Annotated in this window: 52 protein-coding genes (1 of these 52 running past the window's edge); 13 read left to right on the forward strand and 39 right to left on the reverse strand. The window is 66.7% G+C overall.

What is annotated here, in order from left to right:
* The 8 genes from rplV to CEX88_RS09655 all read right to left on the reverse strand — a co-directional run.
* A protein-coding gene (gene rplV / locus CEX88_RS09620) for a 50S ribosomal protein L22 (protein ID WP_094293308.1) crosses the window boundary here: on the reverse strand, positions 1-256 show its 5' portion. The gene continues 335 nt to the left of window position 1, outside the view; 256 of the gene's 591 nt are visible here — the first part of the coding sequence; it begins with the start codon at positions 254-256; its stop codon lies beyond the left edge, outside the window.
* Entirely contained in the window at positions 256-537 is a 282-nt protein-coding gene (gene rpsS, locus CEX88_RS09625; protein WP_007167837.1) for a 30S ribosomal protein S19, read from the reverse strand. The genes rplV and rpsS overlap by 1 nt, the downstream gene beginning before the upstream one ends.
* A gap of 21 nt (positions 538-558) precedes the next feature.
* Positions 559-1,395, reverse strand: a complete 837-nt coding sequence (gene rplB / locus CEX88_RS09630; protein ID WP_064419510.1) for a 50S ribosomal protein L2 — start codon at positions 1,393-1,395, stop codon at positions 559-561.
* 38 nt (positions 1,396-1,433) lie between these two features.
* Entirely contained in the window at positions 1,434-1,736 is a 303-nt protein-coding gene (gene rplW, locus CEX88_RS09635) for a 50S ribosomal protein L23 (RefSeq protein WP_064400118.1), read from the reverse strand.
* Positions 1,736-2,404 (reverse strand): 50S ribosomal protein L4, encoded by a 669-nt coding sequence (rplD, locus tag CEX88_RS09640; RefSeq protein WP_064400119.1) that lies wholly within the window; start codon positions 2,402-2,404, stop codon positions 1,736-1,738. The genes rplW and rplD overlap by 1 nt, the downstream gene beginning before the upstream one ends.
* The gene (gene rplC / locus CEX88_RS09645) at positions 2,404-3,078 is read right to left on the reverse strand and encodes a 50S ribosomal protein L3 (protein WP_064400120.1); all 675 of its coding nucleotides are present in this window, start codon (positions 3,076-3,078) and stop codon (positions 2,404-2,406) included. The genes rplD and rplC overlap by 1 nt, the downstream gene beginning before the upstream one ends.
* Before the next feature lie 13 nt (positions 3,079-3,091).
* Entirely contained in the window at positions 3,092-3,397 is a 306-nt protein-coding gene (rpsJ, locus tag CEX88_RS09650) for a 30S ribosomal protein S10 (RefSeq protein WP_003883485.1), read from the reverse strand.
* 383 nt (positions 3,398-3,780) lie between these two features.
* Positions 3,781-5,421, reverse strand: coding sequence for a carboxylesterase/lipase family protein (locus CEX88_RS09655; protein WP_094293309.1), 1,641 nt, complete (start codon positions 5,419-5,421; stop codon positions 3,781-3,783).
* Positions 5,422-5,475: 54 nt separating this feature from the next.
* On the opposite strand from CEX88_RS09655, the gene CEX88_RS09660 reads away from it, so the two are divergent.
* Together CEX88_RS09660 and CEX88_RS09665 are read left to right on the forward strand one after the other, a co-directional pair.
* Entirely contained in the window at positions 5,476-6,726 is a 1,251-nt protein-coding gene (locus CEX88_RS09660) for a cytochrome P450 (RefSeq protein WP_094293310.1), read from the forward strand.
* Between the two features lie 101 nt (positions 6,727-6,827).
* Positions 6,828-8,090 carry a cytochrome P450 gene (locus tag CEX88_RS09665; RefSeq protein ID WP_094293311.1) on the forward strand — a complete coding sequence of 421 codons (1,263 nt, stop codon included), beginning with the start codon at positions 6,828-6,830 and terminating at the stop codon, positions 8,088-8,090.
* On the opposite strand, the gene CEX88_RS09670 is transcribed toward CEX88_RS09665, so the two are convergent.
* Positions 8,056-8,709: a TetR/AcrR family transcriptional regulator gene (locus CEX88_RS09670; protein WP_094293312.1), complete on the reverse strand. Its 654-nt coding sequence runs from the start codon at positions 8,707-8,709 to the stop codon at positions 8,056-8,058. The two genes, CEX88_RS09665 and CEX88_RS09670, sit on opposite strands and share 35 nt — an antisense overlap.
* A 90-nt stretch (positions 8,710-8,799) precedes the next feature.
* Between CEX88_RS09670 and CEX88_RS09675 the strand changes: the two genes are divergently transcribed.
* The gene (locus CEX88_RS09675) at positions 8,800-10,449 is read left to right on the forward strand and encodes an MFS transporter (RefSeq protein ID WP_094293313.1); all 1,650 of its coding nucleotides are present in this window, start codon (positions 8,800-8,802) and stop codon (positions 10,447-10,449) included.
* On the opposite strand, the gene mftG is transcribed toward CEX88_RS09675, so the two are convergent.
* The 7 genes from mftG to mftA form a co-directional block, all read right to left on the reverse strand.
* Entirely contained in the window at positions 10,372-11,826 is a 1,455-nt protein-coding gene (mftG, locus tag CEX88_RS09680; protein WP_238382023.1) for a mycofactocin dehydrogenase MftG, read from the reverse strand. The genes CEX88_RS09675 and mftG overlap by 78 nt on opposite strands.
* Positions 11,827-11,840: 14 nt before the next feature.
* Complete coding sequence (gene mftF / locus CEX88_RS09685) at positions 11,841-13,253, reverse strand: mycofactocin biosynthesis glycosyltransferase MftF (RefSeq protein ID WP_094293314.1); 1,413 nt, start codon at positions 13,251-13,253, stop codon at positions 11,841-11,843.
* On the reverse strand, positions 13,250-13,993 hold the full coding sequence (mftE, locus tag CEX88_RS09690; protein WP_094293315.1) for a mycofactocin biosynthesis peptidyl-dipeptidase MftE: 744 nt from the start codon (positions 13,991-13,993) through the stop codon (positions 13,250-13,252). Before mftE ends, mftF begins: the two co-directional genes overlap by 4 nt.
* Before the next feature lie 132 nt (positions 13,994-14,125).
* Positions 14,126-15,316: a pre-mycofactocin synthase MftD gene (gene mftD / locus CEX88_RS09695; RefSeq protein WP_068193901.1), complete on the reverse strand. Its 1,191-nt coding sequence runs from the start codon at positions 15,314-15,316 to the stop codon at positions 14,126-14,128.
* A 2-nt stretch (positions 15,317-15,318) separates the two neighbouring features.
* Positions 15,319-16,554 carry a mycofactocin radical SAM maturase gene (gene mftC, locus CEX88_RS09700; protein ID WP_094293317.1) on the reverse strand — a complete coding sequence of 412 codons (1,236 nt, stop codon included), beginning with the start codon at positions 16,552-16,554 and terminating at the stop codon, positions 15,319-15,321.
* Entirely contained in the window at positions 16,551-16,868 is a 318-nt protein-coding gene (gene mftB, locus CEX88_RS09705) for a mycofactocin biosynthesis chaperone MftB (RefSeq protein WP_064400128.1), read from the reverse strand. Before mftB ends, mftC begins: the two co-directional genes overlap by 4 nt.
* Positions 16,853-16,945: a mycofactocin precursor MftA gene (gene mftA / locus CEX88_RS09710; RefSeq protein ID WP_082693978.1), complete on the reverse strand. Its 93-nt coding sequence runs from the start codon at positions 16,943-16,945 to the stop codon at positions 16,853-16,855. The genes mftB and mftA overlap by 16 nt, the downstream gene beginning before the upstream one ends.
* Before the next feature lie 104 nt (positions 16,946-17,049).
* Between mftA and mftR the strand changes: the two genes are divergently transcribed.
* The 4 genes from mftR to CEX88_RS09730 all read left to right on the forward strand — a co-directional run bounded on the left by mftR (position 17,050) and on the right by CEX88_RS09730 (position 21,266).
* Positions 17,050-17,649, forward strand: a complete 600-nt coding sequence (gene mftR / locus CEX88_RS09715) for a mycofactocin system transcriptional regulator (RefSeq protein ID WP_066849523.1) — start codon at positions 17,050-17,052, stop codon at positions 17,647-17,649.
* Between the two features lie 57 nt (positions 17,650-17,706).
* A complete protein-coding gene (locus CEX88_RS09720; protein ID WP_094293318.1) occupies positions 17,707-19,365 on the forward strand; it encodes an NAD-dependent malic enzyme in 1,659 nt (552 codons plus the stop codon).
* Between the two features lie 99 nt (positions 19,366-19,464).
* Positions 19,465-19,989: an RNA polymerase sigma factor gene (locus CEX88_RS09725; RefSeq protein WP_094293418.1), complete on the forward strand. Its 525-nt coding sequence runs from the start codon at positions 19,465-19,467 to the stop codon at positions 19,987-19,989.
* Positions 19,986-21,266, forward strand: a complete 1,281-nt coding sequence (locus tag CEX88_RS09730; RefSeq protein ID WP_094293319.1) for a VOC family protein — start codon at positions 19,986-19,988, stop codon at positions 21,264-21,266. The genes CEX88_RS09725 and CEX88_RS09730 overlap by 4 nt, the downstream gene beginning before the upstream one ends.
* 6 nt (positions 21,267-21,272) lie before the next feature.
* On the opposite strand, the gene CEX88_RS09735 is transcribed toward CEX88_RS09730, so the two are convergent.
* Positions 21,273-22,448 (reverse strand): NAD(P)/FAD-dependent oxidoreductase, encoded by a 1,176-nt coding sequence (locus CEX88_RS09735; protein ID WP_094293320.1) that lies wholly within the window; start codon positions 22,446-22,448, stop codon positions 21,273-21,275.
* Positions 22,449-22,505: 57 nt separating this feature from the next.
* Positions 22,506-22,952: an Rv2324 family transcriptional regulator gene (locus CEX88_RS09740; RefSeq protein ID WP_094293419.1), complete on the reverse strand. Its 447-nt coding sequence runs from the start codon at positions 22,950-22,952 to the stop codon at positions 22,506-22,508.
* 113 nt (positions 22,953-23,065) lie between these two features.
* On the opposite strand from CEX88_RS09740, the gene ddaH reads away from it, so the two are divergent.
* Together ddaH and rocD are read left to right on the forward strand one after the other, a co-directional pair.
* Positions 23,066-23,917 (forward strand): dimethylargininase, encoded by an 852-nt coding sequence (gene ddaH / locus CEX88_RS09745; protein WP_202931432.1) that lies wholly within the window; start codon positions 23,066-23,068, stop codon positions 23,915-23,917.
* The gene (gene rocD, locus CEX88_RS09750; RefSeq protein ID WP_094293322.1) at positions 23,890-25,128 is read left to right on the forward strand and encodes an ornithine--oxo-acid transaminase; all 1,239 of its coding nucleotides are present in this window, start codon (positions 23,890-23,892) and stop codon (positions 25,126-25,128) included. The genes ddaH and rocD overlap by 28 nt, the downstream gene beginning before the upstream one ends.
* Before the next feature lie 2 nt (positions 25,129-25,130).
* On the opposite strand, the gene CEX88_RS09755 is transcribed toward rocD, so the two are convergent.
* Together CEX88_RS09755 and CEX88_RS09760 are read right to left on the reverse strand one after the other, a co-directional pair.
* Positions 25,131-25,982, reverse strand: coding sequence for a mycofactocin-coupled SDR family oxidoreductase (locus CEX88_RS09755; RefSeq protein ID WP_238382024.1), 852 nt, complete (start codon positions 25,980-25,982; stop codon positions 25,131-25,133).
* A 163-nt stretch (positions 25,983-26,145) separates the two neighbouring features.
* Positions 26,146-26,982, reverse strand: a complete 837-nt coding sequence (locus CEX88_RS09760) for an SHOCT domain-containing protein (RefSeq protein WP_094293324.1) — start codon at positions 26,980-26,982, stop codon at positions 26,146-26,148.
* Positions 26,983-27,062: 80 nt separating this feature from the next.
* Between CEX88_RS09760 and CEX88_RS09765 the strand changes: the two genes are divergently transcribed.
* Positions 27,063-28,472 (forward strand): MFS transporter, encoded by a 1,410-nt coding sequence (locus CEX88_RS09765; protein ID WP_238382025.1) that lies wholly within the window; start codon positions 27,063-27,065, stop codon positions 28,470-28,472.
* Here CEX88_RS09765 and CEX88_RS09770 read toward each other — a convergent pair.
* The 8 genes from CEX88_RS09770 to CEX88_RS09805 all read right to left on the reverse strand — a co-directional run bounded on the left by CEX88_RS09770 (position 28,420) and on the right by CEX88_RS09805 (position 35,877).
* Entirely contained in the window at positions 28,420-29,292 is an 873-nt protein-coding gene (locus CEX88_RS09770) for a cutinase family protein (RefSeq protein WP_094293325.1), read from the reverse strand. The genes CEX88_RS09765 and CEX88_RS09770 overlap by 53 nt on opposite strands.
* Before the next feature lie 205 nt (positions 29,293-29,497).
* Positions 29,498-30,688, reverse strand: a complete 1,191-nt coding sequence (gene tuf / locus CEX88_RS09775; protein ID WP_064400138.1) for an elongation factor Tu — start codon at positions 30,686-30,688, stop codon at positions 29,498-29,500.
* Between the two features lie 82 nt (positions 30,689-30,770).
* A complete protein-coding gene (gene fusA / locus CEX88_RS09780) occupies positions 30,771-32,876 on the reverse strand; it encodes an elongation factor G (protein WP_082961854.1) in 2,106 nt (701 codons plus the stop codon).
* Between the two features lie 95 nt (positions 32,877-32,971).
* Positions 32,972-33,442 (reverse strand): 30S ribosomal protein S7, encoded by a 471-nt coding sequence (rpsG, locus tag CEX88_RS09785; RefSeq protein WP_064400139.1) that lies wholly within the window; start codon positions 33,440-33,442, stop codon positions 32,972-32,974.
* Positions 33,442-33,816, reverse strand: a complete 375-nt coding sequence (gene rpsL / locus CEX88_RS09790; protein WP_064345572.1) for a 30S ribosomal protein S12 — start codon at positions 33,814-33,816, stop codon at positions 33,442-33,444. Before rpsL ends, rpsG begins: the two co-directional genes overlap by 1 nt.
* A 334-nt stretch (positions 33,817-34,150) precedes the next feature.
* Positions 34,151-34,738 (reverse strand): TetR/AcrR family transcriptional regulator, encoded by a 588-nt coding sequence (locus CEX88_RS09795; protein WP_066849551.1) that lies wholly within the window; start codon positions 34,736-34,738, stop codon positions 34,151-34,153.
* Between the two features lie 77 nt (positions 34,739-34,815).
* Complete coding sequence (locus tag CEX88_RS09800; protein WP_094293326.1) at positions 34,816-35,343, reverse strand: DUF3558 family protein; 528 nt, start codon at positions 35,341-35,343, stop codon at positions 34,816-34,818.
* A gap of 3 nt (positions 35,344-35,346) precedes the next feature.
* Entirely contained in the window at positions 35,347-35,877 is a 531-nt protein-coding gene (locus CEX88_RS09805; RefSeq protein WP_094293327.1) for a DUF3558 domain-containing protein, read from the reverse strand.
* 86 nt (positions 35,878-35,963) lie between these two features.
* Between CEX88_RS09805 and CEX88_RS09810 the strand changes: the two genes are divergently transcribed.
* Together CEX88_RS09810 and CEX88_RS09815 are read left to right on the forward strand one after the other, a co-directional pair.
* Positions 35,964-36,398: a DUF3060 domain-containing protein gene (locus CEX88_RS09810; protein ID WP_066849557.1), complete on the forward strand. Its 435-nt coding sequence runs from the start codon at positions 35,964-35,966 to the stop codon at positions 36,396-36,398.
* 2 nt (positions 36,399-36,400) lie between these two features.
* Positions 36,401-36,808, forward strand: a complete 408-nt coding sequence (locus CEX88_RS09815) for a DUF3060 domain-containing protein (protein WP_094293328.1) — start codon at positions 36,401-36,403, stop codon at positions 36,806-36,808.
* Between the two features lie 102 nt (positions 36,809-36,910).
* Here CEX88_RS09815 and CEX88_RS09820 read toward each other — a convergent pair whose 3' ends face one another.
* From CEX88_RS09820 to CEX88_RS09845, 6 genes are all read right to left on the reverse strand, one after another.
* Positions 36,911-37,675 carry a crotonase/enoyl-CoA hydratase family protein gene (locus tag CEX88_RS09820; protein WP_202931433.1) on the reverse strand — a complete coding sequence of 255 codons (765 nt, stop codon included), beginning with the start codon at positions 37,673-37,675 and terminating at the stop codon, positions 36,911-36,913.
* A complete protein-coding gene (locus CEX88_RS09825) occupies positions 37,672-38,430 on the reverse strand; it encodes a PaaX family transcriptional regulator C-terminal domain-containing protein (RefSeq protein WP_094293329.1) in 759 nt (252 codons plus the stop codon). Before CEX88_RS09825 ends, CEX88_RS09820 begins: the two co-directional genes overlap by 4 nt.
* Complete coding sequence (locus CEX88_RS09830) at positions 38,430-39,368, reverse strand: crotonase/enoyl-CoA hydratase family protein (protein WP_068193364.1); 939 nt, start codon at positions 39,366-39,368, stop codon at positions 38,430-38,432. The genes CEX88_RS09825 and CEX88_RS09830 overlap by 1 nt, the downstream gene beginning before the upstream one ends.
* Positions 39,365-40,993, reverse strand: a complete 1,629-nt coding sequence (locus CEX88_RS09835; protein WP_068193362.1) for an acyl-CoA dehydrogenase family protein — start codon at positions 40,991-40,993, stop codon at positions 39,365-39,367. Before CEX88_RS09835 ends, CEX88_RS09830 begins: the two co-directional genes overlap by 4 nt.
* Positions 40,994-41,055: 62 nt before the next feature.
* Positions 41,056-42,303, reverse strand: a complete 1,248-nt coding sequence (locus CEX88_RS09840; protein ID WP_238382026.1) for a phosphatase PAP2 family protein — start codon at positions 42,301-42,303, stop codon at positions 41,056-41,058.
* Between the two features lie 55 nt (positions 42,304-42,358).
* Positions 42,359-43,114 carry a deoxyribonuclease IV gene (locus tag CEX88_RS09845; RefSeq protein ID WP_094293330.1) on the reverse strand — a complete coding sequence of 252 codons (756 nt, stop codon included), beginning with the start codon at positions 43,112-43,114 and terminating at the stop codon, positions 42,359-42,361.
* Positions 43,115-43,185: 71 nt separating this feature from the next.
* Between CEX88_RS09845 and CEX88_RS09850 the strand changes: the two genes are divergently transcribed.
* On the forward strand, positions 43,186-44,181 hold the full coding sequence (locus CEX88_RS09850; protein ID WP_094293331.1) for a YihY/virulence factor BrkB family protein: 996 nt from the start codon (positions 43,186-43,188) through the stop codon (positions 44,179-44,181).
* 113 nt (positions 44,182-44,294) lie between these two features.
* Here the strand turns inward: CEX88_RS09850 and CEX88_RS09855 are convergent, their stop codons facing one another.
* The 5 genes from CEX88_RS09855 to CEX88_RS09875 form a co-directional block, all read right to left on the reverse strand.
* Positions 44,295-45,290 carry a calcium/sodium antiporter gene (locus tag CEX88_RS09855; protein ID WP_094293332.1) on the reverse strand — a complete coding sequence of 332 codons (996 nt, stop codon included), beginning with the start codon at positions 45,288-45,290 and terminating at the stop codon, positions 44,295-44,297.
* Positions 45,291-45,443: 153 nt separating this feature from the next.
* Complete coding sequence (locus CEX88_RS09860; protein ID WP_094293333.1) at positions 45,444-49,400, reverse strand: DNA-directed RNA polymerase subunit beta'; 3,957 nt, start codon at positions 49,398-49,400, stop codon at positions 45,444-45,446.
* Positions 49,401-49,435: 35 nt separating this feature from the next.
* The gene (gene rpoB, locus CEX88_RS09865) at positions 49,436-52,921 is read right to left on the reverse strand and encodes a DNA-directed RNA polymerase subunit beta (RefSeq protein ID WP_094293422.1); all 3,486 of its coding nucleotides are present in this window, start codon (positions 52,919-52,921) and stop codon (positions 49,436-49,438) included.
* A 399-nt stretch (positions 52,922-53,320) separates the two neighbouring features.
* Positions 53,321-55,303: a hypothetical protein gene (locus CEX88_RS09870; protein ID WP_094293334.1), complete on the reverse strand. Its 1,983-nt coding sequence runs from the start codon at positions 55,301-55,303 to the stop codon at positions 53,321-53,323.
* A gap of 58 nt (positions 55,304-55,361) precedes the next feature.
* Positions 55,362-57,662 (reverse strand): molybdopterin-containing oxidoreductase family protein, encoded by a 2,301-nt coding sequence (locus tag CEX88_RS09875; protein ID WP_094293335.1) that lies wholly within the window; start codon positions 57,660-57,662, stop codon positions 55,362-55,364.
* Positions 57,663-57,671 lie beyond the last annotated feature (9 nt).

Genomic DNA, 57,671 nt, shown 5'->3' on the forward strand with positions numbered 1-57,671 from the left:
CCTCGTCGGCGTAGACGGTCGCGACCACGAGAGTGGACGGGTCCAGGCCCTCGTTGTTCTGCGCGTTGGCCGCCGCGCTCGCGATGACCTTGGCGACCGGCTCGCTGGCCGCCTGCGGAGCCCACCGCAGGATGTCCAGCGCTTCGGACACCGACTTACCGCGCACCAGGTCGATGACGCGGCGCGCCTTCGTCGGCGATACGCGCACGAAGCGCGCCTTCGCCGTCGCGGACGGATATTCAATCGCTGTAGTCATTAGCGCCTCTTCGCCTTCCGGTCATCCTTGATGTGACCCTTGAAGGTGCGGGTGGGGGCGAACTCGCCGAGCTTGTGCCCGACCATCGCCTCGGTGACGAACACCGGGACATGCTTGCGGCCGTCATGCACCGCAAAGGTGTGCCCGATGAAGTCGGGGATGATGGTCGACCGACGCGACCAGGTCTTGATGACCTGCTTGGTGTTCTTCTCGTTCTGCGCGTCGACCTTCTTCAACAGATGGTCGTCGACGAACGGGCCCTTCTTCAGGCTGCGTGGCATATTCCTTGTACCTGCCTACTCTCAGCGCTTCTTGCCGGTGCGCCGGCGACGGACGATGAGCTTGTTGCTCGCTTTGTTCGGCTTGCGGGTGCGGCCTTCGGGCTTGCCCCACGGGCTCACCGGGTGACGACCACCGGAGGTCTTACCTTCACCACCGCCGTGGGGGTGGTCGACCGGGTTCATCACGACGCCACGGACGGAGGGGCGCTTGCCCTTCCACCGCATGCGGCCGGCCTTGCCCCAGTTGATGTTCGCCTGCTCGGCGTTGCCCACCTCGCCGACGGTGGCGCGGCAGCGCACGTCGACGCGGCGGATCTCACCCGAGGGCATACGCAGCGACGCGTAGGTGCCTTCCTTGCCCAGCAACTGGATGCTGGCGCCCGCCGAGCGGGCGAGCTTGGCGCCGCCGCCTGGCCGCAGTTCCACCGCATGCACCAGGGTGCCCGCGGGGATGTTGCGCAGCGGCAGGTTGTTACCCGGTTTGATGTCGGCGTTGGGACCCGACTCGACGACGGTGCCCTGCTTGAGACCCTCGGGGGCGATGATGTAGCGCTTCTCCCCGTCGAAGTAGTGCAGCAGTGCGATGTTGGCGGTGCGGTTGGGGTCGTACTCGATGTGCGCGACCTTGGCGTTGACGCCGTCCTTGTCGTGGCGACGGAAGTCGATCACCCGGTAGGCACGCTTGTGTCCACCGCCCTTGTGCCGGGTGGTGATGCGGCCGTGCGCGTTTCGACCGCCCTTGCCGTGCAGCGGTCGAACCAGCGACTTCTCCGGGTGGTCGCGAGTGATCTCAGCGAAGTCGGAGACGCTGGCACCGCGGCGACCGGGGGTCGTCGGCTTGTACTTGCGAATTGCCATGATTCTCTAGGTCTTCCTCCGTCGCCGGCTTGACGAAATCAAGCCGGTGCTCCGAACAGGTCGATGGGCTTGCTACCCGCGGCCAGCGTGACGATGGCGCGCTTGGTGCTCTTGCGCTTCCCGTATCCGGTGCGGGTGCGCTTGCGCTTGCCCTGCCGGTTGGCGGTGTTCACCGAGTCGACCTTGACGCCGAAGATCTTCTCGATCGCGATCTTGATCTGCGTTTTGTTCGAGTCGGGATGCACGATGAACGTGTAGACGTTGTCCTCGATCAGCCCGTACGACTTCTCGGAGATGACCGGCGACAGGATGATGTCGCGGGGGTCAGTGACGGTCGCCATCAGGCCGACACCTCCTCTTTCGCAGTCTGGTTGGCGCTGATGTAGGCGTTGAGCGCCTCCACGCTGAAGATCACGTCGTCAGCGTTCAGCACGTCGTACGTGTTCAGCTGGTCGGGCGAGATCACGTGCACGCCCGGGAGATTGCGCACGCTCTTGGCGCTGACCTCGTCGGCGCGGCCGATCACCACGAGCACCTTGTTCTTCTCGAGCTTGCGGTCGGCGACGAGTGTGGCCAGGAACGCCTTGGCGCTCTTGGTCGACGGCGTCTGGCCCGCGACGATCTCGGTGACCGCGTGAATCCGGTCGTTGCGCGCCCGGTCGGACAGCGCACCGCGCAGAGCCGCCCGAATCATCTTCTTCGGGGTCCGCTCGCTGTAGTCGCGCGGCTTGGGGCCGTGCACGATGCCTCCGCCGGTGAACTGCGGCGCCCGAATCGAGCCCTGGCGCGCGCGGCCGGTGCCCTTCTGCCGGTACGGCTTCTTGCCGCCGCCGCGGACTTCACCGCGCGACTTGGTGGAGTGCGTGCCCTGCCGCGCCGCGGCCAGCTGCGCGGTGACCACCTGGTGCATCAACGCGATGTTCACCTCGACGTCGAACAGCTCGGCGGGCAGCTCGACGGAGCCGTCTTTCGCCCCCGCCGGGGTGTGGACATCAACTTTGAGAGCCATTACTCGCTCCTCTTGATTGCGCTGCGGACCATCACGAGCCCGCCGTTACGGCCGGGGATTGCGCCCTTGATCAACAGCACGCCGTTCTCGGCATCGACCTTGTGTACCACCAGGTTCAGCGTCGTCACGCGATCGTTGCCCATGCGGCCCGACATGCGCGTGCCCTTGAACACGCGGCCGGGCGTGGCGCAGCCACCGATCGAACCGGGGCGGCGGTGCACGGCCTGTGCACCGTGGCTGGCGCCCTGACCGCGAAAACCGTGCCGCTTCATCGTGCCGGCGAAACCCTTGCCCTTGCTGGTGCCGGTGACGTCGACGTAGTTGCCGTCGGCGAAGATCTCGGCCGTCAGCTCCTGGCCCACCTCGTATTCGGCGGCGGCGGACTCGTCATCGAGCCGCAGCTCAGCCAGATGCCGGCGCGGGTTGACCCCGGCGGCCGAATACTGGCCCGTGACAGGCTTATTGACCTTGCGCGGGCTGATCTCGCCGTAGGCCAACTGCACCGCGCTGTAGCCGTCGCGCTCCGGCGTACGGATACGCGTCACCACATTGGGCCCGGCCTTGACGACCGTCACCGGCACGACCCGGTTGTTCTCGTCGAACACCTGCGTCATGCCCAGTTTGGTGCCCAGAATGCCTCGCCGCGGGGCGGCGGATTTATTACCGCTAGCCATGTTCTGGTCTCTCCTACTGGATGTTGACGTCGACGCTGGCCGGCAGATCGATGCGCATCAAGGCGTCAACGGTCTTCGGCGTGGGGTCGAGGATGTCGATCAGCCGCTTGTGAGTACGCATCTCGAAGTGCTCCCGCGAGTCCTTGTACTTGTGCGGGGACCGGATGACGCAGTACACGTTCTTCTCAGTCGGCAGCGGCACAGGACCAACCACGCTGGCGCCGGTTCTGGTGACCGTTTCCACGATCTTGCGCGCCGAGGCGTCGATCGCCTCGTGGTCGTAGGCCTTGAGCCTGATGCGGATCTTCTGTCCCGCCACGCTTCTCCTACCTCACTCATACTGGGCCCGAAATCGGGCCGCCCTCACCGGCGCAGTCACGCTGCATGCCGCCGCTGTTCTTCTGTCTGTGGTCCACCGGCCCCCGCGGTCGGGTGTGTCGCCCGCACACGCACTCGTCCGCTCGAAAATCTTCGCGATCGAGATTGGCACCGGATGCGCCCGGTTGGGCGCCGGTCGTATGCCCCGGCCACGCGGTCCGAACAGGCACCGTCCCGGCTCAAGGCAACCCGAACAGTATGCCCTAGAAAACGGCACGCTCCAAATCCCTGGCCACGGGATACCCGCTGGCCCTGGCGCCGGGCCCGTAGGGCCACCGTACCCGTGACTGCAGCGGTGCCGTCGAGTCCGCGTCCGGTCCGGGATCAGCTTCCCAGGCCGGCCCAGAACGCGCACTGGTGTTTCTGCTCGAAATCGGTGATGACGCGGCTGCCATCCGGTTCCAGCCACATCCGCTCACCCGCGGGCCCGCTGGTCAGCTCCGGCCAACCGGGTCCTGGTGAGCCGGCCGCGACGAACCGCGCCCAGTAGTCGACCATCTCCTCGGACAACCGCTGTTGGGCAGGGTCCAGCGGTGGCGCACCGCCGACGTCGAACAGGTACCGAAGCTCCAGGGAATGCGCCGCCCCGACCGGGAACGGCGCCTCGAGCAGGGGTTCGGGTGCCGGCGCGTCGCGGTCCCCGAACTCGTAGGCGTAGACGGGCTGGTCGGAAAGGGCGTCGGCCATCCGGTCGGCCACGCAGGCGTATTCGGCCGCCGTCACCGCCGCCGAATACGCCAGCGCGACGTTCCCGCCGTACCGTTCGGGCGGATACCGCGCCGCTACGGCGGACCCGTGCGGTCCGAACGCCTCGGCCAGCAGACCGGGGTAGTTCGCGGCGTCGAATGTCCTCCCGCGCAACGCCTGCAGCGCAGCGAACAGCGTGTGTTCGTCTTGCGTGGTGCCGATCATCACCGGCACCCGGGCGGCCTCACCGCTGGTGATCGCGGCGAACGACTTCTCGGGTAGCGCCTCGGTGCCCGCCACCGGACCGCTCAGGCGTTCGGTCCCGAACCAGGCGTACGTCAGCGGGGCCGCCAACCGATCGGCGGGCAGCGACCGTAGGCAGTCCGCGGCGACGCGGGGATCGGCGCATCCGACATCGGCTGCGTATGCGGTGCTGGCCGCCTGGGCGGCCGGCAGGTCGTACTGCGCCTGACATGGCGCGCTCTGGATGATCGCCGCGCTGAACAAGCCCCGGGACCCGGGGGCGACGAGGTGGTCGCACACCGCCATCCCGCCCGCCGATTCGCCGGCGATCGTGACCCGGTCCGGATCTCCGCCGAACCCGGCGATGTTGTCGCGGACCCATCGCAGCGCGGCTTGCTGGTCGGCGAGGCCGTAGTTGCCGACGTCGCCGCCGGAACCCCATGCGGGATGAGCGAGGAAGCCGAGCGCCCCGAGGCGATAGTTGATAGTGACGACGACGACGCCGCGACCGGCCAACCGCCGCGCGGGGTAGATGTCGCCGCTGCCGTTCAGGAAGCTGCCACCGTGGACCCACACCATCACCGGCCGCGGTTCGTCCGACGGCGGCGGCGTCCAGACGTTGAGGGTCAGGCAATCCTCGCTGGGCGGGCGTCGGTCGACGTCGGAGCTGGTGTCCTGGATGCAGCGCGCACCGGGGCGAGTCGCATCCCGGAATCCCGCCCACGACTCGACCGGCGCGGGCGACTGCCAGCGCAACGCATCGAGAGGCGGTGCGGCGTAAGGGATTCCAGCAAAGTACCGATGATCGTGGGCGACGGTCCCGCGGACCGCTCCCGCGGCGGTTCGCACCACCCCGGGGTCGTCGGGCACCTTCACCGCGGCGGTCTGGCCCTCGGCGCAACCGGAGACCGCGGCGGCCAGCAGTACGAGCGCCGCCGCCACGCGACTGACACCGCGCCGGACAGGCCGGCTGCGCCTTCCACTCGCCACCTCGCGAGCGTACTGACGCAGCTCGGATCCCCCCGTCCGGGCCATCGCTTAGAGTGCATACTTGACAGCTGTCAAGAATGACCCTGAGCGAGGGAACCTATGAGCACGCCGATCATCGCAGACGCCGCCAAGGTGCTGGCCGATCCGAAGGCCTACACCGACGAGGCGGGCCTGCACGCCGCATTGACCCACCTGCGCGAGAACGCCCCGGTGTCCTACGTCGACGTGCCCGATTATCGGCCGTTCTGGGCCGTCACCAAGCACGCCGACATCATGGCGATCGAGCGCGACAACGAGCTCTGGATCAATGCGCCGCGCCCGATGCTCGTCACGGCCGCCACGGACGATCTCTCGCAGGCCAACCTCGCCGCCGGTGGCGGGCTGCGCACTCTGATCCATATGGACGACCCGCTGCACCGCGACATCCGCAAGATCGGGGCGGACTGGTTCCGGCCCAAGGCGATGCGCGCGCTGAAGGCCCGGGTCGACGAGCTGGCCAAGATCTACGTGGACAAGATGGTCGAAAAGGGTCCCGAATGCGACTTCGTCCAAGAGGTCGCCGTGAACTTCCCGCTCTACGTGATCCTGTCGCTGCTCGGGCTGCCCGAATCCGACTTCGGCCGCATGCTCAAGCTCACCCAGGAGATGTTCGGCGGCGACGACGATGAGTTCACCCGTGGCAAGAGCGCGCAGGAGCTGCACGAGGTCATCACCGACTTCTTCCGCTACTTCACCGCGCTGACCGCTGAACGCCGGGCCAACCCCACCGACGACCTGGCCTCGGCGATCGCCAACGCCAAGATCGACGGCGAATATCTCAACGACGTCGACTGCCTGTCCTATTACGTCATCGTCGCCAGCGCAGGCCACGACACCACGAGCGCGGCGATCTCGGGTGGTCTGCTGGCGCTGATCGAGAACCAGGACCAGCTCGCCCGGCTGAAAGCCCACCCGGAGCTGATGGGCACCGCGGTCGAGGAGATGATCCGCTGGACCACTCCGGTCAAGGAGTTCATGCGCACCGCCACGGCCGATACCGAGGTGCGCGGTATACCGATCAAGCAGGGCGAATCGGTGCTGCTGTCCTATGTTTCGGCCAACCGCGACGAGGACATCTTCGACGAGCCCTTCCGCTTCGACGTCGGCCGTGACCCCAACAAGCACCTGTCATTCGGTTACGGCGTGCACTTCTGTCTCGGCGCCGCTCTGGCACGCATGGAGATCAACAGCTTCTTCACCGAGCTGGTACCACGGCTCGATTCGATCGAGTTGGCCGGCGACCCGGAGTTCATCGCGACGATCTTCGTCGGTGGGCTCAAACACCTGCCGATCAGATACTCGCTGCGCTGAAGTCGAACCCGTCGGCGTGATGGGAGCCACCTCGCGGCGCGAAGTGGTGTCGGTCACATAGACTGTGCTTGACACCCGTCAAGTCTTTCCCGAGGAGCTTCATGAGCACGCCGACGATGGACCAGAGATCACAGGAAGCCGCGAAGGTCTTCGCCGATCCCAAGGCGTATACCGACGACGATCGGCTGCACGCCGCCTTTGCTCATCTGCGGGCCCACAACCCGGTGCCCTATGTGGACCACCCGCCGTACCGGCCCTTCTACGCGATCACCAAGCACGCCGACATCATGGCGATCGAACGCGACAACAACCTGTGGCTGAGCGAGCCGCGGCCACTGCTTGCGACCGCCGAAGCCGACGACCTGGCAAGGGCACAGTTGGAAGCGGGCATGGGACTGCGAACGCTGATCCACATGGACGACCCGCATCATCGCGATGTCCGCAAGATCGGCGCGGATTGGTTCCGCCCCAAGGCGATGCGCGAATTGAAGGTTCGGGTGGACGAACTGGCCAAGCGCTACGTCGACAAGATGCGCGACATCGGCCCCGAATGCGACTTCGTCGAGGACATCGCGGTGCACTACCCGCTCTATGTGATCCTTTCGCTGCTCGGGCTGCCCGAGGAGGACTTCCCGCGCATGCTCAAGCTCACCCAGGAGATCTTCGGCGGTGACGACGAGGAGTACCAGCGCGGGACCACCCCCGAGGAGAAACTGCAGACGGTGGTCGAATTCTTCGCCTACTTCGGCGAACTGACCGCTTCACGACGGGCGAACCCGACCAATGATCTCGCATCGGCGATCGCCAACGGAACCATCAACGGTGAGCCGCTGAGCGAGGTCGACACCGCGTCGTACTACGTCATCGTGGCCACCGCAGGCCACGACACCACCAAGGACGCGATCTCCGGCGGTCTTCGCGCGCTGATCGACAACCCCGACCAACTCGCGCGACTTCAGGCACAACCGGAATTGATGGGCACCGCGGTCGAGGAGATGATCCGCTGGACCACCCCGGTCAAGGAGTTCATGCGGACCGCCGCCGAAGACACCGAGGTCCGTGGCGTACCGATCGCCAAGGATGAATCCGTTTATCTCGCTTACGCATCCGCGAACCGCGACGAAGACATCTTCGACGAACCGTTCAAATTCGACGTCGGCCGCGATCCCAACAAGCATCTCTCGTTCGGCTACGGCGTGCACTTCTGTCTCGGTGCCGCGTTGGCGCGCATGGAGATGAACAGCCTGTTCACCGAACTGCTGCCGAGGCTGGACTCGATCGAGCTGGCCGGGGAACCCGAACTAGCCGCGACAGTGTTCGTCGGCGGGCTCAAGCATCTTCCGATTCGCTACTCGCTGAGGTGATCTCGCTCGGCTTCTTCGCGTGGGTGGCCAAATATCCGTCGACGGAGGCCTCCGCGCACGCGCGGTAGTCGAAGTCGGCCACCGTCGACAGCTTCCCGAGAAGCAACGGGCCGATGAGAAGTGCGATCGTCTGGATCCGGTCCACCTCGTCGAGTTCCTCGGCCGCCTGAGCGCCGTCGAGGATCGCGTCGAAGGGCGCCGAATACAGCGCGATGATGCGTGACCTCAGGGTCCCCACGGCATCCGAATCCGACTGCTGCACTTCGGAGTACGTCCCCACATCGGGACCGGATGCCATCCATGTCATGGCGGTGATCATCGCGGACGCCTCGGCGATCGACTCCGCCCATCCCACGACGACCGCAATCAAACGGTCGCGCAGGCTGCCCTCGGCGGGCGGCATCGGCGCCGGATTGAGCAGGCTCAAGAACGCCGCCGCCATCAGGTCGTTGGCGCTCGGAAAGTGGCGATACAGCGTGGCGCGCGCGACGTTGGCGGTTCTCGTGACCGCGTCGATGGTGACCGCACTCGGACCGCCTGCCCGCAGCAGCGTCGTAGCCGCCTCGAGCAGGCGGGCACGGGACCGGGCCGGCCTCGGGTCGGTACTCGCCCCGCTCATCGTTTAACCCACTTCCTCGCCGGGAACAAGACTATCGGTCTCACACCGAGACTGTTAGTCTCGAAAATCTACTGCGGAAGAGAGCGACGTATGGTCGACACCCTCAGCCGGTCTGACCAGGATATCGGCGCGAGCGTCGCAGACCTGTCCTCCCGTGCGCGCGTCTGGCTACTCACCGTCGCCTGCATGGGCGTCGCGCTGGTGATCAGCTCGATGGTCGCCCTCAACGCCGCCCTGCCCGACATCGCGGTGGAGACGTCGGCGACCCAGGCCCAGCTGACGTGGGTGGTCGACGGTTACACCCTGGTGCTGGCGTGTCTGTTGCTGCCCGCCGGCGCGATCGGCGACCGGTACGGCCGCCGCGGTGCTCTGCTCGCGGGTCTCGGTATCTTCACACTCGCCTCGGCGGCGCCGTTGATCTTCGACGGCCCACTCGCATTGATCATCGCCCGCGCCGTGGCCGGTGTGGGCGCGGCGTTCGTCATGCCCGCCACCCTGTCGCTGTTGACGGCCGCATACCCGAAAGCCGAGCGCAACACGGCCGTCGGCATCTGGGCGGGCGTCGCGGGCTCGAGTGCGGTGGTCGGCTTTCTGGGATCCGGTGTGCTACTCCACTTCTGGTCGTGGCAGTCGATCTTCTGGGCGTTCACGCTCTCCGGTGCGGGCCTGTTCGGGCTCGCCTGCACGGTGGCCTCGTCTCGCGATCAGCAAGCCACACCGCTCGACTGGCCAGGAGCGGTACTGATCGGCGGGGCCGTCGCGGTGTTCGTCTACGGCGTGCTCGAGGCGCCCACCCACGGCTGGACACATCCCCTCGTATACGGGTGCATGGCTGCCGGCGTTGTCATGGCGGCCGTCTTCGCGGTGTGGGAACTGCGCAGCGCGCACCCACTGCTCGACGTCCGGCTCTTCGCCAAGGCCGACTTCACCACCGGTGCCATCGTGGTGACGTTCTTCTTCCTCGCGAACTTCGGGTTCTTCTTCGTCTCGATGCAATACATGCAGCTGTTGCTCGGCTACACCCCCCTGCAGACGGCTTTCGCATTGGCGCCGCTGGTTGCCCCTCTTCTGGTCCTCAGCCTTGCGACACCGTGGTATCTGCCACGACTGGGTCTGCGGATCGTCCTTTCCACCGGCCTGGCGCTGATTGCGGGCGGGCTGTTCTATATGCAAACGCTCGAAGTGAACTCGCCTTACCTGGACCTCGCGCTGCCGCTGCTCGTCATGTCGACGGGCATCGGTTTGTGTACGGCGCCAGCGACTTCGGCGATCATGGGTGCGGTGCCGGACGAGAAGCAGGGCGTCGCGTCGGCGGTCAACGACTCCACCCGCGAGATCGGCGCCGCACTGGGCATCGCGGTGGCGGGCTCGGTGCTCGCCGCCCAGTACGGCGATAGCCTTGCGCCCCATTTGCGCGGCCTACCCGAATCGCTCCGCACGGCCGCGTCGAACTCGCTGGCCGAGGCGCTCGAGGTGGCCGCACGGCTGGGCCCACAGGGTGCCGACCTGTCACAGGCCGCGCAGCTGGCGTTCATGGACGCCATGCACATCTCCCTGATCGCCCTCGGGGGCCTCTGCGCGGTTGCCGCGGTGTTCATCGCACTGTGGGCACCTGGCCGAGACGGAAGGCAGTTTCGCTTCATCGAGAGGATCGTCTCGCGGTCAGACGATGAACTCGGCCGCTCGGTGCCCGACCATGACGATGGTGGCGTGCGGGCCGCGGCTGGGGATCACCGGTAGCACCGACCCGTCGACGACCCAGAGCCCCTCGACCCCGCGCACCCGGCACCGCGGGTCCACCACCGCGACGTCGTCGTCATCGTCACCCATCGGCGCAGTCCCCGAGAGATGCTGCGACGTCGACCATGACGCCGGCCCGACCTCGGCTGCCCCGACGAGTTCGCGGGACAACGCGATCCCGGCGCGGAGCTTTTCGACGTCGTCGGGCTCGCTGTCGTAGCGGTGCTCGATGACCGGAGGCACATCGGGGTCGGCGCTCACGACCGTGACGGCTCCTCGCGACTTCGGCCGCATCAACGTCACCCCGATATGGGGGTGGTCGCCGGGATCGTCGCGCCGCCCGCTCACCATAGCCCCGAAACCAGCTGTGTACGGCCTGATTTCGAGCCAGTCGGCGGTGGTGAGCACCGCCTCCAGAGGTGGGAGTCCGTGCGTTTCCGTCCAGTTCACCGGCAGCACCCACTCGGGGTGGTCCGACATCACCGCTCCCACTGGCAGATTCGCCGTCACCGGTATTCCCACCCGCTCGAGGGTTTCGGGTGGGCCGATGCCCGAGAGCATCAGAAGGTGTGCCGACCCGATTGCTCCGGCGCACAGCACTATCCGGTCCGCCTCGAGATAAGTGACACCGTCCTGGCTTGCACACTCCACGCCGACCGCTTGCCCGGCGGTGATGCGGATGCGGTGCACCCGGGTATTGGTGAGCAAGGTGACGTTCGCACGGTCCAAAGCCGGTTGCAGGAAGGTCCCACCGGGACCCATGCGGGCACCCTGGTGGATGTTCAGCGGCACCGCGCCCACTCCGGCCCCCACCGGCGCCTCGACGGTCGAACCGTTCAGATCGGCTACCCACGGATGCCCGGCTTCGGTGGCCGCCGCCACAAATGATGCTGTGCAGCCGTCGAATTCGGCAACACGCTGAATTCGTATCGGCCCTTCCGAGCCGTGTATAGCATTGTCGAAGTCGAGGTCGGTTTCGATGGCTCGGAAGTGCGTGAGCACATCCGACCATGCCCAGCCGGGCAGGCGCCAGTCGTCGAAATCCGACGGAAGCCCACGGCAGAAGTAGCCGCCGTTGACGGCGCCCGATCCTCCGACCACCTCGCCGCGCATGAGCATCGCATGACGCAGCGGATCGACGGTCAACGTTGTCGGGTAGCGCCGCACCACTGAACTCGCGGCGCCGATCGGCAGCCGCAGTCCGTCATTGATCTGCGCCGAGACCCGAGGGTCGGACGGCCCGGGACCCGATTCAACGACGGTGACGGTGCATGCCGGGTCGGCGGAGAGCCGCTCGGCCAGAACGGATCCGGCGCTGCCGGCACCGACGATCAGGACGTTACTGCGGACGCGAGGAGCAATAAAGGTACTGCGCACGCGGCAGAGTCGTCTCAGGTCCGGATCTGGGGTTTGAGCGCACCGAGATGACGCTCACGGACAACACCCGTCCACAGACCTGCCCCGTAGGCGATGTCGTCGAGGCGCTTGAGGGCGATATAGGTGAGCAGGCCGACCCGCTGGGTGTCGTCTTCGGTGTTTCGGCTCCGGGTCAACCAGTCGACGACCCCTTCAACCACCGCGGCCACGAGCACGACCTGCCGGCATCGTCGGGACAAGACCGCCGCGACGAGCGCGACCGGCCAGTAGTGCCGGCAGATCGCCGACGCCAGCTGCATCGCTGCGGACCACAGTCCGTGTGCGGCCACGACCGCGACGTCTTTGGGTTCGGGCTCCACACTCGACAGGGACTTGGCGATGCGCCTGCCGGTGATGGTTGCGACGACGATCGAGGCCAGATATCCGATCGACGAACCCATCGCCATCAGCATCCAGGCCACCAACGTCCAGCCCGAGATCACCAGCGGAGCGGTCTTACCGGGATGACGCACCGACAGCGGTGCGGCGGCCTCGCCGTAGAAAGACCTGCGCGAGAACCACTCTCGCAGTTGGGTCCGATGGTCGTGCGCCACCAGCGCGATGGGCTCGTAGCGTAGACGCGCACCGGATTCGATGAGTCGCCAGCACAGATCGACATCCTCACCTGAGGTCAGCGTCTCGTCGAAGCCGCCGACCTCCCCCAGCATGGCCCGCCGGCCGATGATCGCGGCACTGGGTACATAGGACACCGTGCCGTAGGGCATGACCGGGGCCTCCCGCAGACCCAGGTCCAACGAGGAGCGCACCGCTTCGTAGCGGGCGACCACATTGTCCGGCTCGCGGAGGCCGACGATGCGCGGTGCGACCAGGGCCACGGCGGGGTCGCAGAAGTGGCCCAGCAGCGCCTCCAGCCAGCCGCGCCGTGGTACGACGTCGCTGTCCAGGAAAGCCACGAAGTCGGTCGTGCACGCGGCCAGACCGGTGTTGCGGGCGGCCGCGGGTCCGCGGCTGCGCTCGTGTCGCACCACCTGTACCCCGGCGTGGACGTCGGCGAAGTCGGACGCCTCGAGTGGTGTCTCAGAGCCGTCGTCGACGACCACCGCCCGCAGACCGCGCACGGCGGTGAGCAGTCGGCGGACGCCAGAAGCGTTGTCGCGCACCGGTATCACGACCGTCACGTCCCGGTGCGAAGGGCCGCTGGCGGGACGGGGGTGCGCGACGGTCGCGTCGAGCAGGGTCCGGGCCAACTGGGCGCTGACGGCGTCGTGCACTTCGAGCCTGCCGCCGCTGAGCATGGTCTGCGCCGCCGGCGCCAAACGAAGGAGGCGGGTCGGGGAGCCGCCGAGTAGGGCCGACCCGTCGCCGAGCACCTTCACCCGGCGGTCCACCTGCACGGCGAAACCGTCGGGCAGTCGCGGTCCCGTCATGTCAGCATCCCGTCGCGGTCGGGCGCCCAGCGCGTGATCCGCCGAAGGCATGTTTGGACCATATCGGGAAAAATGCGGGCGCCGTCCTCCACGGTCGCGGCGGTGGGATCGCCGAGCACACCGACCTCACTGACGGCGGCCACTCCGCCCCGCCGCAGTTCGGGGATCAACTCGCGAAGGGGCGCCGTGTTGCCGGGCACCCGCTCGTCGATACGGACGTCCTGCGGCGAAATATGTAGCAATACAGACGTTTCGGTATGGCCCGCGTGCGCGTCGGCACCCGCCACCGTGCACGAGCACCATCCCGCCTCCCGGCCCTCGTAGCGCAGCAAAGCGGTCGCGGCGGCCAGCGCTTCGACGTTGCCGCCATGGCCGTTGACGAAGACCAGCCGTGACGCCCATCGGGATGCCGACCGGCCGTACTCCACCAGCAACAGCCTCAGCGCGGATGTCCCGATTGAAACGGTGCCGCTGAACTCCTCGTGCTCGCCGCTCGCGCCGTAGCCGATGGCGGGGGCCACCATCCAATTCACGCCGTCGGTGTCGGCGAGCCGGTCAGCAACCGCCCCACAAACGGCCGTCGCGATGCGAGTGTCGGTGTCCAGCGGGAGATGAGGGCCGTGCTGCTCGGTGGATCCGACGGGCACGAGGAGGGCTGACGGCTTGCTCTGCAGCTGCTTCGACGTCGCATTCGCGAGCAGGCTGACAGACGGCACCCGCCGATGGTAGGCCGAATTCACCTGTCGTGCGCCAATTGTTGAAGCATGCGCAGCAATTGATTCACCGAATTTCTCGCCGCCGGCGCCGGCGTCGTCCCCCCAGTCCCCTGCGCCCCGCCTGTACCAGCACGTTCCCGAACGCGGGGCTCGCCGTCAGGTGGCCGAACCTCCGGGCACGCCGAGCTCCCGGATGAACCCGGGAGGGACCAGGACGTCGTCGGGTCCAAGATCATGTACCGAGGCGCGACCCAGCCCCATCAATGCAGAATCGATGCCTCCCCGCAGGACGTCGAGCACGTTCTCGACACCGGCCTGCCCGTTGGCCGCCAGACCCCACAGGTATGCCCGCCCGATCATGACCGCGCGGGCACCGAGCGCGACCGCCTTCACCACGTCGCTGCCTCGCCGGATGCCTCCGTCGAGCACCACCTCGATGTCGTCACCGACCGCCTCGACGATCGGCGGCAGGGCGCGAATCGAGGCCGGCGTCCCGTCCAGGTTGTTACCGCCGTGATTGGACACCGAGATCGCTGAAACACCGGCATCCACAGCACGTTTCGCGTCGTCGACACGCATCACGCCCTTGAGCATGAAAGGACCGCCCCACAGCTCGCGTAGCCAGGCGATGTCCTCCCAGGTCGGCGGCGGGGTGCCCATCCACTCGCCGTACGCGGCGAAGAACGGCGGGCCCTCCTCGCCTCGCGCGGCCTGATTGGGAACCCGCAGGTTCGGCGGCCGCAGGGTCTTACCCCACTGCCACATCCAGCGCGGTTTGGTCAGCCCCGTCGGGAGCATGCGCACGGTGGTGCGCAGGTCCATCTGCTCGGGGATCTTCGGGCTGCCCCAGTCGCGGCCGTGCGAGAAGCTCCAGTCCGTGGTGACGATCAGACCGACCGCACCCGCCTGCCGCGCGCGCTCGACCCGGGCGGCGATCGCATCCCGCCCGCCCAGCCAGTACACCTGGAAGAAGAGCTTGGGGTTGGCCGCGATCACCTCTTCGATCGGCTTGCTGGCGAACGACGACAGGCCCATCGCGGTGCCGCGCGCGGCGGCCGCGCGTGCGACCGCGACCTCGCCGTCCGGGTGGACCGCCTGCACACCTGTCGGCGAGATCAGCACCGGCAGCGAAATCTCCTGTCCCATCACGGTGGTCGCGAGATCGCGCTTCTCCGTCGCACCGACGACATGCGGCGCGAAGCCCAACTCGGCGAACGCCTCGACGTTGTCGGAGACCGTCACGCCCTTCTCGCTGGCGGCGACGAGCGCCGAGTACACCGGCTTGGGAAGCCGGCGCCTCGCACGCTCCTGAGCGGCGGCGACCGTTTCGAACCAGGTGTCGGCCATGATCACACCGGACTTTCGTTGCAGAGCCTCTTGGGAGGCGCCCCGGCGCCGGCATCGGGCCGGGGAGGCGCCCCGGCGCCGACATCGGGCCGGGGAGGCGTCGTGAGCAGCTTCAGCATCACCGGACCCGATCGCGAGTGGTCGACGCTGGACTTCGGCTTGACCCGTTCTTGAGCCAGCGCGGGAGCGCCGTAGCCCTCCACGCACTCGGGGTCCGGGCCGTCCATCGGCAGCCCGGTGAAGAACTTGGCGGCCATGCACCCGCCGCGGCAGCTGTCATAGTGCCCGCAACTGCCGCACGCACCGGCCGACTGCGGTTCGCGCAGCTCACGAAAGAGCGGCGCGTTCTGCCAGACATTCCGAAAACCGCCGTCGGACAGGATGTTTCCGGCGTGGAACCGGTCGTGAATGGCGAACGGGCACGCGTAGACGTCGCCGACGGGATCGATCAGACACACGACGCGGCCCGCCCCGCACAGGTTCAGCCCGGCGAGCGCGCCGGGTTCACCCAACCCGGCGAGGTGGAAGAACGAGTCGCCGGTGAGCACCCGGTCACCCTTGGCGACCAGCCAGTTGTAGAGCTGAACCTGCTGGTCGGCGGTGGGGTGCAGGTCGTCCCAGACATCGGCGCCCCGACCCGACGGCCGCAGCCGTGTGATCCGCAGCGTTGCGCCGTATTGCGCTGCGAGAGCGGCGAAGTCGTCGAGCTGGTCGACATTGTGGCGGGTCACCACCACCGAGATCTTGGCGTCCTTGAAACCGGCGTCGGCCAGGTTCTGCAGGGCCCTGGTCGCCATTGCGAAGGACCCCGCCCCGCGGACGGCGTCGTTGATCTCCGCGGTCGCGCCGTCGAGGGAGATCTGCACGTCGACGTAGTCGCTGGCGGCCAGCCGGGTCGCGACCTCGGGCGTGATGCGCACACCGTTGGTGGAGAACTTCACGCCGACGTGGTGGGCGGTGGCGTAGTCGACGAGCTCCCAGAAGTCCGAACGCACGGTCGGCTCGCCGCCGCCGATGTTGACGTAGAAGACCTGCATGCGCTCGAGCTCGTCGATGATGTCCTTGCACTGCGCAGTGCTCAGCTCGCGCGGGTCGCGCTTACCCGACGACGACAGGCAGTGCACGCACGCGAGGTTGCAGGCGTAGGTCAGTTCCCAGGTCAGGCAGATCGGGGCGTCGAGTCCGTGCTCGAACTGCTCGACCAGCTTGGGCACACGTACGGCTTCGGTCGATGTCATTGCGGCACCAGCATTTTCGATCGAGCAAGCACGCCGAGTGCCTGCAGGTACGGCGCCTGCTGCGCGTCGTCGATACCGACGGCACGGCAGGCGGATCGGACGTCGGGATGGTCGGACAGAGTGTTGACGACGTCGACGATGGTCCGGTTCTTCAGGAAGGACAGCTTGCGCGTCCCGAAGTGGTAGAGCAGCGCCCCGAACGGCTCCGGCCGCACCGCCACCTGGTGGTGCAGCCGCCAGCCGAGCTCCGGGTCGAATGCGATGCCTTCCTCGGGCACCGCCGACGACGAGGTCACGATCAGTAGACCCCGCACATCCCGTCAATCGACACCTCTTCGACGAGCGTCTCGGTAACCAGCTCGTCGGTCTGGTCCTGCTGCTGCGGTTCCATTTGGCCCTCCATGGCTGCGCCTTTCGATATCACCGGTTCTCGACAACTGTGATCGAGGTCGCAATAATATGGCATCGAGTGCCTAAATGGAAAGGGGACCCCCTATGGGGCCGGACCAGCACCGGGTGGGCCGCCGGCGCTCGACGACGTGGGACCACATCAGCAACGTGGCCATCGACCTCTTTGCCAAAAAAGGGTTCGACGACGTCAGCGTGGACGACATCGCCGAAGCCGCGGGAATCGCGCGGCGCACGCTGTTCCGCTACTACCCGTCCAAGAACGCCCTGCCCTGGGGCGATTTCGACGCTCATCTGGCCCACATGCGAAACCTGCTGGCCGATCTCGATCCCGAGGTGCCCATCGGCGAGGCGCTGCGCACCGCGTTGCTGGCGTTCAACAGCTTCGATGCCGCCGAGACGGCGCGCCACCGGATGCGCATGCGGGTGATCCTGGAGACCGCCGCGCTGCAGGCCTACTCGATGACCATGTACGCCGGCTGGCGCGGCGTGGTCGCCGAGTTCGTCGCCAAACGCCTCGACGCCACCGCAGGCGACCTGATACCGCAGACGGTGGCGTGGACGATGCTCGGCGTAGCGCTCTCGGCGTACGAACACTGGCTGGCCGACGAGAAGGTTTCGCTGGCTCAGGCGCTCGGTGCGGCGTTCGACACCGTGGCCGACGGGCTGTGGGCACTCGATCGCTGAATCACCTCGGCGCGCTCGGCCACCGCGATAGCTTGGGGCGGTCGCGAAAGGACGCCGATGGCCGAGCACAGCGCCGAGCACAAGACGGGCCACGATCTGCTCTACGACTCCCTGTGGACGAAGGGCACGGCTTTCAGCCACGCAGAACGCCGCCGATTCGGGCTGCTGGGGCTGCTTCCTTCGGCCGAGAAGAGCCTCGAGCAGCAGACCGAACATTCATGGCGCGAGTTCAGCAGGCGCCGCGAGCCGCTGGACAGGCACATCTATCTTCGAAACCTGCAGGACCGCAACGAGACACTGTTCTACCGGGTGCTGCGCGACCATATCGCCGAAACCATGCCGATCGTCTACACACCGACCGTCGGCGAGGCCTGCCAGCGCTTCAGCGAGATCTACCGGCGCCCGCGCGGGCTGTTCGTCTCCTACCCCGACCGCGAGTTCCTGCGCGAAATGCTGCGCAACCGCCCGCGACGGGAGATCGACGTCATCGTCGTCACCGACGGCCAGCGCATTTTGGGCCTGGGCGATCAGGGCATCGGCGGCATGGGTATTCCCATCGGAAAGCTCTCGCTGTACACGCTGATCGGCGGCATCGACCCGGCCCGCACGCTGCCCGTGCTGCTGGACGTGGGTACCGACAACGTCGAGCTGCTCGAGGACCCGCAGTATCTCGGCTGGCGGCACCGCCGCATCGGTGACGACGAGTATTACTCGTTCATCGACGATTTCGTCACCACGGTGCGCGACGAGCTGCCCGACGTCCTTCTGCAGTGGGAGGACTTCGCCACCGCGCACGCGCTGCCGATCCTGCAGCGCTACCGCGACAAGCTGCTCACTTTCAACGACGACATCCAAGGCACCGCCGCGGTGACGTTGGGCGCGCTGCACGGGGCGGCCAGGGTGGTGGGGCGCCCGCTGTCACAGCAGCAGGTGGTGATGCTGGGCGCCGGCTCGGCAGGCATCGGGGTGCTCGAGATGGTGCACCGTCAGATGGTCAGCGAGGGCCTGTCGGCTCAGCAGGCGTCGACACAGATCTGGGTGGTCGACATCAACGGTCTGCTCACCGACGACCGCACCGACCTGTCCCCCGGCCAGCGGGCGTTCGCCCAACCCGCCGGGCGGGTGGCGAGCTGGAGCTTGTCCGGGCCGGCTCAGCTCGCCGACGTCATCCATCACGTCGATGCCGGCGTGTTGCTCGGATTATCGACCGCCACAGGGGCATTCACTGAGGACATCGTGCGGGAGATGGCCGCCAAGGTCGATCGCCCGATCATCTTTCCGCTGTCGAACCCGACCAGCCGGGCCGAGGCCCACCCAGCCGAACTGGACACCTGGACCGGCGGACGCGCGTTGGTGGCGACGCGTTCGCCGTTCGCGCCGCTGGAACGCGACGGGGTGCAGCGGCCGATCGCCCAATGCAACAACGCCTACATCTTCCCCGCGATGGGCCTGGCCGTCACCGCGGCGCAGGCGACACGGGTGACCGACGAGATGATGCGGGCCGCGGCCGCGGCGCTCGGCGACGCGTCTCCCGCCCTCGTCGATGCCGGGGCACCGTTGTTGCCCGCGTGGTCGGACATCCCGGATGTGGCCATACGCATTGCACAGGCGGTCGCGACACAAGCCGTCGCCGACGGCGTCGCACCCACCCGCAAGCCCGACGAGCTGGCGCAGCGGATCACCGACGTGCGGTGGACCCCCGAATACCGGGGCTGACCCCCTGCACCCCTGCCCGCCTGTACACCAGTGGGCACTCGCAAAAAAAAGTTCCGCCGGAACCGTCGGAGTTCGGCGCGCAACGGCGACGATATGGGTGTGAGCGCCGAACCGAATGGCACGGACGCTCCACGGGAGCTGCTCGCGCTGTACGACGAATCCTTACCGGTGGTGTACGGATACTTCGTCCGACGTTGTGGTGACCGTGGAACCGCCGAAGACCTGACGTCGGAAACCTTTCTGGCGGCGATGGACGCCGCGAGACGAACCGCTCCGCCACCGATCACCGTGCCGTGGTTGCTCGGGGTGGCGCGCCACAAGTTGGCCGACCACTACCGGCGCCGCCACGACCGGTTCACCACGCCGGTCGCCGAGCTGCCCGAACCCGTCGAGCCGCCCGACGACTGGGACGCCGAACTCGACCGCATCGTCGCCGAGAGTGTGCTCGCCAAGCTGCCCGAGCACCACCGCACGGTTCTGGCACTGCGCTACATGGACGACTGCTCGGTGCCCGAGTGCGCCGAGCTCATCGGCCGCACGGTGCACGCGACAGAGGCGCTGCTGGTGCGGGCCCGCAAGGCGTTTCGCGCTCACTACCCGGAACCGGAAGGGAGGCAGTCGTGAACAACAGCCACGATCCGCTGGCCGTGCTGCGCGGCGACGAACTTCCGGTCGCCCCCGACCCGGCTTTCGCCGCCGGGCTGCGCGCCCGACTGGAGTCGGCGCTTTCTCTACCGAATCGAACCGAGGAGGTCGTCATGAGTGGAACCGATACCGCCATCGCCGAGCTGTCCGAGCCCACCGTCGCGCCGACGGTCCCCCGGTCGGCGGCACTTCCGTACCTGACGGTCCGCAATGCTCGCGATGCGATCGGTTGGTACGTCGACACATTCGACGCCACGGTGGTCGGTGAACCCTTCGAGATGGACGACGGCCGCATCGGCCACGCCGAGTTGGCGATCGGCGACGGCGTGCTCTACCTCGCCGACGAGTATCCCGAGATCGGGCTGAGAGCTCCTGCAAGGCAGTCTGTTTCGGTGAGCTTGATGCTGCATGTCGCCGATACGGACGCGGTGCTCGAACGGGCTCGCAGGCACGGCGCCGAGGTGCAGCGCGAGCCGTACGAGAATTACGGCGCGCGGAGCGCAGCGATCGTCGATCCGTTCGGCCACCGCTGGATGCTCACCGGGCCCGTGACGGCTGCGGCCGTCCCGATCCAGCACGGTGACGTCGGCTACGTGTCGGTGTGGGTGCCAGATGCCGAGGCGGCCGCGCGGTTCTACGGTCATGTGCTCGGCTGGACCTATGACCCCGTGACCCAGCAGGCGACCAACACCGACCAGCGGATCGGCATCTTCAGCGTCGACAGGCCGCAGGGCATGCTCTGCTGCTACGCGGTCACCGACCTCGACGGTGCGCGGCAGTCGATCATCGACGGCGGTGGCACGGTGGGCCGGACCCAGGAACTCGACTTCGGGACCGTTCTCGACGCCACCGATCCCGCCGGGATGGCGTTCGCGGTCTTCCGGCCGGCTCCGGGCACGCCGCGTCCAGCCCTCAACGGCACAGGGCCGGGGGAACTTTCATACATCACCTATCAGGTGCCGGACTCCGCGGCGTTCAAGGCGTTCTACAGCAGGGTGCTGTTCTGGATGTTCGAGCCGGGGCGCGTCGACGATGGCTGGGGGGTGCGCGACACGCATCCGATGTCCGGCGTCGCAGGTGGCAACACCGATGCGGTGACCGTGCCGATGTGGACGGTCGACGACATCGAAGCCGCGGTGGCGCGCGTGCGGGAGGCGGGTGGCACCGTCATCGACGAGCCGTCGCAGCAGTCCTACGGGAAGTCCGCGCTGTGCACCGACGACCAAGGCACCCGCTTCTACCTCGGCGAGCTCTAGGGCCGCTCAGCCGAGGAGGTCGGCGATGGGTGCGCGCGCCGCGATCTTGGCGCGCACCTTCATCACCTTGCCCGGCATGCCACCGCCGACGACTCCGGCCACCACGCCGTCACGCTCGTAGTAGGCGAGGAACTTGCGACCGTCGTCCTCGACGACGTGGACGACGTCTTCGGCCTCCGGTTCGCCGAGGCATTGGATCTTGACGTCGTACTGGTCGCTCCAGAAGTACGGCACCGAGACCGCGGTCGGCGGCTCCTGCCCCAGCATCGCCGGCACCAGGACGCGGGCTTGGTCGGCGACGTTGCTCCAATGCTCAACGCGCACTTGGTGACCGAGGTTGTGTCGCCATGACGCAACGTCGCCGATGGCCCAGACATGCGGCGCGCTGGCGCGGCCGTGGTCGTCGCAGACCACCCCGTTGTCGAGCTTGAGGCCGCTGCCTTCGAGCCAGTCGGTCGACGGGCGCGATCCGATGCCGACGACCACCAGATCCGCTTCGAGTTCGGTGCCGTCGCTGAGCACCACCGTCTCGACGCGATCCGAGCCCCGCACTTCCGCAACGCCGACGCCACAGCGGACGTCGACACCCTCGGCGCGGTGCACCCGGGCCACCAACTCACCGATCTGCTCGCCGAGCACCGACGCCAGGGGCGCCGGTTGCGGCTCCACCAACGCGACCTCGACGCCGAGCTTGCGTAGGCTCGCCGCCACCTCGCAGCCGATGAACCCGGCTCCGACGACGACGGCGCGACGAGCCGAACCGGCCTCCTGCCGGAGGGCCACGCTCTCGTCGTAGTTGCGCAGCACGTGGATCCCCGCGAGGTCGGGGAAGGACGGAATGCGCTTGGGCACCAGACCCGTAGCGATGATGAGTTCCTCGTAGGGCAGTTCGGTGCCGTCGGCGAGCGTCAACGTCTGGGCGGCCGTGTCGACGGACCGCGCGCCGTTGCCCAGCAGCACGGTGATGTCGTTCTCGTCGTAGAACTCCGCGGGCTTTAGGCTGACGTCGTCGGTCTCGGAGCGCAGCACCTCCTTCGACAGCGGGGGCCGATCGTATGGCAGATGGTCCTCGTCGCAGACGATCGTGACCGGACCGCTGTATTCCGACCGGCGCAACTGTTCGGCGGTGCGCGCGGCCGCGAGTCCGCCGCCGACGATGACGATGCCCGCTGATGTGGTCATGGGCAGTTTCTTACACGATCCCTACTGCCTTTTGTCCGCCACCCCGGGCAATGGCGCTCAGCCGCGATCGCGGTCGATGACGTTGGTCAGCACGACGACGCTCTCGCTGCGCTCGACGTGGGCGGCCGAACGGATGCGCTCCAACGCCTCTTCGAGGTGGCGCATGTCGCGCGCCACGACGTGCAGGATCGCGTCGGCGGTGCCGGTGACGGTGGCTGCGCTGATGACTTCGGGGATGTCGATCCACGCCGCCCGCAATTGTTGTGGGGCAATGGTTCCGTGACGGAAGACCTGCACGTACGCCTCGGTGGTCCAGCCCAGGGCGGCCCGGTCGACAACGGTCGTGAAGCCGCGGATGACGCCGTTGTCGAGCATGCGGTCGACCCGGCGTTTGACGGCGGGCGCGGACAGATTGACCTGCTCCCCGATCTCGGCGTAGGTCGCGCGGGCGTCATCGGTCAGCGCCGCGAGGATCTGCTCGTCGGTCGCGTCGAGGCGCTCCACGGTCACCTCCGCACAATAAATCGCCACTTGGCGTGACTGTACACAACAAATCACTACTAGACACGCAATGAACAACAATGGATTGCAGCAGAAACCGTCTCTACCGTTGATTCATGACGTCCTTCAGTGTCGCGACGCCCTCGCGGCCGGGTCGCCACCGCAGGCGTGAAGCCCGAGCGCGCCACTACGTCATGACCGCGCCGACACACTTCACCGTCGAGTACTCGATCAACCCGTGGATGGACATCGAGACGCCCGTCGACAGCGCGCTGGCCCTCACCCAGTGGGAGACGTTGAGGCGCACGTACCAAGAACTCGGGCACGTGGTCGACCTCGTCGAGGCGGTCTCCGGACTGCCCGACATGGTGTACGCCGCCAACGGCGGCCTGGTGGTCGGCGCTACAGCGGTGGTCGCGAACTTCGCCTACCCGCAGCGCGCTGGCGAGGCGGTTGCGTACGGCGATTGGATGGTCCGCCATGGATATGAACCCGTACAGACGCGCCACACCAACGAAGGTCAGGGCGACCTTCTCGTCGCCGGTTCGATCCTGTTGGCCGGATACGGATTTCGGACGGATCGACGTGCACACGGCGAGATCGCGCAGTTGGTCGGGCGACCGACGTACAGCTTCGAGTTGATCGATCCTCGGTTCTACCACCTCGATACCGCCCTCGCGGTGCTCGACGACACTACGGTGGCGTACTACCCGCCCGCGTTCAGCAACGCCTCGCGGGTAAGCCTGCGAACGCTGTTCCCCGACGCGATCGAGGTGACTAGTTCCGACGCCTACGCCTTCGGCCTCAACGTGGTGTCCGACGGGCGCAACGTCGTGCTGCCGACCGCGGCGACCGGCTTTGCCGCCCAACTGCGCGACGCCGGGTTCAACCCCGTCGGCGTCGACCTCTCCGAACTGCTAAAGGGCGGCGGATCGATCAAATGCTGCACGTTGGAGGTGCATTCGTGACCACGTTGGAAGCGACGGGTGCCGCGATCCCGATCGTCGACGACCACTGTGTGGCGCATAACTACGACCCGCTACCGGTGGTGGCCGCCAGCGCCGAGGGCGCGTGGATCACCGATGTTCAGGGCCGTCGCTACCTGGACTGCCTGGCCGCATACTCGGCGGTCAACTTCGGCCACCGCAATCCGGAGATCACCGCGGTCGCACACACGCAACTGGACACCGTGACGTTGGTCAGCCGCGCGTTCCACTCCGACCGACTCGCGCCCTTCTGTGCGGCCCTGGCCGAGCTCTGCGGCAAAAACATGGTGCTGCCGATGAACAGCGGTGCCGAAGCGGTCGAGAGCGGGATCAAGGTGGCCCGCAAATGGGGCACCGACGTCAAGGGCGTCCCCGCCAATGCGGCAAATATTGTGGTGGCGCACAACAACTTCCATGGGCGAACCACCACCATCGTCAGCTTCTCCGACGACGAGACGGCCCGGCGCGGCTTCGGCCCCTACACCCCCGGATTCCGCGCCGTGCCGTTCGGTGACGTCGATGCCTTCACCGATGCGATCGACGACAACACCGTCGCCGTGCTGATCGAACCGATCCAGGGTGAGGCGGGAATCATCGTTCCGCCCGACGACTTCCTGCCGCACCTACGGTCGTTGTGCTCACAGCGCAACGTCCTGTTGATCGCCGACGAGATCCAGTCCGGCCTGGCCCGCACCGGAAAGACGTTCGCCTGTGAGCACTGGGGCGTGGTTCCCGACGTCTACCTACTCGGAAAGGCGCTCGGCGGAGGCGTGCTGCCATTGTCGGCGGTGGTGGCCGACTCCGGCATCCTCGGTGTACTGCATCCCGGCGAGCACGGCTCCACGTTCGGTGGAAATCCGCTGGCCGCCGCGATCGGCTCGACGGTGGTGGCGATGTTGCAGCGTGGCCAGTTCCAGCGCCGCTCAGCCGAACTTGGCGCGCATATGCACCAAAGGTTGCGGCAGTTGATCGGCCGGGGTGTCACCGCGGTCCGCGGCAAGGGTCTGTGGGCCGGCGTCGACATCGATCCGGGCTCCGGTACGGCCAAAGATGTCAGCGTGCGCTTGGCGCGCCGCGGCGTCCTCGTCAAGGACACCCATGGTTCGACCCTGCGGTTCGCTCCTCCACTGGTGATCACCGACGACGAGATCGACTGGGCCGTCGACCAGTTCGTGGCCGTTCTAGCGAACTAGCTTCAGTGCTTCATCGCGCCGCGGTCGACGGCGATCTGGCTGCCGGAAAGCGTCTTCGATCCGTCACCGGCGAGCCACGCGACGACGTCGGCCACTTCCTCGGGTTCCATGAAGCCCTGAAGACCCTTGTTCTCCTCGTCGAGCGGGTTGTACGGCATCGGCGCGAAGCTGTGCAGATAGCTCGGATGCTTGGCGAAGATAGCCATCATCGCATCCTTCTCGACCATCGGCGTCTCGATGGAGTACGGATGGATCGAGTTCACCCGGATTCCGAACTCGCCGGCCTCGATCGCCAACGAGTTGGTGAGCGCGGTCAGACCGTGCTTGGACGCCGCGTAATGCGCGTTGCCCGGGGTCGCCTTCAGCCCGGCCGACGAACTAACGATGATGACCGATCCGCCGTTACCCGCCGCGATCATCGCGGGCAGCGCCGCCCGGATGGTGCGCCACGTCCCGTTCAGATTGACGTCGATGACGGTGTCCCACTGCTCTTCCGACATCTCCCAGATGCGGCCCCAGCTGAGCACACCCGCGTTGGCGACCAGGATGTCGAGCCTGCCGAACTGTTCGAGGCCGTCGGCCACGACCTGCTGCAGCGCGGCCAGGTCTCGAATGTCGACCTCGCGGGCGAGCACTTTGCGGCCCGTCGCCTCCACCGCGCGCACCGTCTCGGCCAGTTCTTCGGAGGTCCCCATCGGGTAGGTGATGGACTCCGATATCGGGGCGCAGATGTCGATCGCGATGATGTCGGCGCCTTCGCTGGCCAGACGGACCGCGTGCGCCCGGCCCTGGCCGCGTGCGGCCCCGGTGATGAAGGCCACGCGGCCTTCCAGTGGTCGGTTGATCGCCGTCACCGCTGCTCCTTCCAGGACCCGCCCATGCGAGCGACCGTGTCTGTACGCGACACGCCGCCCCGGCGCGGACATTTGCGGTCGCTCGCCGGAGGTGAGAGCCCTCCGACAGGCTAACAGCCGAACTGAAACGTGTTCTAGAAGCCCGCGTGACTTCGGGCCGAGGCTAGAGGTCGGCGATTATCTGCTGGCGCTTCGCCGAATACTCGTCCTCGGAGACCGACCCCATCGCGCGCAGTGTCTCGAGTTCCTGCAAGCGCTGCGCGGTCGACGGTTGAGGGGGCGCGATGGAGGCCGCCGCTGACGGTGCGGCGGCAGGCGGCGGCGCAGCGGCGGCTGGCGTCTGGTGAGCGGCAGCCCGACGCACTACCTCTTGAACCTGTTGGCGCGCAGCGGGATTCGATCGCAGATCGATCATGTTATTGAGACCGATGTTGTTGGCCTTGAGAATTTGCAGAATCTCCATCAGCGGCTCGGCTTGACCGGTCAGGTCGTATGTCCGGTTGTCCTCGGCGATGGTGAAAGTGGCGGGCATCATCCCACTGACCAAGCCGCTTCGCTCCCAATCGATCTGATACTCGCTCGTCATCGGGTCGACCAGCGCGACCAGTTTCCGGTTGGTGATCATCGGCAGCCTCGCGATCGAGGCGATCACCCGATCCTGGCTGGCGAACGGCACGATGCCGGGCCCGGCGATCTGTAGGTCCAGCTTCACCAACGGTTGTTCGTTGATCCGCGTTCCGGTTTCGTGAATACCGGTGACTTGGGCGAGCGCCAGCACTCCCGTCTGCTCGAGTTCGGCGGTCCTGGCGGCCGATCGGGCTCCCCCGGCGGTGATCGCCAGTGCTATCAGCACGTCGGCGGCGGTGATCAGCAAGCCCGTCCAGAACATCCACTTCAGCATCGGGTCGCTGCCCGTGGCGAAGTAGATCACCAGGAAGATCGGCCCGACGATCCCGCACAGCAGCACGAAGGCTTGGACCTTGATGTAACGCCACAACATCGCCTGTCACGCTCCCGTCGTCCGCGGCCTGCGTGTCAGATTAACGCCAATCGACCGCTTGGGAGCCGTATCGTCGGGCGATGCCGTCGGGAACAGACACCCGGTCGCGGTGGACCCTGGCGGCCGTCGCTATGGCACTGTTCTGTGTACAGATCGACTACTTCGCGATGAATCTCGCCCTTCCCCGGATGGCCGACGAGTTCGGCACCAGCACATCGGACCTGCAGTGGATCATCAGCGTGTACATGCTCGCTCTGGGCGCCTTCATGGTGCCCGCGGGCCGTATCGGCGACATCTTCGGCCGACGAAGGGCGCTGCTGACGGGCGTCGCGTTGTTCGGGGCGGCTTCGGTGGCCTGTGCGCTGGCGCCGTCTGTGGGCGTGCTGATTGCCTTCCGGGTGGCGCAAGGGATCGGCGCAGCCTTGATCTTCCCTGTGTCCGTCAGCGTGCTGACCAACGCCTACCAGAGCGGCAAGGCCAGCCACGCGATCGGATTGACCTATGGCATTGCGGCTTTGGGGAACGCGGCAGGCCCGCTCATCGGCGGGCTGTTCACCGCTACCATCGGCTGGCGGTGGATCTTCTGGCTCAACCTGCCTCTGACCCTGGTGTCGCTCGCGATCGGGGCCCGTGTCGTCACCGAGTCTTTCGATGAGTCGGCGCCACGGCGCATCGACGTGGCCGGACTGGCGCTCATCAGCACGGGAATCGGATTGTTCACCTTGACCTTTGATCGCGCGCCCGGCTGGGGGTGGCTGTCGGTGACGACGCTGATCGCGTTCTCCGGTTCACTGCTTGCGCTGGCCGCCTTCGTCGTCGTCGAGAACAGAGTCCGGTGGCCGCTGGTCGATCTGTCGCTGGTCCGCAACGCGAGATTCACGATTCTGGTGACGGCCGGCGCGGTCGCCAACATCGCGTACGCGGTGACCATCTTCTTGTCCACGGTGTCCCTGCAGGACGTTCGTGGACTGGACCCGTTGACCGCCGGGCTGGCTTTCCTCGGCCCGTCGGTGGGAGCGGCCATCGGCGGTGTGCTCGCGGGCAGGCTCGCCACCCGTCGCGCACCGGCATTGGTGATGGGTGCGACGACGGTCGTCGCCGCCCTGAGCCTCTGCGCACTCGCCGGATCCCGCGGGTGGGCGCTCTATCTGCTCGCGCTCAGCGCGTGCGGTCTGACTCTCGGACTTGTCTATGCGTTCACGACGGTCGCGACGCAGGCGGTGGTGCGGCCCGAACGGGCCGGAGAGGCGGCCGGGGTCACGCTGACGGTACTGGTATCGCTGGCCGGAGTCGGTGTCGCGGTGTCATCGACCGTACTGGAAGTGTTGCAGCACAACGGATTATCAGCTGCGCGTGCGATCGACTCCGTGCTTGCCGTGCTCGGTGTGCTACTTCTGGCCGCCGGCGCGGTTGTGCTGTGGACCGCCCGGCGCGCGGTTACTCGCTCGGCGCTGCCGCAGCCAGAGGCGTCGCCGCGGCCAGCGGGATGACCGGAAGGGCCTCGGGCGCATCAGGCGTGACGGGGCCCGGGCCGATGAGTTGATACAGCGGCTGAGTCCAGCGGTATCCACCGGAAGACTTCGTATAGCTGGTGTGGATCAGCGTCGCGACCTTCGACACTTCTTCGGCCTCGGGGTCGTAGTCGCAGACCGCATCGCCGAGCTCACACACGCTGATTGTGCGCGCGCCGATGGCTGGCGGAAGCGGCTTGGGTGCGTGAGCGAGAATCGGCCAGTCCTGCGCGACTCCCTTGCCGGCGCCGGGGACGCTGGTAACCGAGCCGATGTTGATGGTCGGGTCGGCGGGCAGGCGGTCACCGTCGGCGATCAGCAACGCGGCCACCACGTTCGGGTTCGTCCCGGCGGCGTGCAGATTGCGGTGCACCACCATCGCGCCCTGCGAATAGCCGGCGAGCACCACCTTCGACTCCGGGCAACGCTGGGTGAACGCCGTGTACTGCGACTCGAGAGCGGCCGCGCCGGTGTCGACGCTGCCCATGAAGCCGAGCCACTCCCCGACGCCGCCGTCGTCATCGGGCACCGCGATCGCGGGGTACGCGACGGCCTCGGCCGTCATCGTCCGCCCGTCGGCGGTCACCAGCTGCTGCACGTCGAGGTAGGACTGGTAGATGTCGTCGCCCATTCCGGCGTTCGAGCTCAGGTCGCCGTCACGCTGTCCGGACCCCGCGGCGCCGAACCAGTGCACATCGGGGCAGCCGGGCGCGGCCTGAGCCGAAGCCGTGGAAAGCCCCGCGAATGCGGCGCCCGCGATCGCGGCGGCGCTGGCGAGCGTGGTGAGACGACCGAACATGAACCCTTACCCTTCTTCGCCCCGACCAGGGCATACGCGAAGTACATCGTCGCCGCGTCCGCGTGCGTTACTCCCCACATTCGCGAGACGTACACAAGGGTCGCGATCGTCGAAGAATCGCAGCCCCCTTGTACGTCTCGCGAAGCACACACACGAAAGCGGCGCCCACCGGAAAGGTGAGCGCCGCTTTGCGACTGGCTTCAGATCACTTGACGATCTTGGTGACCCGGCCGGCACCGACGGTACGGCCGCCCTCGCGAATCGCGAAGCGCAGACCCTCGTCCATGGCGACGGGCTGGATCAGCTTGACCGAGATGTCGGTGTTGTCGCCGGGCATCACCATCTCGGTGCCCTCCGGCAGCGTCACGACGCCGGTCACGTCCGTGGTGCGGAAGTAGAACTGCGGACGGTAGTTGTTGAAGAACGGCGTGTGCCGGCCGCCCTCGTCCTTGGACAGGATGTAGACCTGGCCCTCGAACTCGGTGTGCGGCGTGGTGGTGCCGGGCTTCACGACGACCTGACCGCGCTCGACGTCCTCACGCTTGATGCCGCGCAGCAGCAGACCGACGTTGTCGCCGGCCTGACCCTGGTCGAGCAGCTTGCGGAACATCTCGACACCGGTGACCGTGGTCTTGGTGGTGTCGGGGCGAATGCCGACGATCTCGACTTCCTCGTTCACGTTGATCACGCCACGCTCGACGCGACCGGTGACCACGGTGCCGCGGCCGGTGATGGTGAAGACGTCCTCGACGGGCATCAGGAACGGCTTGTCGGTCTCGCGGACAGGGTCCGGGATCGACTCGTCGACGGCCTCCATGAGCTCCTCGACCGACTTGACCCACTTCTCGTCGCCCTCGAGCGCCTTGAGCGCCGACACGCGGATGACCGGGGCCTCCTCGTCGAAGTCCTGGGCGGCCAGCAGTTCGCGGACCTCCATCTCGACGAGCTCGATGAGCTCCTCGTCATCGACCGCGTCGGCCTTGTTCAACGCGACCAGGATGTAAGGCACGCCGACCTGACGGGCGAGCAGCACGTGCTCGCGCGTCTGCGGCATCGGGCCGTCGGTCGCCGCGACCACCAGGATCGCGCCGTCCATCTGGGCGGCACCGGTGATCATGTTCTTGATGTAGTCGGCGTGACCGGGGGCATCGACGTGCGCGTAGTGGCGCTTGTCGGTCTGGTACTCCACGTGGGAGATGTTGATCGTGATGCCGCGCTGACGCTCCTCAGGCGCATTGTCGATCTGGTCGAATGCGCGCGACTCGTTCAACTCCGGGAACTTGTCGTGCAGCACCTTGGTGATTGCTGCGGTCAGCGTCGTCTTGCCGTGGTCAACGTGACCGATGGTCCCGATGTTGACGTGCGGCTTCGTCCGCTCGAACTTCGCCTTCGCCACTGTGTGGTCCTCCTGGACTGTTAGTGCTTGTCTAAAGCAGTGTTGATCTTTGCAGTTGTTTCTCGCCGCGAACCAACCGGGGTTACTGCCCGGTCGCCTTCGCGATGATCTCCTTCGACACGGCCGCCGGAACTTCGGCGTACGAGTCGAACACCATGGAGTAGTTAGCCCGGCCCTGGGTCTTCGACCGAAGGTCGCCGACGTAGCCGAACATCTCCGACAGCGGTACCAGCGCCTTGACGACGCGGGCACCCGATCGCTCCTCCATGGCCTGGATCTGACCACGGCGGGAGTTCAGGTCACCGATCACTTCACCCATGTAGTCCTCGGGTGTGGTCACTTCGACCGCCATGATCGGCTCGAGGATCACCGGCTGCGCAGCCTGTGCCGCTTTCTTCAGCACCTGCGAACCTGCGACCTTGAAGGCCATTTCCGATGAGTCCACCTCGTGGTAGGCGCCGTCGAGCAGCGTGACCTTGAGGTTGACCAGCGGGTAGCCGGCCAGCACGCCGTACTGCATGGCGTCCTGGGCGCCGGCGTCGACCGACGGGATGTACTCGCGAGGGATACGGCCGCCGGTGACCTTGTTCTCGAACTCGTAGGTCGCCCCGTCCTCGCCGGTGAACGGCTCGAGGTCGATGATGACCTTGGCGAACTGGCCCGAACCACCCGTCTGCTTCTTGTGGGTGAACTCGACCTTCTCGACCTTGCGCTTGATGGTCTCGCGGTAGGCCACCTGCGGCTTACCGACGTTGGCCTCGACCTTGAACTCACGCTTCATCCGGTCGACGAGGATGTCGAGGTGAAGCTCGCCCATCCCGCCGATCACGGTCTGGCCGGTCTCCTGGTCCAGGTGGACCTTGAACGTCGGGTCCTCTTCGGCCAGCTTCTGGATCGCCGTACCGAGCTTCTCCTGGTCGCTCTTGGTCTTGGGCTCGATGGCCACCTCGATGACCGGGTCCGGGAACGTCATCGACTCGAGCACGATCTGCTCGTTGGCGTCCGACAGCGTGTCACCGGTGGTGGTGTCCTTGAGACCGATCACCGCGTAGATGTGCCCCGCGGACGCCCGTTCAACAGGGTTCTCCTTGTTGGCGTGCATCTGGAACAGCTTGCCCAGCCGCTCCTTCTTGCCCTTGGTGGAGTTGATGACCTGCGAACCGGACTCGACGGTGCCGGAGTAGACGCGAACGTAGGTCAACTTGCCGAAGAACGGGTGCACCGCGATCTTGAACGCGAGCGCGGAGAACGGCTCGTCGGTCGACGGCTTGCGGCTGATGGCCTCGTCCTCTTTACCGGGCACGTGACCCTGCACGGACTCGACGTCCAGGGGCGACGGCAGGTAGTCGATGACCGCGTCGAGCATGGGCTGCACGCCCTTGTTCTTGAACGCGCTGCCGCACAGCACCGGGTACAGCTCCGAGTTGACGGTCAGCTTGCGGATCGCGGCCTTGATCTCGTCGACCGAGATCTCCTCGCCGCCGACGTACTTGTCCAGCAGGTCCTCGTCGGTCTCGGCGACGGCCTCGAGCAGCTTGGTGCGGTACTCCTCGGCCTTCTCGGCCAAGTCGGCGGGGATGTCCTCGACCTCGTACTTCTCCCCGAGGGCGGTCTCGCCGCGCCACACCTTGGCGCGCATCTCGACCAGGTCGACCACGCCGATGAAGTCGTTCTCCGCGCCGATCGGCAGCTGAATCACCAGCGGCGTGGCGCCGAGGCGCTCCTCGATGGTGCGCACGGTGAAGTAGAAGTCCGCGCCCAGCTTGTCCATCTTGTTGACGAAGCAGATGCGCGGCACGTCGTACTTGTCGGCCTGGCGCCACACCTGCTCGGACTGCGGCTCCACGCCCTCTTTACCGTCGAACACCGCGACGGCGCCGTCGAGCACACGCAGGCTGCGCTCCACCTCGACGGTGAAGTCAACGTGGCCCGGGGTGTCGATGATGTTGATCTGGTTGTCATTCCAGAAACAGGTGACAGCCGCGGAGGTGATGGTGATACCGCGCTCCTGCTCCTGCTCCATCCAGTCGGTGGTCGAAGCGCCGTCGTGCGTCTCACCGATCTTGTAGTTGACACCGGTGTAGTACAGGATGCGTTCGGTCGTCGTGGTCTTACCGGCATCGATGTGCGCCATGATGCCGATGTTGCGGACCTTGTTCAGGTCGGTAAGCACGTCCTTCTGTGCCACAGAAGTCTTCTCTTTCGCTTGGTAGTTGCTGTTGTCATTTCGCCCCGGCGACACCGCTCTGTGCCATGTCGCGCCCGCGACTCCGGGGCGTCACATCACCAGCGGTAGTGCGCGAACGCGCGGTTTGCCTCGGCCATCTTGTGGGTGTCCTCACGCCGCTTGACGGCGGCACCCAGACCATTGCTGGCGTCGAGGATCTCGTTCGCCAGACGCTCGATCATCGTCTTCTCGCGACGGGCCTTGGAGAAGCTGACCAGCCAACGAAGTGCCAGCGTGACCGAGCGATCCGGACGCACCTCCACGGGAACCTGGTAGGTGGCGCCGCCGACGCGACGGCTGCGAACCTCGAGTGCCGGCTTGACGTTGTCCAGAGCGCGCTTGAGGGTGACCACCGGATCGGTGCCGGTCTTGTCGCGGGCCTGTTCGAGCGCACCATAAACAATGCGCTCGGCCAACGATTTCTTCCCGTCCATCAGAACCTTGTTGACCAGCTGAGTCACCAGCTGCGACCCGTACACCGGGTCGTTGACCAACGGACGCTTGGGCGCCGGTCCCTTGCGCGGCATCAGCTCTTCTCCTTCTTGGCGCCGTAGCGGCTGCGCGCCTGCTTGCGGTTCTTCACGCCCTGGGTGTCCAGAGAGCCGCGAATGATCTTGTAGCGCACGCCGGGCAGGTCCTTCACACGGCCGCCGCGCACCAACACCATCGAGTGCTCCTGCAGGTTGTGGCCCTCGCCCGGGATGTAGGCGGTGACCTCGACCGCGCTGGTCAGCTTGACGCGCGCGACCTTCCGAAGCGCCGAGTTCGGCTTCTTCGGGGTGGTCGTGTACACGCGGGTGCACACTCCGCGGCGCTGCGGGCTGCCCTTGAGGGCCGCAGTCTTCGCCTTGGCGGGCTTGTCGTGGCGACCCTTGCGGACCAGCTGCTGGATGGTTGGCATCTACCGGCTTTCTGTGTTGCTGCTTCTTAAGTTCTGGTCAAGTCTGTGTACTGCGCTTTTGCCCCGGGCACGTACCCCGCGACCGGGTGTGTCGCACGCGCCCGTCCGAAGCAATTCGAAGGCATTGCCTCAATTCTCGGAGCATGGCGACATGCGAATTGGCCCGGCGTGCAGGCGCGCTTAGCAGGTCCTTTTCGTACACGGCCCCGCGAAGCGCCTTATCTGCCAGGCACGATCGTCCACAATACCAGGACAGGGGCAGCGCTCCAAACCCGTCGATTGTGCCCTAACCGCAGGTCAGATGACATTCTCCGGATGCCTGTGGCGTATGTGGCTAACGACGCTCCATCCCGGAGGCCAATCGCATCACCATATCGCTGTACACCGCGTCGGTGTCGATACCGTCCATCGCCCCGGTCATCTCCAGCAGGACGAAACCGTGCATCGCCGACCAGAATTCCAATGCCGCATAGAACGCGTTCTCACCCTCGAGACCGTAGGAGGCCAGGACCGCGATGACGGGTGCGGCGGCCGCCCGGGTGGCTTCGGTGAACTCCGGGTCGTCGCCACCGAGCGGCATCCTGGTGAAGGCCGAATACCGTCCCGGATGGTGATGTGCATAGCTGCGGTAAGCACTGGCCATCGCGGTCACCGCATCGTCGCGGGTGCGGCCCTCCGCGACGTTGGTGAGCATGCCGATGAGGTCGCCGACGACGCGCATCCGCACTGTTCTGCGCAGGTCCTCGAGGCTGTTGACATGGTTGTAGAGCGATGGGCCCTTGGTGCCGAGCTGGGTGGCGAGCGCGTTGATGGTCAGCGCATCCCAGCCTTCGCGATCCAGGAAGGTCAGCGCGGCGTTGACGATCGTCTCGCGACTGAGCCGGGGGGCTTTCCTGGTGGACGTGCTCGGGGGCTGTGCCATGCGCGCTTCGCCCCCTGCCGTCTCAATCTGTCCAAGTTGATACCCGGAGAAAACTAACACCTCTAGTTCCCTCGCAGTCAGTTGACGCGCTCCTGACTGAGCTCGGCGAGTTGTTCGGTGATCGAGCACAGATCGGGCAGCGTCGCGGGGTTCATGGTCTGGATGGACCAGGTGATGACGTCGCCGCCCTTGGCGACATAGAAGCTGCACGCATTTCCGTCGAACGCCTTGAAACCTTTGTTGCCGTCCACGGAGAGTTCGGTCAAGGTGCGACCGGCCTGTTGTTCCAGCGACCGCTCGGTGTCCATATCGCTGCCGCGGTACCACCAGGTCGAAATACCCATCCCCGCGCCGACGGTGCCGAACATGGTGTTCTCCTGCCAGAAGCAGCCCGCGTCGCTGACGACCGTCTTGGTGAACCCGTCCGTCCCGGCGGCCGCCGCGATGTCGGCGTCGGTGATGCCGTTGCAGTCCACGCTGCGGAATCCGCCGTCCGGGTTCGCGGGCGCCGGAGAGGCCGGCGCGTCATCGGACGATCCGCAGGCCGTCAGCGCGGCGGCGCAGGCGGCGAGCGCGACGAGTCGGCGAGTCCAGCGGGCGGGCACGGGTCACATCTCCGACTTCAGGGTGGCCGAGAGGAGATCCTGCGCTTCCTGGCACGGATCGCCGGCGCGCTGATCGCGAAACTGCACCCACCAGCTCAGCACCCCGCTGCCCGCCGCGGCGGTGACCGAGCATGCCGCGCCTGTGACGTCGCGGCGCGCGACGAAAGCCGGATGGCGTTCCACGACGGTCTCGGTGATCTTCGCGCCGCGCTCGGTGGCCAACGCGTGTTCGCGATCGAGGTTTCCGGTCTGGAACCAGGAGAACGTCGCGTCAATCGTCACGTCGCCGCGGAACGCCACGTACTGGCAGACCGCTCCGCTGTAGGGCCGCACGACACTGTCGGCGCCCAGGATCTCCTGGACGGTGTCGTCGTCGAGCAGGGCGCAGCGGTCGTCGACGTACCCGTAGTTCCGTTCGGGATCCGGTACGGCAGGCGTGGCTCGCTGCGCGGTTCCGTTGACGGTCTCAGCACACCCCGCCACCGTCACCACCGCCACGACCGCCGCGACAGCAATCGGAAACCGCCAACGCATCGCCGCTCACGCTACCCAGCGCGACCGTTAATAGCGACTCGGGTGAACGTCTGTGGATCTCGCCGGTCGCGACGTACGCTTCCTCCATGATGTGGACAGCTGTGACTCGGTCACTGACGGCATCCGCCGTGGTGTTCCCGCTGATCCTCGCCGCTCCCGTGGCGCAGGCGGAACCGGTGGTCTGCAACCCGTTGGCCCGCGAGTGCGCCGACAACAGCGTCGTCGGTCGCCATCAGGGAACCGACACCACCATCACCGGTATCGGTGTCGTCGAGACGATCGACTGCGCCAACTCCACGCTGCTCGTCAACGGCGCGAACAATCAGATCACCACGCTGGGCACCTGCTGGGCGGTGACGATGCAAGGCAACGGCAATGTCGTTGTCGCCGACAACGTGATCAACGACATCACGGTCTACGGGTGGGACCAGACCGTGTTGTACAAGAACGGCAACCCGATCGTCTTGGACCGCGGACGTGAACTGGGAATGACCAACCGCATCAACCGGGTACCCGCATGAGCATGCGAGCCACCACCATCGCCTATCCCCTCATCGGTGCGGCCGCCGCCGCGTTTCTGTTCACCGGCTGCGGATCTGAAAGCTCGGACACCAACACCCCCACCGCGACGGCGGGCACGTCCGGCGCCCAGGTCGAGGTCGGCAACACGATCAACTACGGCTCATTCGGCACGACCGCCGACATCGACTGCGCCGACGGCAAATCGCTCAACATCGGCGGGTCGAACAACACCCTCACGGTGAAGGGCACCTGTGCGAACGTGAATATCGGCGGCGCCGACAACAAAGTCACCTTCGAGCGGGTCGACAAGGAGATCAGCGTCGTCGGCCTCAACAACACGGTGACCTACAAAGACGGTGATCCGAAGATCAACGACACCGGCAGCAACAACACGATCACCAAGGGCTGAAACCGCTCTCTTCTGCGCGAGAGACCGTGTCTGCACAAGACACGCCGCGGGTCTGCGGCACTCTGCGGTCGCTCGCGCCGGGTCGACGGTCCGCAGGCTGCGCTAGGCGTTGGCGCCGTGCCTGCCCGCACCGGCCGCGAAACGGGCTGCCCCCTCCAGGGATTCGGCGGCGACGCGCGACATGCTGCCGAACTCGAAGTCCATCGCCTCGGGCTCCGAGCGGCCCCACTGGCTCAGAGCCGACAGACGATCGGCACGCATGCACTGCTGCGGCAGCTGGGCCAGTTCCGCTGCGAGTTGCTCCGCCCGCTGTCGCGCTTCACCGGTGGGCACCACTCGGTTGGCCAAACCCATCGCCAAGGCCTCGGCCGCGTCGACGGCGCGGCCGGTGAGGATGAGGTCCATCGCCCGGCTGTGGCCGATCAACCGCGGTAACCGCACGGTCCCACCGTCGATCAGCGGGACACCCCAACGCCGGCAGAAGACCCCCATGATCGCGTCCTCCTCGACGACGCGCATATCGCACCACAACGCCAGCTCCAGACCGCCGGCAACAGCGTAGCCGCTGACCGCCGCGATCACCGGTTTGGACAACACCATTCGACTCGGACCCATCGGACCGGGGCCGGTGCGGTGTACCGGGTTGGCATCGGACGTTCCGAATGTCTTCAAATCGGCTCCGGCACAGAACGTTCCGTTGTCACCCCACAACACCGCGACGGAGGCCGAGTCGTCCTTGTCGAACTCGTCGAAAGCGGCGTACAACCCGGCGGCGGCCGGGCCGTTGACGGCATTGCGCGCCTCGGGTCGATTCATGATCACCGTCGTCACGGCGCCGTTCTTCTCGACCCGCACTCCGCCCGTCATCTCGCCTCCATCAGTTGGTCGCGTCGCGTGAGCGACAATCCAGCGTTGTCGCGCCGCGCAGACAACTCCGCGGCGAAGTCGTTGTAGGCCTGGCGCAGCGCCGCGCCCGGCCAGTCGTCGGGCAGCAGTTCCTCCGGCAACACCGGATCGGTGAGCAGGTGACGCACGATTGCGGTCGCAGCGACGAACCGGTCGGGAACCTCGGGCGCCGAGTCGATCTCGTCGAGCAACGACTTGCCCTCCCGCGCCCAGGCCGGCAGATCCCACAGCAGGCATACCAACTCGGCGGGTTCGGCGTCACGGGAAACCAACAGCCGCACCCGCTGCATCACCTCGGGTGGCAGCGCGGTGTCCAGGTTGTCCGGTCGCAGCCACACCCCCTCGCGCAGTTCGGCGAATCGGCCGTCCTGCAGAGTGCTTCGCAAACCGGCCCTGGCGCGGGGGTCGGACCCGATGCTGGTGATCACCACCGTGGTCCAGTCACCGCGCCACGGCCGCGCCCGGGGGTTGATGGCGTCGTCCTGCCGTCGTTGCCGCGCCAGCAAGCGGTCGGACAACCGGTAGCCGTCCTCGGAACGAACCAGATCGCCTGCGCCGACCATCCGCGTCAACGCGACCCGCACCGTCGACTCCCTGATGCCGAAATCTGCTGTGAGCTTGACCAGTTCGCTCGCGGTCGCCCATGCCGGGTGCGCCCCCAACAGGACGCTCAGCACGACGGAGCGGGCCGTCATCCGCGAGATCGACTTCGTCATCAGACTTCCGAAGCCCTGCGTCCGTGGTCGCCGAACGGCTCGTCGCGCTGCCGGACCGCTTCCCGGAAGCCGTGTTCGCGTGACTGGGCGACGAATGCGTGCCCTTCTGGGGTGTGGCGGGCGATGCCGTCGAAGACGGTGGAGACCATCGCGCTGTTGGCCGTCCCCTGCGAATACAGCGCGGAGTTCATCGCCAGCTTGACCATGATCAGCTGGTTGATCGGTACGCGGGAGATCCGCTCCACCAACCGTTCGGTGCGCGCGTCCAGCTCCTCGGGCGACGGCGCCTCGACCGCCAACCCCCATTCGGCGGCCTGCGCACCCGTTATCGAATCCCCGGTCAGCAGAAGTCGTTTGGCGCGCTGATCGCCGAGCCGGTGGGCCCACATCCCGGCCGCGGGCACCCCCCACACGCGGGTCGGCGGGTAGCCGATCTTGGCGTCTGAAGCGGCGATCACCTGATCGGCGTGCAGCGCGATGTCGGTGCCGCCGGCGACACAGTAACCGTGGATCTTGACCACCGTGGGCTTGTCACAGTGCATCAGGCTGGAGAAGCCGCGGACGAACCTACTCATCATCTGGTAGTCGATCATCGGGTCCCACGGCTGATCCGGCAGGTGGTTGACGGCCTGCGTCCTGCCCGACAGTACGGTGTCGCGGTAGGGGCTACCGCCACCGGCAGACGACGATCCCTCGGCGTAGGCGGACAGATCGAATCCGGCGCAGAACCCTTCGCCCCGACCGGAAACCAGAATCACGTGCACGTTCGGGTCGAGGTCGGCGCGTTCCACGAGCGCGGACAACTCCAGCGGTGTGTCCGCGACGATCGCGTTGCCCTTCTCCGGCCGGTTGAACGTGATGCGGGCGACCCGGTCCGTGACCTCGTAGGTCATCGTCTTCAGGTCGTCGAAGTCGACCGGCCTGATCGCGTGGGTCATCCCTTGACCAAAGCACGTTCGATGATCGGCGCGAGATCGAGTCCGGTGGGCAGGGTTCCGAACGCACCGCCCCAGGCGCCACCCATCCGGGTGGCCAAGAACGCCTCCGCGACGGCGGGATGCCCGTGGCGCACCAACAGCGAACCCTGCAGCGCGAGGCTGATGTCCTCGGCGACCTTGCGGGCGCGGTACTGAATGGTCTCAAGGTCACCCAGGGCCGGCCGTAAGGCCTCGACGTGGGCATCGAGTCGCGCATCCGCACCCGCGGTCCGACCGAGTTCGTCGAACAGCACGTCGATGCACTCCGGGCGAGTCGCCATGGCGCGCAACGTATCCAGCGCGCTGACGTTGCCAGACCCCTCCCAGATGCCCATCAGCGGCGCTTCCCGGTACAGCCGCGGCATGCCCGACTCCTCGACATAGCCGTTGCCGCCCAGGCACTCCATCGCCTCGGCCGCGTGCGGGGTGGCGCGTTTGCACACCCAGTACTTGCCGGCCGCCAGGCCGATGCGCCGCAGCAGGGTCTCGCGGGTGTCGCCGCGCACCGCGGCATCGGTCGCGCCGGCCATGCGCATCGCCAGGACCGTGGCCGCCTCAGCCTCGACCGCGAGGTCGGCCAGCACATTGCGCATCAGCGGCTGATCAATCAGGTACTCGCCGAACGCCTTTCGGTGCTGGGTGTGATGGATCGCGCGGGCCAGCCCGTTGCGCATGCTGGTCGCGCTGCCGAGCGTGCAGTCCAAACGTGTCAGGTTGACCATCTCGATGATGGTCGGCACGCCGCGGCCCTCTTCGCCGACGAGCCAGGCGACCGCGCCGTCGTATTCCACTTCCGACGACGCGTTGGCGTGGTTGCCGAGCTTGTCTTTGAGCCGTTGCAGAAACATCCGGTTGCGGCTGCCGTCGGGCAGAACTCGCGGCAACAGGAAACACGAGAGCCCGCCGGGCGCTTGGGCGAGCACCAGGAAGATGTCGCACATCGGCGCCGAGGTGAACCACTTGTGCCCGCGCAGCAAGTAACTGCCGTCGCCATTGGGGGTCGCCTCGGTGGTGCCGGCCCGCACATCGGAGCCGCCCTGCTTTTCAGTCATCGACATGCCTGCGGTGATACCGGCCTTGGTGGTGGGCACCTTGAGATCGGGGTCGTACTCGCGACTGACCAGCAGCGGTTCGTACACCGCCGCCAGTTCGGGGTTGTGGCGCAGTGCAGGCACCACGGCGTAGGTCATCGAAATCGGGCAGATGTGACCGGGTTCGGGCGTCCACACCGAGGTCTTGGCGGCGCGCACGACGTGTGCTCCGGGCCGGTCGTCGGCCCACGGTGCGGCGTGCAAGCCGTGCTTGATGGCCACGCTCATCAGCGAGTGGTAGGCGGGATCGTATTCGACCTCGTCGACGCGATGGCCGTAGCGGTCGTGAGTACGCAGAATCGGCTGGTTGCGGTCGGCCAGCTCGCCCCAGCGCTGCGCCTGCCTAGAGCCCGACAGCGCACCCAACTCGGTGACCTCGTCGAGGCCCCATTCGCCGCCCTCGCGGATCAGCGCCTCGGTGAGAACGGGCGAGGTCGCCGGGTTGTAGTCCTCCAGCGGGGGGACCTGGTTGGTGACGACATGCGTATCTGGCATGAGACCACTATTACACTTTTACGAACAGCTGCACAATAGTCGTAATAGCGGGTGGGGATCGGTCAGCGGCTGTCGAGTTCGGCGACGACGTCTCGGCGGCGCGGCTCCGGTTTCCCAACGGGCTCCGGTTTGGCAACGGGCGCCGGTTTCGCAACGGGCGTCGGTGCTACCGGCGGGTCGGGCTCGGCCGACGGCTCGGGGGCGTCCGGTCGCTCGTAGAACGGAACCATCTCGACGGAGCGCCCCACAGCGCGCGACGCCCTCGCTCGTCGCCACTTCCCGTAACGGTGGAGGACGACGATGACCGCGGCGGCCAGCGCCCAGCCGAGCAGGATGTCGATGACGTAGTGCTCGGCGGTGTACACCAGCGTGAAAGCCATCAGGAGCACATAAGCCGCGAGCACTGGACGCCACGCTCCGTGCACGCGATGCCACAGGAAGGCCGCGACCGCTGCCGTCATGCCGGCGTGCAGGGACGGTATCGCCGCCACCAGGTTGACACTGGCCTGGCCGGCATCGAGCAGCGCGCTGGCGGTATGCATGTTCAGGTTGCCCCAGCCGCGTCCGACAATCCGCTCGATCCACGGATTCGCCCCGTCCTGACTGGATTGCATCGCCCCGAGCACACCGCCGTCGGGCACTTCACGCGCCGAGCGGAACATGCAGGGCGCGAACGCCGGTCCGCCCTCGACGTCGGCAGGGGTGCAGCGGGCCGCGGCCCACGGTGGCGCGGCCGGAACCAGCGCGTAGATGGCCAAGCCCGCGAAGTTCAAGCCGACGAACAGGCGCACAAACGCCTTCCACTCCGCGCGATCACGCAGCCACAGCACCCCGGCCACCACGTACGGCAGGATGAAGAACGACATGTAGACGCAGCTCAGGACGACTTCCCACCACGGTGGTTGTCCCTGTTTGAGCTGCTCCTGAAGCCACACGGTCGGCACGGTGCCGAAGAAAAGCCAGCGATCGGCCTCGACGGGCCAGTCCCACAGCGTCGGTCGCCCGATCATGTCCGCGGCGCCCCTGCTCAGGTCGTAGGCGAGCAGGATCAGCGCGAACGGAAGCCAGTCGCGAATGACATAGAGCATGCGGCGGACCTGACCGATGCTCGCAGCCAGCAGGCCGGTGGCGATGTAGAGCAGCACCAGCTCACGGTTGAAGGCGAAACCCTCGGTGACTGTGCGGTACACGATGACCGCAGCCCATATCGCGACGGCGATCCTGCGCACGTACTTGAGCCGGCGGTCCCGCGTCTGGGCTGTCTCGGGGGCGCGCTGCGACGCAACTGACGACTCGTCGACCGCAGACACTTAGTTGAATCTAGTTCACCCCGCAGTTGCCGCGCGTTCGACTGCGGTTCGGTTATCAGGTCGTGATGTGCTCGCGCAGGAAGGCGATGTCGTCTTTGCGACCCTCGTCTGCGGTTTCGCAGATGACGGGTGCGCCCGCGGCCTGCACCACCGCGACCAGCAACTGCGGATCGATCTGGCCGGTGCCGAAGTTGGCGTGCCGGTCGGCGCCCGACCCGGCCGCATCGCGCGAGTCGTTGCAGTGCACCAAATCGATGCGTCCGGTGATGGCTTTGATCCGGTCGACGGCGTCGATCAGCTTCTCCCCTGCGGCCCACGCGTGGCAGGTGTCCAGGCAGAAGCCGATTTCCTTGTCGCCGATGTGGTCCCACAACCGGGCGATGACGTCGAAGTGGCGGGCCATCGCGTGGTCGCCGCCCGCGGTGTTCTCCAGATAGACGGGCACATCGGTTTCGAGGTAATCCAACGCCTTGACCCAGCGTTCGAAACCGGCTTCCCAGTCTTTGTCGTCGGCGTGACCGCCGTGCACGATGACCGCCGTCGCGTTGATCTCCGACGCCGCGTCGCAGGTGTCCTGCAGGATCTTGCGCGACGGGATACGCACCCGGTTGTTGGCCGACGCGACGTTGATCAGGTACGGCGCGTGGACGTAGAGGGGGACGCTGGACGCCTTGAGCGTCTCGGCGTCGTCTCGCGGTTTGGGTTTCTTCCAGCTCTGCGGGTTGCCGAGGAAGAACTGCACCACGTCGGCGCCGTCAGCTTCCGCCGCGGCCAGGGGGTCGTCACCGTGGACGTGCGAACCGATGAGCACGACGCCAGTCTAGGCAGAGCCAACGACATGACTGGCCGGGACCATCTCTCCCCGCCGCCTAGGCTCGGAGCGTGGGATCTGGAAGCGACCCGTCTCCGTTCTCGTCGTGGTCGGATACGGTCGCTTCCGCCCGTTCGACCCTGCAACGTCGCGCGATTTCGACGCTGTCGCGTGCGCCCCGGCCGGTGCGGCAGGCAGGCCGGCTGATCGCCCGCACCGTCAACGACACGCTGCGTGACCGCGTACCGGGCTTGGCCGCCGAGGTCGCGCTGTTCTCCCTGATCTCGCTGCCGTCGCTGTTGATTGCTGTCCTCGGCTCGCTCGGGTTCATCGCCGAAGCGCTCGGCCCTGAAGGCACCGCGCGACTACATCGGCTGCTGCTCGAGGTGCCCAACTCCTTCCTTGCCGAGCGAACCTTCGAGTCGTATCGGCGCGTGGTCGAGGCGGGGCTCATGCAATCGCGCGGAAGCGTGATCTCCATCGGAATTGTGCTGAGCCTGTGGACGGGTTCACGGGCGGTCAATCGGTACCTGGAGACGATCACGATCGCCTACGGTGTCGAGCCCAGGCCTGCTTGGCGACGACGGCTGCTTGCGTTGGGGCTGACCGCAGGCGGGCTACTCGGCGCAGTGGCGATTCTGCCGCCCCTTGTCCTCGGGCCTGACCTCGTGGCGTGGGTGACGCCCGACCCGCTGACCGAAAGTACTTTGCGCGCACTGGATCTGCTGTTCTGGCCAGGGGTGGCGCTGCTGATCCTCGTCGGACTGGTCACGCTGTATCACCTCGGTGTGCCGTGGCGATTGCCCTGGCGCCGGGACATTCCCGGGGCGGTGCTGGCGATGGTCCTGTGGCTGGTGGCATCGGCGGGCCTTCGCGCGTACCTGACGGTCAGCGCGCGTGACGACGCCGTATACAGCCAGCTCGCCGTGCCGATCGCCGTCGTCCTGTGGCTCTACATCACGGCTTTCGCGGTGTTGCTCGGCGCGGAGTTCAACGCCGAGATCGAAAAGATGTGGCCGCACGAGAAGTATCCGTGGCGGCTGCGCCGGCGACGACGAGCAAGCTAGGCCTCCTCCCGGCCCGCCGACTGTGGGGTTATGTCACGCGAATCCGTGCCAGGCGTGCGGGTAACCCACGTTCGCGGCGCCGACGAGCCCGCCCCGAGTGTGCTGAACCGCGGTCACGTCTGTGTGGCCAGCAGGAAGCACAAGTAGCCCACGTAGGCGGTGACCATCGCCACGCCCTCGGCGCGCGAGACGCGCCGCCCAGTGATGAAAATCGGGATGCAGGCCAACGCGACGATCACCATGATCGGCAGGTCGATCGTCACGAGGCTGGACGGCAGGTTCAACCCCTGCGCCGGCACCAGGCAGGTCACGCCGAGGATGAGCAGGATGTTGTAAATGCTGCTGCCGATCAGATTGCCGATCGCGATGTCCCTGTCACCGCGCAAGGTGGAGATCATGGTGGTCACCAACTCCGGTGCAGACGTGCCGATCGCGACCACCGTCAGCCCGATCAGCGCGTCGGAGACGCCGAACTGACGCGCCATACCGACCGCCCCGTCGACAAGCCAATCCGCTCCCAGCACGACGACCGCGATACCGCCCAGCGTCATCGCGGCACTGGTCGAGGTCCGCCGCCGTTTGGTCGTCGCCGAGCCGACCTCTTCGGTGGCGTACTCGGCAGCCAACTCGGCCGCGAATTCGACGGCGACGGCGTGGGATTCGCGTCGAGCCGACCAGATCACCGCGGCGGTGTAGACGACCGCACACACGACCAGGATGGCGCCGTCGAGTCGGGTCAGCACGCCATCGGCGGCCAGCACCAACAGCAGCAGCGCCGCGACACCCATGATCGGCAGTTCGAACCGGATGGTGCGCATCTGCAACGTCAGCGGCACCAGCGCAGCGCTGAGACCGAGGATGAGCAGCACGTTGACCACGTTGGTGCCGGCGATGTTGCCGACCGCCAGCGCGCCGCTGCCCTCCCCCGCCGCGACCACACCGACCGCCAATTCCGGCATGCTGGTCCCGATCGAGACCACCGTCAGCCCGATGACGATCGGGCTGATTCCCAGTCGCACAGCGACCTCGGCTCCGCCTCGGACCATCACCTCGGCGCCGACGATCAATGCGCTCAGCCCAGCGAGGAACCAGGCGAAGTTCGCCAGCATCAGGTCATGACCGTCGAGAGTGGGCTCGTGTCACGCCAAACACGTATACCGCGTGCGGGTAACCCACGTTCGCCGCACCCCGAGCGTCGCCGTCCCGCACCCCGGGCACGAAAAAGCCCCCGGGCCGTGACCCGGAGGCTTTTTCGTGAACTCCTACCGATAGTCGCTGTAGCCGTAGTCGTCCAACGGCACCGCGGCACCGGTGGCCTGGCCGAAGTCCGGGCTGTAGTACTGATCCTCGTAAGACGGGATCGTGTACGCCGCAGCGCGGGCTTCTTCGGTCGGCTGCACCTGGATGTTGCGGTAGCGGTTGATACCGGTACCGGCCGGGATCAGCTTGCCGATGATCACGTTCTCCTTCAGACCCTGCAGCTTGTCGCTGCGGCAGTTGATCGCCGCATCGGTGAGCACGCGGGTGGTCTCCTGGAACGACGCCGCCGACAGCCACGAATCGGTGGCCAGCGACGCCTTCGTGATACCCATCAGCACCGGACGACCGGCCGCGGGCTCGCCGCCCTCGGCGACCACCCGACGGTTCTCGGTCTCGAACTCGCCACGTTCGGTCAGCGAGCCGGGCAGGAACTCCGTGCTGCCCGAGTCGATGATCGTGACGCGACGCAGCATCTGCCGGACGATGACCTCGATGTGCTTGTCGTGGATCGACACGCCCTGAGCGCGGTAGACCTCCTGGACCTCCTTGACGAGGTGGATCTGCACCTCGCGGGGGCCCTGGACACGCAGCACCTCGTGCGGGTCGGCAGCACCTTCCATCAGCTGCTGCCCCACCTCGACGTGGTCGCCGTCGGCGAGCAGGCGCTCGGTGCCGTCGTCGTGCTTGAACACCTTCAGGCGCTGACGACGGGAGAGCTTGTCGTACACCACTTCTTCGCCGCCATCGTCGGGAACGATGGTGATCTTGTAGAAGCGCTCGCCCTCCTCGAGTTGCACCCGGCCGGTGACGTCGGCGATCGGCGCCTTGTTCCGCGGGATGCGGGCCTCGAACAGCTCCTGCACGCGAGGCAGACCACCAGTGATGTCCTCACCGACGCCGCCCTGGTGGAACGTGCGCATGGTCAGCTGCGTGCCGGGCTCGCCGATGGACTGCGCGGCGACGATGCCGACGGCCTCACCGATGTCGACGAGCTTGCCCGTCGCCATCGAGCGGCCGTAACACATCGCGCACACGCCGGTGCCCGTGGCACAGGTCAGCACGGAGCGGACCTTCACCTCGGTGATGCCCGCGGCCAGCAGCGCCTCGATCGCCGGGTCGCCCAGGTCGTGACCGCGCTCGACGACCACGTTGCCGTCCTTGTCGACGGCGTCGGTGGCCAGCGTCCGCGCGTAGGCCGACGTCTCGATGTGCTGATCGCGCACCAAGGCTGCGTCTTTTCCGGAGCCCTGCAGCTCGGCCAGCGTGACGTTGATGCCGCGCTCGGTCTCGCAGTCGGTCTCGCGAACGATGACGTCTTGGCTCACGTCGACCAGACGACGGGTCAGGTAACCCGAGTCGGCGGTACGAAGAGCGGTGTCCGCCAGGCCCTTTCGGGCACCGTGGGTGTTGATGAAGTACTCCAGCACCGTCAGGCCCTCGCGGAACGAGGACTTGATCGGACGCGGGATGAACTCACCCTTCGGGTTGGTCACCAGACCCTTCATGCCGGCCAGGGTCCTGGTCTGCGTGAAGTTACCCGTGGCACCCGAGTCGACGATCGTGATGATCGGGTTGTCCTTCGGGTAGTGCGCCCGCAGCGCCTCGCCGACCTCTTCGGTGGCGTCCTGCCAGATCTTGACCAGTGCGTCGTTGCGCTCGTCGTGGTTGAGAGCACCGCGCTGGTACTTCTTCTCGATCTGGTCGGCTTCCTTCTCGTAGCGGTCCAGGATCTCCTGCTTCTGCGGTGGCACCAACACATCGGCCATCGACACAGTGACACCCGAACGGGTGGCCCAGTAGAAGCCGGCGTCCTTGAGCTTGTCCACGGTCTGCGCGACCACGATCATGGGGTAGCGCTCGGCGAGATCGTTGACGATCCGCGCCTGGACCTTCTTGTGCATCTGCTCGTTGACGAACGGATAGCCGTGCGGCAGAAGCTCGTTGAACATCACCCGGCCCAGCGTGGTTTCCGCGGTCCAGGCGTCGCCCGGCTTCCAGCCCTCCGGAAACAGCTCGGCTTCCAGATCGGCGGACGGACGCAGCTGCGTCAACCGCACGCGGATCTTGGCCCGCACCGACAGCGCACCGCGGTCCATCGCCATGATGGCCTCGGCGGGCGAGCTGTACACACCGGTCTCCGGCTGATCCTTGGCGGCAGGCGTGTACTCGCCGGCATCGCCCTCGATCATCGTCGTCAGGTAGAACAGGCCGGTCACCATGTCCAGACGCGGCATGGCCAACGGCCGACCCGACGCCGGGGACAGGATGTTGTTCGACGACAGCATCAGGATGCGTGCCTCGGCCTGCGCCTCCGCCGACAGCGGAAGGTGCACGGCCATCTGGTCACCGTCGAAGTCGGCGTTGAACGCCTCGCAGACCAACGGGTGCAGCTGAATGGCCTTGCCCTCCACCAGCTGCGGCTCGAAGGCCTGAATACCGAGGCGGTGCAGCGTCGGCGCACGGTTCAGCAGAACCGGATGCTCGGCGATGACCTCTTCGAGGACATCCCACACCTGCGGACGCTGACGCTCGACCATGCGCTTGGCGCTCTTGATGTTCTGCGCGTGGTTGAGATCCACCAGACGCTTCATCACGAACGGCTTGAACAGCTCCAGAGCCATCAGCTTGGGCAGACCGCACTGGTGCAGCTTGAGCTGCGGGCCGACCACGATGACCGAACGGCCGGAGTAGTCGACGCGCTTACCGAGCAGGTTCTGGCGGAACCGACCCTGCTTGCCCTTCAACAGATCCGACAGCGACTTGAGCGGACGGTTGCCCGGTCCGGTGACCGGACGGCCGCGGCGGCCGTTGTCGAACAGCGCGTCCACCGACTCCTGCAGCATGCGCTTCTCGTTGTTGACGATGATCTCCGGCGCGCCGAGATCGATCAGTCGCTTCAACCGGTTGTTGCGGTTGATCACGCGGCGGTACAGGTCGTTGAGGTCCGACGTCGCGAACCGGCCACCATCGAGCTGCACCATCGGGCGCAGCTCCGGCGGGATCACCGGAACGGCGTCGAGCACCATGCCCATCGGCGAGTTGCTCGACTGCTGGAACGCCGCGACCACCTTGAGCCGCTTCAGCGCACGGAGCTTCTTCTGCCCCTTGCCACTTCGGATGACCTCGCGCAGCTCCTCGGCCTCGGCCTCGATGTCGAAGTTCTCGATGAGCTTCTTGATCGCCTCGGCGCCCATCGCACCGGTGAAGTACTCGCCGTAACGGTCCTGCAGTTCCCGGTAGAGCACCTCATCGACGACGAGCTGCTTGGGCGCCAGCTTGGTGAAGGTGGTCCAGATCTCCTCGAGCCGGTCCAGCTCGCGCTGGGCCCGGTCGCGGATCTGACGCATCTCGCGCTCGCCACCGTCGCGCACCTTGCGGCGCACGTCGCTCTTGGCGCCTTCCTTCTCCAGCTCGGCCAGGTCGGCCTCGAGCTTCTGGGACCGCTCGGCCAGATCGAGATCGCGCTGATCCTCAACGGCCTTGCGCTCCACGGCCATTTCGGCTTCCAGCGTGGACAGCTCGTTGTGGCGCATCTCGTCGTCGACGGCGGTGATGACGTAGGCGGCGAAGTAGATGATCTTCTCGAGATCCTTCGGCGCCAGGTCGAGCAGATAGCCCAGCCGCGAAGGCACACCCTTGAAGTACCAGATGTGCGTTACGGGTGCGGCCAACTCGATGTGGCCCATCCGCTCACGACGCACCTTGGCGCGAGTGACCTCGACGCCGCAGCGCTCACAGATGATGCCCTTGAAGCGGACGCGCTTGTACTTGCCGCAGTAGCACTCCCAGTCGCGAGTCGGTCCGAAGATCTTCTCGCAGAACAGGCCGTCCTTCTCCGGCTTCAGCGTGCGGTAGTTGATGGTCTCGGGCTTCTTGACCTCGCCGAATGACCAGTTGCGGATGTCGTCCGCGGTCGCGAGACCGATACGGAGTTCATCGAAGAAGTTGACGTCTAGCACGTAACTCCCTTTCCCCTTTCGGGACTAGAAAACTATTAGGCCAAATCCTCGACAGAGGCAGATTCGTTGCGCGACAAGTTGATTCCCAGGTTCGCCGCAGCGCGCTCCAGGTCCTCGTCGTCGCCGTCACGCATCTCGATCGCGGCGCCGTCACTCGACAGCACCTCGACGTTGAGGCACAGCGACTGCAATTCCTTGAGCAACACCTTGAACGACTCGGGGATGCCCGGCTCGGGGATGTTCTCGCCCTTGACGATCGCCTCGTACACCTTGACCCGGCCGACGGTGTCGTCGGACTTGATGGTCAACAGCTCCTGCAGCGTGTAGGCCGCGCCGTAGGCCTGCATGGCCCAACATTCCATCTCGCCGAACCGCTGGCCACCGAACTGCGCCTTACCGCCCAGCGGCTGCTGGGTGATCATCGAGTACGGCCCGGTGGAGCGAGCGTGAATCTTGTCGTCCACCAAGTGGTGCAGCTTGAGGATGTACATGTAGCCCACCGTCACCGGATACGGGAACGGCTCGCCACTGCGACCGTCGAACAGCATCGCCTTGCCGTCCTCGTCGACGAGCGTCTCGCCGTCGCGGTTGGGCAGCGTGGACCCCAGCAGACCCTGCAGCTCGTTCTCGCGGGCACCGTCGAACACCGGTGTCGAGACGATACTTCCCGGCTCGGACTCCAGCAGCTCCTTGGGCAGCGCGTTCGCCCAGTCCGGTGAACCGTTGATCTTCCAGCCGCTCTTGGCCACCCACCCGAGGTGGGTCTCCAGGATCTGACCGATGTTCATACGACGCGGCACACCGTGGGTGTTCAAGATGATGTCCACCGGGGTGCCGTCAGGCAGGAACGGCATGTCCTCGACGGGCAGGATCTTGCCGATGACGCCCTTGTTGCCGTGGCGTCCGGCCAGCTTGTCGCCGTCGGAGATCTTGCGCTTCTGCGCGACGTAGACGCGGACCAACTCGTTGACGCCGGCGGGCAGCTCGTCGTCATCCTCGCGGGAGAACACGCGGATGCCGATGACCTTGCCGGACTCACCGTGGGGCACCTTGAGCGACGTGTCGCGGACCTCGCGCGCCTTCTCACCGAAGATCGCACGGAGCAGCCGCTCCTCCGGGGTCAGCTCGGTCTCACCCTTCGGGGTGACCTTGCCGACCAGGATGTCGCCGTCGCGGACCTCGGCACCGATGCGGACGATGCCGCGCTCGTCGAGGTCGGCCAGCACCTCATCGGAGACGTTCGGGATGTCCCGGGTGATCTCCTCGGCGCCCAACTTGGTGTCGCGGGCGTCGATCTCGTGCTCCTCGATGTGAATCGAGGTGAGCACGTCCTCTTCCACCAGGCGGTTGGACAGGATGATCGCGTCCTCGTAGTTGTGGCCCTCCCACGGCATGATCGCCACGAGCAGGTTCTTGCCCAGCGCCATCTCACCGTTCTCGGTGCACGGCCCGTCGGCGATGACCTGACCCGCCTCGACCCGCTGGCCGGCGTCCACGATCGGACGCTGGTTGGCGCAGGTGCCGTGGTTCGACCGCGCGAACTTGCGCATCCGGTAGGTGTGCCGGGTGCCGTCGTCGGCCATCACGGTGACGTAGTCGGCCGAGACCTCCTCGATCACGCCCGCCTTGTCGGCGACGACGACGTCGCCGGCGTCGATCGCGGCACGCAACTCCATCCCGGTGCCGACCAGCGGGGCCTCGCTGCGCACCAGCGGAACCGCCTGGCGCTGCATGTTGGCACCCATCAGGGCGCGGTTGGCGTCGTCGTGCTCGAGGAACGGGATCATGGCCGTCGCGACCGACACCATCTGGCGCGGCGAGACGTCCATGTAGTCCACCTCGCTCGACGAGATCTGCTCGACCTCGCCGCCCTTGCGGCGGACCAGGACGCGCTCCTCGACGAAGCGGCCCTTGTCATCGATCGGCGAGTTGGCCTGCGCCACGACGTGGCGGTCCTCCTCGTCGGCGGTCAGGTACTCGATGTCATCCGTAACAACACCGTCCTTGACCTTGCGGTACGGCGTCTCGATGAAGCCGAACGGGTTCACCCGCGCGTACACCGACAGCGAGCCGATCAGGCCGATGTTCGGACCCTCCGGAGTCTCGATCGGGCACATGCGACCGTAGTGCGAGGGGTGCACGTCGCGGACCTCGAGGCCGGCGCGCTCACGGGACAGCCCGCCGGGACCCAGCGCCGACAGGCGGCGCTTGTGGGTCAGACCCGACAGCGGGTTGTTCTGGTCCATGAACTGCGACAGCTGGCTGGTGCCGAAGAACTCCTTGATCGCGGCCACGACGGGACGGATGTTGATCAAGGTCTGCGGCGTGATCGCCTCGACGTCCTGCGTCGTCATGCGCTCACGCACGACGCGCTCCATCCGCGACAGGCCGACCCGGATCTGGTTCTGGATCAGCTCGCCGACGGTGCGCAGACGACGGTTGCCGAAGTGGTCGATGTCATCGACCTCGACGGGAACCTCGACACCACCCGGAACGGTCATCGTCTTATCGCCCTGATGCAGGCGCACCAGGTACTCGATGGTGGCGACGACGTCCTCTTCGGTCAGCGTGGTCGCCGTGGTCTGTTCCGGATTCTCGGTGATGCCCAGCTTCTTATTGACCTTGTAGCGGCCGACGCGGGCCAGGTCGTAGCGCTTCTCCTTAAAGAACAGGTTCTCCAGCAGGGTCTGCGCGGACTCCTTGGTCGGCGGCTCGCCCGGGCGCAGCTTGCGGTAGATGTCGAGCAGCGCCTCGTCGGTTCCGGCGGTGTTGTCCTTCTCCAGCGTCGACATCATGATCTCGGAGAAGCCGAACCGCTCCGTGATCTGCTCGCTGGTCCAACCGAGCGCCTTGAGCAGCACGGTGACCGGCTGACGGCGCTTGCGGTCGATGCGCACCCCGACGGTGTCGCGCTTGTCGACGTCGAACTCCAGCCACGCACCGCGGCCGGGGATCACCTTGACGCTGTGCAGCGTCTTCTCGGTGGACTTGTCGATGTTCTCGTCGAAGTAGACGCCCGGCGAGCGGACCAGCTGGCTCACCACGACACGCTCGGTGCCGTTGATGATGAACGTGCCCTTCTCGGTCATCATCGGGAAGTCGCCCATGAAGACCGTCTGGCTCTTGATCTCACCGGTGTTGTTGTTGATGAACTCCGCGGTGACGAACAGCGGCGCCGCGTACGTCATGTCCTTGTCTTTGCACTCGTCGACGGGGGCCTTGACCTCGTCGAAGCGCGGATCGGAGAAGGACAGCGACATCGAGCCGGAGAAGTCCTCGATCGGGCTCAGCTCGGAGAGCACCTCTTCGAGGCCACCAACGGGGTTCTCCTCGCCGCGCTCCTTGGCCTTCTCACGCCAGGCCTCGGAGCCGATCAGCCATTCGAAAGACTCGGTTTGAACGTCAAGAAGCCCGGGAACCTCGAGGGGCTCACGGAGCTTTGCAAAGGAAATTCGGTTTGGTGCTCCGGGGACGGAGTTTTTAGTAGCTTCTGCTGTCTTGCTTGGGCGGGACCCTGCCAAGATGCATCCTTCCAGCACCTCATGCGACTATCGTCCCGGTAGACCACCGGTCCGTTTCGTCGCGATATCTGCGTCGGTTCGGCTGGCCACTCACGACCACAAACTTCCCGAACGCACGGCACGCGACTAGATCACTGAGCTGGGCTCAGGCTAGGACATCGGTGTCAGGTGCGGGTTTAGGTGGGCAGGATGCAGCCAGCGCAACGTCCAACAGTACCGCAGGACGGCGTATTCCTCAACATCCGCAAAACATCCACAACCCAACCGCATGTATGGCACGCATCGGGGCGCTGGCTGGCGACTCGATCCTTCTCATACGTCCATACATTGCTGCAGAACAGATTGGCCCCTCGGCGGCTTCCCGTCAAGAGATAACACGGGTTGTTGTGGAGTTTTGCGTCAGGCGGCGATCGCGTTGCTGCAGTGCCCGGACCCGGTCGAGCCCACCGATTCGCGGACGCATACCGGATCCATAGAGAACAAGCCGTCGGCCAACGGCATGAACGGCTCCAGGAAGTTCAGCAGGAACGGCTTGGTCAGGGTGTTGGGCAGCGCGACCACGGTGGCCCTGCCCGCCGGGGTGTCGAAGCTGTACTGCTCGCCGGGCTGCAGGTAGACGCCCTCCTTGGCCCCCTCCGGGTCGAACATGTCGTTGACCCAACCGACCATCAGCATCTGCGCGGCCGCGGAGTTCTCGGGGCGCGAGAACCCGGCGACCAGCTCCTGCGCGAACTGAATCAGTGGATTGCCGCCCCGCATGGCGTCGACGTGTGAGCCGTTGACGAGCGTTACGCCGACGAATTGGCCGGGCCGCGCCGCAAGGGTCGCGTCGAGGCCGGCGCCGAAGTTGTTCCACATGTAGACCGGCGCGGCGAGCTGATAGATCGGGATATCCTGCGGAACCTTCCTCAGCGACTCCGTCATCACCGCCGGGTCGCCGAGCGCGACACCGTCGAGCAGCACCACCCCGGCGAGCCGGTCGACGGTTTGCTTGTCGACCATGTAGCCGGCCACGCCCGAGACGGCACCGCCGCCGAGCGAGTGGCCCATCAGCACGACGCGATCCGGGATCGGGCCGGAATAGCCGGCGGCGCGCGCGCTCTCGAGCAACGCGGTGTTCTCGTCGTCGAACAGTCCCGCCATCGCCTCGTGCATCGGCGCACCTCCCAGCCAGCATCCGTCGAGAGCGAAGAAGTTCGAGCTGACCGACGGCGCGACCACGATGCTGTTGGTGCGTTCCGCCAGCGCGGCCGCGGTGTGGCTGTACCACGGGGCGCTGGCGAGGAAGCCGTGCTGCAGATAGACCAGCCGATCAGGCGGTGGCGCGCCTTCGGCTGTCTGCGGGATGTACCAGTCGGCGGGCACCTCCACCCCTTCCCCTTCGGCGCATGCGCAGTCGATTCGCAGCGTCGAGGAGCGCACGGTGACCGTGCTGTTGGGCGGCAGGATCGGCGGGCCGCCCAGGAGCCGGGTCGCGACGGCGTAGAGGTCGAACACGATCGTGCCGATCACCCGCAGGATGAGCGGGATCTGGGGTGCGGTCGCGGTGGTCACCGCCGGTGGCGCCGACGCGAAGGCCACCGCGTGCACACCGATTTCCTCGGTGTCCTCGACGACGGTGGCGGCCGGCTGTTCGAGGACGACCGCAGTGCGTTCCTCGGCGGCGGCCGGGTCGACGGTGCGGTCGATTTCGGCGACGAGCGCGGCCTTCTTGACGGCCGTGTCTTCGGTGGGGCCGGTGGTGGTTTCCCGGGTGGCGGTGGCGGCGTTCGGAGAGAGCACGGCCGTCGCCCGCTGGTCTGTGTGGTCACGGTTCGAGCGTGACGTCGCGACCTCTTCGATCACCTCGGCGTCGGTCGTGGGTACCTCGTTCGCGGAATCGTCGACCACCGGTTGCTCGGTCACGGGCTGCTCGACCACCGGCTGCTCCACCACGGCGTCGGTGGCCGGAGAATCGTCGGTGACCGTGGCGGCCATTTCGGCGTCCTTTGCCTCAGCTGTTGCGGTGTCGGCGTCTTTCGGCGTCGCCGCGGGCCTATTCCGGTCGGCGCTCCGGTCCGCCTCGTCGGTGGCGTCGGAACTCTTCGCATCCTTCGTGTCGTCGGGCGCCTTCGCGCCGACGCGGGTGCGTGGCGCGACGCCGGTCGTGCGCGCGGTGGCTGCGTTCGAGGCCCGGGACGAGGCGGTGCTTGCCGACGATTCGCCGGCGGCCGAATCCTTCGCACTGTCAGCGGAATTCGACGACTCGGAGGACGCGGACCCACCGCCATCCGACGACGAACCGTCGTCGGCGATCGCCGCACCCGCACCGGCGAGGATTGCCACCGACAGTCCCGCGGTGACGACACCCGCTCTCAACCACACCAGAAACCGGTCGACCATGACCTCTCCCGCTCGACGACGGGAGAAAGATAACGGGTTTGCTGGCCGCGAACCGGCCTTATGCGAAAGTTTGCGCGTGCCGGGATGGCGCGACCACCGAGGCGACCCGCTCGACACGCACCGGGACACCGGTCAACCGGGCCATCCCGGCCAGGCTCTCGATATCGGCCGGATCGCTGGACATCAACAGGTTGACATTGGCGCCGCCCGCGTCGTTGGCGACCCGCCAGCCGGCCGTGCCCTTGTGTCCCCAACCATGCGGGACCGCAATCACGGAGGCCACGATGTCCTTGGTGGCGGTGACCGCAACCTCGATCTGGCCGTGCGGCGAGGTGATCCGGACGGTGTCGCCGTCGACGATGCCGGCGGCTGTCGCGTCGTCGACGTGCATGAGCGCTCGGTGCGTACGTTCACCGCGCATCAGGAGCGGCGAGTTGTGCATCCACGAGTTCTCCGACCGCGCCTCACGCATGCCGATCAGCCGCATCGGATAGCCGTCGGCGACGCGGCGACGCGACAGCTTGTCGACCTCGGCGGCGATCTCGTCGTGGCGCAGGCGCACCAGGCGGCCGCGGTAGACGACGATGTCCCGCAGCACGCCGGCCCGCAGATGGTCCGCCAGCACGACGCCGTGCGGACGGTTGCCGGTGAGTTTGGCGAAGCTCAATCCGCGCCGCAGGCCAAACCGGTCCCCGCCCTCGGCCAACCGGATCACGGCATCGGCGAGCGTCCGCGGGGTGAGTTGAACACGAAACGCCGACAACACCTTTCGCACACCGGCAAGCATCGTGAGGCCGGGCGTCGACCGCCACATCCTGGCGGTGAGATCGTCGATGATCTCCCACTCTGGGCGGGCCTGGCCCACCGGAGCGACGACGGCCTCGGTGGCTTGCCGGAACGGTGTGGGTTGCAGCGTCTGGAACGGCAGCGGGAAGTCGTCGCGTTCGTACATCGACGTCGCGGGCAGCACGTAATCGCAGTGCGCCAGCGTCTCGTTGAGGTAGAGGTCGATCCCGACCATCAGCTCCAGGGACTCCAACGCGGTCTCGAATTCGTCGCCGTTGGGCACGGAAAGCACTGGGTTGCCCGCACCGACGAACAAGGCCCTGACCTGTCCGCGTCCCGGCGTGGCGATCTCCTTGGCCATCACGCCCGCGGGTTCGGAACCGAGGACGGAGGGAAATCCGCCGATGCGTGACCGTTTGCGGGTGTAGACGGTGCGCAGTAGTGCCCCGCCGGCCTTGTTGAGCCACCGCTCCCCCGGCATGCCGAGCCGGCCGAACATGCTGCCGCCCGCCACGTCGAGATTGCCGGCCACCAGGTTGACGGCATCCAGCAGATACGTCGTCAGCGTCCCGTTCTCGCCGATGCTGGTGCCGACACGTCCGTACACCGCTGCCCGTTCGGTCCCGACCAGGTCGCGGGCCAGCGTGCGGACGGTGTCGGGGTCGATCCCGGTGTGCGCCTCGGTGACTTCGGGGTTGAACGGTTCGGCCAGCCGCTCGAGCCACTCCGCGCCGTTCGCTTGCTCCGCGAGGCGTCGGCGGTCGGCCAGGTTCTCACCGAACATCACATGCAATAAGGACAGCAGCAGGTAGGCGTCGCCGTCGGGGACGATGCCCAGCCACTCGAACTGCGCCGCCGTCTCGGTCCTGCGGGGATCGACGACCAGCACGCGGCCACCCCGCTTGACGATGTCGTGCATGCGGTCCCGGATCCGCGGCGCGGTGAGCACGCTGCCGTGTGAGATGACGGGGTTGGCGCCGATGACCACGAGGAAGTCGGTGCGCAACACATCGGGTACGGGCAGCGCAAGCGGCGACCCGTACAGCAACTGGCTGGCGACGAAGCGGTTGTTCACGTCCTGCGAGCCTGCGGTGAACACGTGCAGGCCCCGGCCGGGACCGCCGCGCAGACCGAGGCCGAATCCACCCATCAGCATGCTCAGGCTCAGCGTGTATGAGTAGCTGAACGCACCCGGGTTGCCGAAATACCAGCCGATCGCGCCCGCCCCGTGCCTGCGGTGGATCTCGGTGAGCCGACCAGCGATGTCGGTCATCGCCTCGTCCCAGCTAACGGGTTCGAAGCCTCCTTCGGATGTGGGGGCACCACCCGCTTGCGGGGGACCGCTTGCGCGAAGACCGTCAGCGCGAGCGCGTCGCCGCAGTGGCGTGGTGACCCGGTCGGGGTCGTTGACCACCTCGGTGAAGGCGATGCCCTTCTGGCAGGCGAATCCCGACGAGACGGGATGGTTCTTGTCGGGGCGCAGTTCGATCAGCCGGCCGTCCTCGACGGTCGCGATCATGCCGCACAGCGGTTCGCAGATCCGGCAGAACGTCGGATGATATTCGCGCGTCATCTCTTAGCG

This window comes from Mycobacterium neumannii (assembly GCF_002245615.1).
In the GTDB taxonomy this organism is placed as follows: Bacteria; Actinomycetota; Actinomycetes; order Mycobacteriales; family Mycobacteriaceae; genus Mycobacterium; species Mycobacterium neumannii_A.

Bases quoted from the DNA above. Each gene is read 5' to 3' on its own strand.
- rplC (WP_064400120.1), bottom strand. From the start codon at position 3,078: ATGGCTAGCGGTAATAAATCCGCCGCCCCGCGGCGAGGCATTCTGGGC.
- CEX88_RS09875 (WP_094293335.1), bottom strand. From the start codon at position 57,662: ATGACGCGCGAATATCATCCGACGTTCTGCCGGATCTGCGAACCGCTG.
- CEX88_RS09665 (WP_094293311.1), top strand. From the start codon at position 6,828: ATGAGCACGCCGACGATGGACCAGAGATCACAGGAAGCCGCGAAGGTC.
- mftR (WP_066849523.1), top strand. From the start codon at position 17,050: ATGGGGCCGGACCAGCACCGGGTGGGCCGCCGGCGCTCGACGACGTGG.
- mftD (WP_068193901.1), bottom strand. From the start codon at position 15,316: ATGGCCGACACCTGGTTCGAAACGGTCGCCGCCGCTCAGGAGCGTGCG.
- CEX88_RS09660 (WP_094293310.1), top strand. From the start codon at position 5,476: ATGAGCACGCCGATCATCGCAGACGCCGCCAAGGTGCTGGCCGATCCG.
- rpsS (WP_007167837.1), bottom strand. From the start codon at position 537: ATGCCACGCAGCCTGAAGAAGGGCCCGTTCGTCGACGACCATCTGTTG.
- CEX88_RS09655 (WP_094293309.1), bottom strand. From the start codon at position 5,421: ATGGCCCGGACGGGGGGATCCGAGCTGCGTCAGTACGCTCGCGAGGTG.
- rplW (WP_064400118.1), bottom strand. From the start codon at position 1,736: ATGGCGACCGTCACTGACCCCCGCGACATCATCCTGTCGCCGGTCATC.
- CEX88_RS09805 (WP_094293327.1), bottom strand. From the start codon at position 35,877: ATGCGTTGGCGGTTTCCGATTGCTGTCGCGGCGGTCGTGGCGGTGGTG.
- CEX88_RS09870 (WP_094293334.1), bottom strand. From the start codon at position 55,303: ATGGTCGACCGGTTTCTGGTGTGGTTGAGAGCGGGTGTCGTCACCGCG.
- CEX88_RS09735 (WP_094293320.1), bottom strand. From the start codon at position 22,448: ATGACCACATCAGCGGGCATCGTCATCGTCGGCGGCGGACTCGCGGCC.
- mftC (WP_094293317.1), bottom strand. From the start codon at position 16,554: ATGACATCGACCGAAGCCGTACGTGTGCCCAAGCTGGTCGAGCAGTTC.
- CEX88_RS09770 (WP_094293325.1), bottom strand. From the start codon at position 29,292: ATGTTCGGTCGTCTCACCACGCTCGCCAGCGCCGCCGCGATCGCGGGC.
- CEX88_RS09760 (WP_094293324.1), bottom strand. From the start codon at position 26,982: ATGTTGTGGCGTTACATCAAGGTCCAAGCCTTCGTGCTGCTGTGCGGG.
- CEX88_RS09820 (WP_202931433.1), bottom strand. From the start codon at position 37,675: ATGACGGGCGGAGTGCGGGTCGAGAAGAACGGCGCCGTGACGACGGTG.
- CEX88_RS09815 (WP_094293328.1), top strand. From the start codon at position 36,401: ATGCGAGCCACCACCATCGCCTATCCCCTCATCGGTGCGGCCGCCGCC.
- CEX88_RS09830 (WP_068193364.1), bottom strand. From the start codon at position 39,368: ATGACCCACGCGATCAGGCCGGTCGACTTCGACGACCTGAAGACGATG.
- CEX88_RS09670 (WP_094293312.1), bottom strand. From the start codon at position 8,709: ATGAGCGGGGCGAGTACCGACCCGAGGCCGGCCCGGTCCCGTGCCCGC.
- rpsL (WP_064345572.1), bottom strand. From the start codon at position 33,816: ATGCCAACCATCCAGCAGCTGGTCCGCAAGGGTCGCCACGACAAGCCC.
- CEX88_RS09810 (WP_066849557.1), top strand. From the start codon at position 35,964: ATGATGTGGACAGCTGTGACTCGGTCACTGACGGCATCCGCCGTGGTG.
- CEX88_RS09855 (WP_094293332.1), bottom strand. From the start codon at position 45,290: ATGCTGGCGAACTTCGCCTGGTTCCTCGCTGGGCTGAGCGCATTGATC.
- CEX88_RS09720 (WP_094293318.1), top strand. From the start codon at position 17,707: ATGGCCGAGCACAGCGCCGAGCACAAGACGGGCCACGATCTGCTCTAC.
- rocD (WP_094293322.1), top strand. From the start codon at position 23,890: ATGCTGCACGTTGGAGGTGCATTCGTGACCACGTTGGAAGCGACGGGT.
- mftA (WP_082693978.1), bottom strand. From the start codon at position 16,945: ATGGAACCGCAGCAGCAGGACCAGACCGACGAGCTGGTTACCGAGACG.
- ddaH (WP_202931432.1), top strand. From the start codon at position 23,066: ATGACGTCCTTCAGTGTCGCGACGCCCTCGCGGCCGGGTCGCCACCGC.
- CEX88_RS09795 (WP_066849551.1), bottom strand. From the start codon at position 34,738: ATGGCACAGCCCCCGAGCACGTCCACCAGGAAAGCCCCCCGGCTCAGT.
- CEX88_RS09675 (WP_094293313.1), top strand. From the start codon at position 8,800: ATGGTCGACACCCTCAGCCGGTCTGACCAGGATATCGGCGCGAGCGTC.
- rpsG (WP_064400139.1), bottom strand. From the start codon at position 33,442: ATGCCGCGCAAGGGACCGGCGCCCAAGCGTCCGTTGGTCAACGACCCG.
- CEX88_RS09825 (WP_094293329.1), bottom strand. From the start codon at position 38,430: ATGACGAAGTCGATCTCGCGGATGACGGCCCGCTCCGTCGTGCTGAGC.
- mftF (WP_094293314.1), bottom strand. From the start codon at position 13,253: ATGACGGGACCGCGACTGCCCGACGGTTTCGCCGTGCAGGTGGACCGC.
- rplD (WP_064400119.1), bottom strand. From the start codon at position 2,404: ATGGCTCTCAAAGTTGATGTCCACACCCCGGCGGGGGCGAAAGACGGC.
- rplB (WP_064419510.1), bottom strand. From the start codon at position 1,395: ATGGCAATTCGCAAGTACAAGCCGACGACCCCCGGTCGCCGCGGTGCC.
- CEX88_RS09835 (WP_068193362.1), bottom strand. From the start codon at position 40,993: ATGCCAGATACGCATGTCGTCACCAACCAGGTCCCCCCGCTGGAGGAC.
- CEX88_RS09765 (WP_238382025.1), top strand. From the start codon at position 27,063: ATGCCGTCGGGAACAGACACCCGGTCGCGGTGGACCCTGGCGGCCGTC.